The organism is Brevundimonas sp. G8 (assembly GCF_902506205.1).
GTDB lineage: Bacteria > Pseudomonadota > Alphaproteobacteria > Caulobacterales > Caulobacteraceae > Brevundimonas.
Genome location: NZ_LR732816.1, coordinates 164,707 through 219,261 on the forward strand (window position 1 = coordinate 164,707; position 54,555 = coordinate 219,261).

Annotated in this window: 56 protein-coding genes (2 of these 56 cut by a window edge); 34 read left to right on the top strand and 22 right to left on the bottom strand. The window is 66.2% G+C overall.

The window, feature by feature from the left end; all coding sequences use genetic code 11:
- A protein-coding gene (gene aspS, locus CHRYSEO8AT_RS00805; RefSeq protein ID WP_159851553.1) for an aspartate--tRNA ligase crosses the window boundary here: on the bottom strand, positions 1 to 734 show its beginning. It extends 1,099 nt beyond the left edge of the window; only the first 734 of its 1,833 coding nucleotides appear in the window; it begins with the start codon at positions 732 to 734; its stop codon lies beyond the left edge, outside the window.
- Positions 735 to 902: 168 nt separating this feature from the next.
- On the opposite strand from aspS, the gene CHRYSEO8AT_RS00810 reads away from it, so the two are divergent.
- The 6 genes from CHRYSEO8AT_RS00810 (at position 903) to CHRYSEO8AT_RS00835 (ending at position 7,386) form a co-directional block, all read left to right on the top strand.
- Positions 903 to 1,877: a hypothetical protein gene (locus CHRYSEO8AT_RS00810; protein WP_159844905.1), complete on the top strand. Its 975-nt coding sequence runs from the start codon at positions 903 to 905 to the stop codon at positions 1,875 to 1,877.
- Between the two features lie 8 nt (positions 1,878 to 1,885).
- The gene (locus CHRYSEO8AT_RS00815; protein WP_159844908.1) at positions 1,886 to 2,173 is read left to right on the top strand and encodes a YciI family protein; all 288 of its coding nucleotides are present in this window, start codon (positions 1,886 to 1,888) and stop codon (positions 2,171 to 2,173) included.
- 86 nt (positions 2,174 to 2,259) lie between these two features.
- Positions 2,260 to 2,949, top strand: a complete 690-nt coding sequence (locus CHRYSEO8AT_RS00820) for a chromosomal replication initiator DnaA (protein ID WP_159844911.1) — start codon at positions 2,260 to 2,262, stop codon at positions 2,947 to 2,949.
- Between the two features lie 133 nt (positions 2,950 to 3,082).
- Positions 3,083 to 3,586, top strand: coding sequence for a DUF3617 family protein (locus CHRYSEO8AT_RS00825; RefSeq protein ID WP_159844914.1), 504 nt, complete (start codon positions 3,083 to 3,085; stop codon positions 3,584 to 3,586).
- 96 nt (positions 3,587 to 3,682) lie between these two features.
- Positions 3,683 to 5,899: an RNA degradosome polyphosphate kinase gene (locus CHRYSEO8AT_RS00830; protein ID WP_159844917.1), complete on the top strand. Its 2,217-nt coding sequence runs from the start codon at positions 3,683 to 3,685 to the stop codon at positions 5,897 to 5,899.
- Entirely contained in the window at positions 5,899 to 7,386 is a 1,488-nt protein-coding gene (locus CHRYSEO8AT_RS00835; protein ID WP_159844919.1) for a Ppx/GppA phosphatase family protein, read from the top strand. Before CHRYSEO8AT_RS00830 ends, CHRYSEO8AT_RS00835 begins: the two co-directional genes overlap by 1 nt.
- Positions 7,387 to 7,435: 49 nt before the next feature.
- Here CHRYSEO8AT_RS00835 and rnd read toward each other — a convergent pair whose 3' ends face one another.
- Positions 7,436 to 8,584: a ribonuclease D gene (rnd, locus tag CHRYSEO8AT_RS00840; protein ID WP_159844922.1), complete on the bottom strand. Its 1,149-nt coding sequence runs from the start codon at positions 8,582 to 8,584 to the stop codon at positions 7,436 to 7,438.
- 79 nt (positions 8,585 to 8,663) lie between these two features.
- Between rnd and purM the strand changes: the two genes are divergently transcribed.
- From purM to CHRYSEO8AT_RS00855, 3 genes are all read left to right on the top strand, one after another.
- A complete protein-coding gene (gene purM, locus CHRYSEO8AT_RS00845) occupies positions 8,664 to 9,701 on the top strand; it encodes a phosphoribosylformylglycinamidine cyclo-ligase (protein ID WP_159844925.1) in 1,038 nt (345 codons plus the stop codon).
- 4 nt (positions 9,702 to 9,705) lie between these two features.
- Positions 9,706 to 10,290 (top strand): phosphoribosylglycinamide formyltransferase, encoded by a 585-nt coding sequence (gene purN, locus CHRYSEO8AT_RS00850; RefSeq protein WP_159844928.1) that lies wholly within the window; start codon positions 9,706 to 9,708, stop codon positions 10,288 to 10,290.
- A gap of 86 nt (positions 10,291 to 10,376) precedes the next feature.
- Positions 10,377 to 12,434, top strand: a complete 2,058-nt coding sequence (locus CHRYSEO8AT_RS00855) for a M13 family metallopeptidase (protein WP_159844931.1) — start codon at positions 10,377 to 10,379, stop codon at positions 12,432 to 12,434.
- Between the two features lie 77 nt (positions 12,435 to 12,511).
- On the opposite strand, the gene CHRYSEO8AT_RS00860 is transcribed toward CHRYSEO8AT_RS00855, so the two are convergent.
- Both CHRYSEO8AT_RS00860 and ndk read right to left on the bottom strand, forming a co-directional pair.
- On the bottom strand, positions 12,512 to 12,712 hold the full coding sequence (locus CHRYSEO8AT_RS00860) for a hypothetical protein (RefSeq protein WP_159844934.1): 201 nt from the start codon (positions 12,710 to 12,712) through the stop codon (positions 12,512 to 12,514).
- A 121-nt stretch (positions 12,713 to 12,833) separates the two neighbouring features.
- Complete coding sequence (ndk, locus tag CHRYSEO8AT_RS00865; RefSeq protein ID WP_159844937.1) at positions 12,834 to 13,253, bottom strand: nucleoside-diphosphate kinase; 420 nt, start codon at positions 13,251 to 13,253, stop codon at positions 12,834 to 12,836.
- Positions 13,254 to 13,403: 150 nt separating this feature from the next.
- Between ndk and CHRYSEO8AT_RS00870 the strand changes: the two genes are divergently transcribed.
- Positions 13,404 to 15,293 carry an ABC-F family ATP-binding cassette domain-containing protein gene (locus CHRYSEO8AT_RS00870; RefSeq protein ID WP_159844940.1) on the top strand — a complete coding sequence of 630 codons (1,890 nt, stop codon included), beginning with the start codon at positions 13,404 to 13,406 and terminating at the stop codon, positions 15,291 to 15,293.
- On the top strand, positions 15,290 to 15,532 hold the full coding sequence (locus tag CHRYSEO8AT_RS00875; protein ID WP_159844943.1) for a DUF2164 domain-containing protein: 243 nt from the start codon (positions 15,290 to 15,292) through the stop codon (positions 15,530 to 15,532). The genes CHRYSEO8AT_RS00870 and CHRYSEO8AT_RS00875 overlap by 4 nt, the downstream gene beginning before the upstream one ends.
- Before the next feature lie 64 nt (positions 15,533 to 15,596).
- Here CHRYSEO8AT_RS00875 and CHRYSEO8AT_RS00880 read toward each other — a convergent pair whose 3' ends face one another.
- Entirely contained in the window at positions 15,597 to 16,295 is a 699-nt protein-coding gene (locus CHRYSEO8AT_RS00880) for an AIM24 family protein (protein WP_159844946.1), read from the bottom strand.
- A gap of 212 nt (positions 16,296 to 16,507) precedes the next feature.
- On the opposite strand from CHRYSEO8AT_RS00880, the gene CHRYSEO8AT_RS00885 reads away from it, so the two are divergent.
- Both CHRYSEO8AT_RS00885 and CHRYSEO8AT_RS00890 read left to right on the top strand, forming a co-directional pair.
- The gene (locus CHRYSEO8AT_RS00885; RefSeq protein ID WP_201304319.1) at positions 16,508 to 17,857 is read left to right on the top strand and encodes a serine hydrolase; all 1,350 of its coding nucleotides are present in this window, start codon (positions 16,508 to 16,510) and stop codon (positions 17,855 to 17,857) included.
- Positions 17,858 to 17,930: 73 nt separating this feature from the next.
- Complete coding sequence (locus CHRYSEO8AT_RS00890; RefSeq protein WP_159844950.1) at positions 17,931 to 18,731, top strand: DUF4198 domain-containing protein; 801 nt, start codon at positions 17,931 to 17,933, stop codon at positions 18,729 to 18,731.
- Here the strand turns inward: CHRYSEO8AT_RS00890 and CHRYSEO8AT_RS00895 are convergent.
- Both CHRYSEO8AT_RS00895 and CHRYSEO8AT_RS00900 read right to left on the bottom strand, forming a co-directional pair.
- Positions 18,712 to 20,127: a S9 family peptidase gene (locus CHRYSEO8AT_RS00895; RefSeq protein ID WP_159844953.1), complete on the bottom strand. Its 1,416-nt coding sequence runs from the start codon at positions 20,125 to 20,127 to the stop codon at positions 18,712 to 18,714. The two genes, CHRYSEO8AT_RS00890 and CHRYSEO8AT_RS00895, sit on opposite strands and share 20 nt — an antisense overlap.
- Entirely contained in the window at positions 20,124 to 20,768 is a 645-nt protein-coding gene (locus CHRYSEO8AT_RS00900) for a DUF2306 domain-containing protein (protein WP_236547373.1), read from the bottom strand. Before CHRYSEO8AT_RS00900 ends, CHRYSEO8AT_RS00895 begins: the two co-directional genes overlap by 4 nt.
- Positions 20,769 to 20,873: 105 nt before the next feature.
- Here CHRYSEO8AT_RS00900 and CHRYSEO8AT_RS00905 point away from each other — a divergent pair, with 105 nt between their 5' ends.
- Positions 20,874 to 21,650 (top strand): LytTR family DNA-binding domain-containing protein, encoded by a 777-nt coding sequence (locus tag CHRYSEO8AT_RS00905; RefSeq protein ID WP_159844956.1) that lies wholly within the window; start codon positions 20,874 to 20,876, stop codon positions 21,648 to 21,650.
- 74 nt (positions 21,651 to 21,724) lie between these two features.
- On the opposite strand, the gene CHRYSEO8AT_RS00910 is transcribed toward CHRYSEO8AT_RS00905, so the two are convergent.
- Together CHRYSEO8AT_RS00910 and CHRYSEO8AT_RS00915 are read right to left on the bottom strand one after the other, a co-directional pair.
- Positions 21,725 to 21,934, bottom strand: a complete 210-nt coding sequence (locus CHRYSEO8AT_RS00910; RefSeq protein ID WP_135195287.1) for a DUF3126 family protein — start codon at positions 21,932 to 21,934, stop codon at positions 21,725 to 21,727.
- A 96-nt stretch (positions 21,935 to 22,030) separates the two neighbouring features.
- Complete coding sequence (locus CHRYSEO8AT_RS00915; protein WP_236547374.1) at positions 22,031 to 23,233, bottom strand: DUF1624 domain-containing protein; 1,203 nt, start codon at positions 23,231 to 23,233, stop codon at positions 22,031 to 22,033.
- A 48-nt stretch (positions 23,234 to 23,281) separates the two neighbouring features.
- Here CHRYSEO8AT_RS00915 and CHRYSEO8AT_RS00920 point away from each other — a divergent pair, with 48 nt between their 5' ends.
- Positions 23,282 to 25,357, top strand: a complete 2,076-nt coding sequence (locus CHRYSEO8AT_RS00920; protein ID WP_159844958.1) for a TonB-dependent siderophore receptor — start codon at positions 23,282 to 23,284, stop codon at positions 25,355 to 25,357.
- Between the two features lie 9 nt (positions 25,358 to 25,366).
- Here the strand turns inward: CHRYSEO8AT_RS00920 and cysE are convergent, their stop codons facing one another.
- Positions 25,367 to 26,194, bottom strand: coding sequence for a serine O-acetyltransferase (gene cysE / locus CHRYSEO8AT_RS00925; RefSeq protein ID WP_159844961.1), 828 nt, complete (start codon positions 26,192 to 26,194; stop codon positions 25,367 to 25,369).
- A 20-nt stretch (positions 26,195 to 26,214) separates the two neighbouring features.
- On the bottom strand, positions 26,215 to 26,841 hold the full coding sequence (locus tag CHRYSEO8AT_RS00930) for an NUDIX hydrolase (RefSeq protein WP_159844964.1): 627 nt from the start codon (positions 26,839 to 26,841) through the stop codon (positions 26,215 to 26,217).
- Between the two features lie 45 nt (positions 26,842 to 26,886).
- Between CHRYSEO8AT_RS00930 and CHRYSEO8AT_RS00935 the strand changes: the two genes are divergently transcribed.
- Together CHRYSEO8AT_RS00935 and CHRYSEO8AT_RS00940 are read left to right on the top strand one after the other, a co-directional pair.
- Positions 26,887 to 27,480, top strand: a complete 594-nt coding sequence (locus CHRYSEO8AT_RS00935; protein WP_159844966.1) for a nitroreductase — start codon at positions 26,887 to 26,889, stop codon at positions 27,478 to 27,480.
- 72 nt (positions 27,481 to 27,552) lie between these two features.
- The gene (locus CHRYSEO8AT_RS00940) at positions 27,553 to 28,215 is read left to right on the top strand and encodes a DedA family protein (protein ID WP_159844969.1); all 663 of its coding nucleotides are present in this window, start codon (positions 27,553 to 27,555) and stop codon (positions 28,213 to 28,215) included.
- Here CHRYSEO8AT_RS00940 and CHRYSEO8AT_RS00945 read toward each other — a convergent pair.
- Together CHRYSEO8AT_RS00945 and queF are read right to left on the bottom strand one after the other, a co-directional pair.
- Positions 28,187 to 29,059, bottom strand: a complete 873-nt coding sequence (locus tag CHRYSEO8AT_RS00945) for a DUF817 domain-containing protein (protein ID WP_159844971.1) — start codon at positions 29,057 to 29,059, stop codon at positions 28,187 to 28,189. The genes CHRYSEO8AT_RS00940 and CHRYSEO8AT_RS00945 overlap by 29 nt on opposite strands.
- A gap of 160 nt (positions 29,060 to 29,219) precedes the next feature.
- On the bottom strand, positions 29,220 to 29,681 hold the full coding sequence (gene queF / locus CHRYSEO8AT_RS00950; RefSeq protein ID WP_159851557.1) for a preQ(1) synthase: 462 nt from the start codon (positions 29,679 to 29,681) through the stop codon (positions 29,220 to 29,222).
- Positions 29,682 to 30,224: 543 nt separating this feature from the next.
- Between queF and CHRYSEO8AT_RS00955 the strand changes: the two genes are divergently transcribed.
- The 5 genes from CHRYSEO8AT_RS00955 (at position 30,225) to CHRYSEO8AT_RS00975 (ending at position 32,789) form a co-directional block, all read left to right on the top strand.
- Positions 30,225 to 31,157: a nitronate monooxygenase family protein gene (locus CHRYSEO8AT_RS00955; protein WP_159844974.1), complete on the top strand. Its 933-nt coding sequence runs from the start codon at positions 30,225 to 30,227 to the stop codon at positions 31,155 to 31,157.
- Positions 31,158 to 31,195: 38 nt separating this feature from the next.
- Positions 31,196 to 31,903 (top strand): TorF family putative porin, encoded by a 708-nt coding sequence (locus CHRYSEO8AT_RS00960; protein WP_159844976.1) that lies wholly within the window; start codon positions 31,196 to 31,198, stop codon positions 31,901 to 31,903.
- Between the two features lie 174 nt (positions 31,904 to 32,077).
- Complete coding sequence (locus CHRYSEO8AT_RS00965) at positions 32,078 to 32,290, top strand: cold-shock protein (protein WP_008260450.1); 213 nt, start codon at positions 32,078 to 32,080, stop codon at positions 32,288 to 32,290.
- 42 nt (positions 32,291 to 32,332) lie between these two features.
- Positions 32,333 to 32,506, top strand: a complete 174-nt coding sequence (locus CHRYSEO8AT_RS00970; RefSeq protein WP_159844979.1) for a hypothetical protein — start codon at positions 32,333 to 32,335, stop codon at positions 32,504 to 32,506.
- Positions 32,507 to 32,531: 25 nt separating this feature from the next.
- Positions 32,532 to 32,789, top strand: a complete 258-nt coding sequence (locus tag CHRYSEO8AT_RS00975; protein WP_135195276.1) for a hypothetical protein — start codon at positions 32,532 to 32,534, stop codon at positions 32,787 to 32,789.
- Between the two features lie 2 nt (positions 32,790 to 32,791).
- Here CHRYSEO8AT_RS00975 and CHRYSEO8AT_RS00980 read toward each other — a convergent pair whose 3' ends face one another.
- Positions 32,792 to 33,955, bottom strand: coding sequence for a cystathionine gamma-synthase (locus tag CHRYSEO8AT_RS00980; protein ID WP_159844981.1), 1,164 nt, complete (start codon positions 33,953 to 33,955; stop codon positions 32,792 to 32,794).
- Between the two features lie 5 nt (positions 33,956 to 33,960).
- The gene (locus CHRYSEO8AT_RS00985) at positions 33,961 to 35,361 is read right to left on the bottom strand and encodes a cystathionine beta-synthase (RefSeq protein ID WP_159844984.1); all 1,401 of its coding nucleotides are present in this window, start codon (positions 35,359 to 35,361) and stop codon (positions 33,961 to 33,963) included.
- A gap of 118 nt (positions 35,362 to 35,479) precedes the next feature.
- Between CHRYSEO8AT_RS00985 and rnr the strand changes: the two genes are divergently transcribed.
- From rnr to CHRYSEO8AT_RS01005, 4 genes are all read left to right on the top strand, one after another.
- A complete protein-coding gene (rnr, locus tag CHRYSEO8AT_RS00990) occupies positions 35,480 to 37,795 on the top strand; it encodes a ribonuclease R (protein ID WP_159844987.1) in 2,316 nt (771 codons plus the stop codon).
- A gap of 66 nt (positions 37,796 to 37,861) precedes the next feature.
- Positions 37,862 to 38,659, top strand: coding sequence for a LuxR C-terminal-related transcriptional regulator (locus CHRYSEO8AT_RS00995; RefSeq protein WP_159844990.1), 798 nt, complete (start codon positions 37,862 to 37,864; stop codon positions 38,657 to 38,659).
- A gap of 44 nt (positions 38,660 to 38,703) precedes the next feature.
- Positions 38,704 to 39,417, top strand: coding sequence for an NUDIX hydrolase (locus CHRYSEO8AT_RS01000; RefSeq protein ID WP_159844993.1), 714 nt, complete (start codon positions 38,704 to 38,706; stop codon positions 39,415 to 39,417).
- A gap of 1 nt (position 39,418) precedes the next feature.
- Positions 39,419 to 39,832 carry a DUF5990 family protein gene (locus tag CHRYSEO8AT_RS01005; RefSeq protein ID WP_159844996.1) on the top strand — a complete coding sequence of 138 codons (414 nt, stop codon included), beginning with the start codon at positions 39,419 to 39,421 and terminating at the stop codon, positions 39,830 to 39,832.
- 3 nt (positions 39,833 to 39,835) lie between these two features.
- On the opposite strand, the gene CHRYSEO8AT_RS01010 is transcribed toward CHRYSEO8AT_RS01005, so the two are convergent.
- Positions 39,836 to 40,402: a hypothetical protein gene (locus CHRYSEO8AT_RS01010; protein ID WP_159844998.1), complete on the bottom strand. Its 567-nt coding sequence runs from the start codon at positions 40,400 to 40,402 to the stop codon at positions 39,836 to 39,838.
- A gap of 126 nt (positions 40,403 to 40,528) precedes the next feature.
- Between CHRYSEO8AT_RS01010 and rpmG the strand changes: the two genes are divergently transcribed.
- Complete coding sequence (gene rpmG / locus CHRYSEO8AT_RS01015; RefSeq protein ID WP_003164451.1) at positions 40,529 to 40,696, top strand: 50S ribosomal protein L33; 168 nt, start codon at positions 40,529 to 40,531, stop codon at positions 40,694 to 40,696.
- Between the two features lie 75 nt (positions 40,697 to 40,771).
- Here rpmG and CHRYSEO8AT_RS01020 read toward each other — a convergent pair whose 3' ends face one another.
- Positions 40,772 to 42,133 carry a PleD family two-component system response regulator gene (locus CHRYSEO8AT_RS01020; protein WP_159845001.1) on the bottom strand — a complete coding sequence of 454 codons (1,362 nt, stop codon included), beginning with the start codon at positions 42,131 to 42,133 and terminating at the stop codon, positions 40,772 to 40,774.
- Positions 42,130 to 42,495: a response regulator gene (locus CHRYSEO8AT_RS01025; protein WP_167762544.1), complete on the bottom strand. Its 366-nt coding sequence runs from the start codon at positions 42,493 to 42,495 to the stop codon at positions 42,130 to 42,132. The genes CHRYSEO8AT_RS01020 and CHRYSEO8AT_RS01025 overlap by 4 nt, the downstream gene beginning before the upstream one ends.
- A gap of 106 nt (positions 42,496 to 42,601) precedes the next feature.
- Between CHRYSEO8AT_RS01025 and CHRYSEO8AT_RS01030 the strand changes: the two genes are divergently transcribed.
- The 3 genes from CHRYSEO8AT_RS01030 to CHRYSEO8AT_RS01040 are packed head-to-tail and all read left to right on the top strand — an operon-like array spanning position 42,602 to position 45,951.
- Entirely contained in the window at positions 42,602 to 43,870 is a 1,269-nt protein-coding gene (locus CHRYSEO8AT_RS01030) for a DNA polymerase IV (RefSeq protein WP_159845003.1), read from the top strand.
- Between the two features lie 8 nt (positions 43,871 to 43,878).
- Positions 43,879 to 45,174, top strand: coding sequence for a nicotinate phosphoribosyltransferase (gene pncB, locus CHRYSEO8AT_RS01035; RefSeq protein ID WP_159845005.1), 1,296 nt, complete (start codon positions 43,879 to 43,881; stop codon positions 45,172 to 45,174).
- A gap of 36 nt (positions 45,175 to 45,210) precedes the next feature.
- The gene (locus CHRYSEO8AT_RS01040; RefSeq protein WP_159845008.1) at positions 45,211 to 45,951 is read left to right on the top strand and encodes a polysaccharide deacetylase family protein; all 741 of its coding nucleotides are present in this window, start codon (positions 45,211 to 45,213) and stop codon (positions 45,949 to 45,951) included.
- A 130-nt stretch (positions 45,952 to 46,081) separates the two neighbouring features.
- On the opposite strand, the gene CHRYSEO8AT_RS01045 is transcribed toward CHRYSEO8AT_RS01040, so the two are convergent.
- On the bottom strand, positions 46,082 to 46,996 hold the full coding sequence (locus CHRYSEO8AT_RS01045) for a hypothetical protein (protein WP_236547375.1): 915 nt from the start codon (positions 46,994 to 46,996) through the stop codon (positions 46,082 to 46,084).
- A 113-nt stretch (positions 46,997 to 47,109) separates the two neighbouring features.
- On the opposite strand from CHRYSEO8AT_RS01045, the gene CHRYSEO8AT_RS01050 reads away from it, so the two are divergent.
- Both CHRYSEO8AT_RS01050 and CHRYSEO8AT_RS01055 read left to right on the top strand, forming a co-directional pair.
- Entirely contained in the window at positions 47,110 to 47,568 is a 459-nt protein-coding gene (locus tag CHRYSEO8AT_RS01050; protein WP_159845014.1) for a RidA family protein, read from the top strand.
- Positions 47,565 to 48,710: a GNAT family N-acetyltransferase gene (locus CHRYSEO8AT_RS01055; protein ID WP_159851558.1), complete on the top strand. Its 1,146-nt coding sequence runs from the start codon at positions 47,565 to 47,567 to the stop codon at positions 48,708 to 48,710. The genes CHRYSEO8AT_RS01050 and CHRYSEO8AT_RS01055 overlap by 4 nt, the downstream gene beginning before the upstream one ends.
- A 52-nt stretch (positions 48,711 to 48,762) precedes the next feature.
- On the opposite strand, the gene clpA is transcribed toward CHRYSEO8AT_RS01055, so the two are convergent.
- From clpA to CHRYSEO8AT_RS01070, 3 genes are all read right to left on the bottom strand, one after another.
- Complete coding sequence (clpA, locus tag CHRYSEO8AT_RS01060; protein ID WP_159845017.1) at positions 48,763 to 51,063, bottom strand: ATP-dependent Clp protease ATP-binding subunit ClpA; 2,301 nt, start codon at positions 51,061 to 51,063, stop codon at positions 48,763 to 48,765.
- A gap of 13 nt (positions 51,064 to 51,076) precedes the next feature.
- Entirely contained in the window at positions 51,077 to 51,406 is a 330-nt protein-coding gene (gene clpS / locus CHRYSEO8AT_RS01065; RefSeq protein WP_159845019.1) for an ATP-dependent Clp protease adapter ClpS, read from the bottom strand.
- A 170-nt stretch (positions 51,407 to 51,576) separates the two neighbouring features.
- Positions 51,577 to 52,068, bottom strand: a complete 492-nt coding sequence (locus CHRYSEO8AT_RS01070; protein ID WP_159845021.1) for a phasin family protein — start codon at positions 52,066 to 52,068, stop codon at positions 51,577 to 51,579.
- Positions 52,069 to 52,344: 276 nt separating this feature from the next.
- Here CHRYSEO8AT_RS01070 and CHRYSEO8AT_RS01075 point away from each other — a divergent pair, with 276 nt between their 5' ends.
- Entirely contained in the window at positions 52,345 to 53,826 is a 1,482-nt protein-coding gene (locus CHRYSEO8AT_RS01075) for a D-alanyl-D-alanine carboxypeptidase (protein ID WP_159845024.1), read from the top strand.
- Between the two features lie 63 nt (positions 53,827 to 53,889).
- Positions 53,890 to 54,555 carry the 5' portion of a PA0069 family radical SAM protein gene (locus tag CHRYSEO8AT_RS01080; RefSeq protein ID WP_159845027.1) on the top strand. 399 nt of this gene lie beyond the right edge of the window, so 666 of the gene's 1,065 nt are visible here — the first part of the coding sequence; the start codon lies at positions 53,890 to 53,892; its stop codon lies beyond the right edge, outside the window.

A 54,555-nucleotide genomic window follows, 5' to 3' on the forward strand; every position in this document is an offset into this window, starting at 1 on the left:
TGGGTCACGAAGCTCATCTCGACGTCGAGTTGGTAGAATTCCAGCGAACGGTCGGCGCGCAGGTCTTCATCGCGGAAGCAGGGGGCGATCTGGAAATAACGGTCGAAGCCCGAGACCATCAGCAGCTGTTTGAACTGCTGCGGCGCCTGCGGCAGCGCATAGAACTTGCCCGGATGCAGACGCGACGGCACCAGGAAGTCGCGCGCGCCTTCCGGCGACGAGGCGGTCAGGATCGGGGTCTGGTACTCCAGGAAGCCTTGGGCGACCATGCGCTGACGGATCGAGGAGATGACCCTGGAGCGCAGGACGATGTTCTTGTGCAGACGCTCACGACGCAGGTCCAGGAAGCGGTTGGCCAGGCGGATATCCTCGGGATACTCCTGATCGCCGAAAACCGGCATCGGCAGTTCTGCGGCTTCCGACAGGACCTCGACGCCCTGGACGCGGACTTCGATCTCGCCGGTCGGCAGGTTGGGGTTCACGACGCCGGCCTCGCGGGCCACGACCTCGCCGTCGATCTTGATCACGCTCTCGGCGCGCAGACGCTCGACGGCGGCGAAGCCGGGCGTTTCAGGGTGCAGCACCAGTTGCGTCAGGCCGTAGTGGTCGCGCAGATCGATAAACAGCAGGCCGCCATGATCGCGCTTCCTGTGCACCCAGCCGGACAGGCGAACAGCGGAACCGGCGTCGGAAGCGCGCAGGGCGCCGCAGGTGTGAGAGCGATAGGCGTGCATGAAACGAACCGTCTGGAGTATCTGGCGGTGGAATCCGACGCCGTCGGCGCCCGAAATCGAAGCGGCGTAGGGCGCATCATCGCCCCGGAAAGTCAAGGTTTCAGCCTTGCAGACGCACAGCGGAACTGCACATCCTGAGATCGCACCATACACCTTCAAGGTTGAGCCATGTTCCCCCGCGCGCTTGCTTCGCTGATGATGGCCGTCATCTTTGCCTGCTCTGATGGTTCCGCCGCTGCGGCTTTGGAGAAGATTCCACAAGGATTCGTCGGCCGCTGGGTCTGGACCGTAGAGGGTCGGCCGACCTTCCTCCTCGACATCGCCCGTGACCTCGCGGGCGAAACATCCATAACCCGCCCCGACAGGGTGAGCTTCTTTCGAGACGGCACGATCAGCGGAGCGGAAGGCGCGGTTTCAGTTCAGCCGTTATCGGTCGATATGGAAAGCCCTGACCGTTTGAAACTGGTGCGCAGGGAAGACGGATCGACCTATGAACTCGAACTGGTCGCTACTGGCGCTGCACGTCTGAGCTTGGCTGAGGGCATTCCATCCTTGACCCTCTACCGCCCCTATGACCCGACGAAGGTGATGACGGATTGGGGTGGAGATCGAACTTACCGACGCGAGTTGATCGTCGATCAACCGGCATCCAACCCTGAACTCGCAGCCTTGTACGAAGCGGATCAGGCGGCGCGACAATCTTCCGGCTCTTTGGGAGTTGAAGTCGCCACACGGGATCGAACACGGCGCGCCCGCGTCCACGAGCTTATGGCACAAGGCGATCTCGCCAGCGGCCGAGACTACTTCCACGCCGCCCTGATCTTCCAGCATGGAGATGAGGCGAACGATTACCTGCTGGCCCACGCCCTGGCCACGACCGCTATAGCCATGGGTGAGCCGATGGCCGGCGAACTCGCCGCCGCCTCGCTGGATCGCTATCTGCAGAGCATTGGGCAGAGCCAAATCTACGGCACCCAGTTTAAGGTGCCCAATGACGGTAGCGAGGTGACCCAAGGGGCTTATGATCGAGACCTGTTGCCGGACGCCGTGAGAACGGCCGTCGGCGTGCCTGGCCTTGCTGCACAGGAAGAACAGCGCCAAGCGTATGCGCGAGAGAGAGACGCTTCCGTCGCTGGCAAATAAGGATCGCCATGTTCATCGTCACCATCACCTACACCCAGCCGATCGAAGCCATCGAGGCGCGGACGGTCGAGCATCGCGAATGGCTGGACGTCCATGTCGCAAGCGGCCTGATCATCGCCGCCGGGCCGATGGTTCCGCGCACCGGCGGCATCCTGGTGGTGCGCAGCGGGGGGACGAAAGAGGAGCTGGAGGCCCTGCTGAAGGCCGATCCGTTCCAGATCCACGGCCTGGCCGACTATGCGGTCACCGAGTTCAAGGCGGGCAAGTTGAACCCCGCCCTGGCCGAATTCGCCTGATTCCATCCACAGGGGCGAGGTTCGCTCCCCGGAACCAACAGAGCGGGCCTGACGCGATTAACCCTGGCCTCTGCTAAGACGGGCTCATGACCGCGCTGAGCGCCCTGCCCCGTCCGACCGCCGAACAGCTGCGTCTGCCGCTGGAGCGTCATGTCGTGGGCGAGGCCTTCGTGACCTCGGACAGCAACGCCGAAGCCGTGCGCGTGCTAGCGCGCTGGCCCGACGGCGCGGGGGCGGTGCTGGCCCTGCATGGCCCGGCGGGATCAGGTAAGAGCCGCCTCGCCGCCGACTGGGCCGAACGGGTCGGGGCCGTGCCGCTGAACGGCGCCGAGGCCGCCCTGATCGATCCGCTGGATCTGGAAGGCCGGCCCGTGCTGCTGGACCGGGCGGCCGATGCGGACGACGAGAGCCTGTTTCACCTGATCAACCTGGCCAACTCGGGAGGCGGCGCGCTGTTGCTGGTGTCGCGGTCGGCGCCGCGTCAGTGGTCGGTAAACCTGCCGGACCTGCGCTCGCGCCTGGACGCTGTGCGCGCCGTCTCCATCGCCGCGCCCGACGACGCCGTTCTGTCGGCTATCCTGCGCGCCCGGTTCGCCGAGCGCAGCATCACCCCAGCCGACGACGTGATCGACTATCTTGTGCGCCGCCTGGACCGGTCGGCCGACACCGCCGCCGCCGTGGTGGAGCAACTGGACGCCCTGCACCGCCCGGTCACGCGCGTCCTGGCCCGCCAGGTCCTTGATGCGATGGATGGCGCGCTCGAACCCGACGTCTGAGCGCCCTGAAAGCCCACATATCGGGATATGCACAGCTTTGCCGTGAAATCGCGCGTGGATTTTGAACGCACAGCTTGGCCTTGTCGTTGAGCCTGCGGAGCGGCAAAGCGCTCCACAAACAGGAAACGTCCAAATGCGTGTTCAGCTTGTCCTGATTTCCGCCGTCGCCCTGCTCGCGGCCTGTTCCAACTCAGAAGAAACCAAGACCGCCGCCAATGGTGAGCCTGCTGCGGCCACGCCCGCCGCCCTCGCCGCGCCCGAACCGGGCCTGTGGCAACAGACGGTGTCCGGCGCCCAGATGCCCCAACCGATGACGGTGAAGATCTGTGTCGGCGAAACGGCGCCGGGATCAAACCCCTTCAACGCCCCGCAAGCCGGCGTGACCTGTAGCGAGAACACCGTCAAATCCACGCCCGGCGGCGCCGAGTTTCATGCCGTCTGTAACGCCCAGGGCATGACCGTCACCTCGGACGGCAAGGTCACCGGTGACATGCGCACGGCCTACAAGGTGGACATCACCACCAAGACCAGCGGCCCCAACGTTCCGCCGACGATGGCCGAAATGAAGATGAGCGTGGCCGCCAAACGCCTGGGCGACTGCCCCGCCGGCGTCGCGCCGAACGCCGTGGTTCAGTAATCGAAGGGATCGGGGCGACATCGCGTCGCCCCGATCCTCTCACGATTTTCAACGCACCCGCTTGCGGCCGTCACAGACGCGCGCGAGAACCGGGTCATGACCGACGCCGCGATCCATGACGACACCCGAGGCGAGGAGGTTCCCGCCTCTCGCGCCCCCCAACTGGCGCTGAGCGAAGAGCTGATGGCCTCGCCGACCCGGTTCTTCAATCGGGAAATCTCGTGGCTGGCGTTCAACGAACGCGTGCTGGAAGAGGCGGCCAACCCCAATCACCCGCTGCTGGAGCGGCTGCGGTTCCTGTCCATTTCGGCCAATAATTTGGACGAGTTCTTCATGACCCGCGTCGCCGGCCTGAAGGGCCAGTTGCGTGAGCGCATCCGCGTCCTGTCCGCCGACGGCCTGACTCCCGCCGAGCAACTGGACCAGATCAACGTCTCGGCCGGCGAGCTGATGGCCGAGCAGCAGCTGCGCTGGCGTCAGTTGAAGAAGGAGCTGACCACAGCCGGCATCGAGGTGGTCGACCGCCAGAAGATTACAAAGACCGAGCGTGAGAGGCTGGAGCCCGAGTTCCTGAACCAGCTCTTCGCCGTCCTGACGCCGCTGGCCATCGACCCGGCGCACCCCTTTCCCTTCCTGCCCAACCTGGGCTTCTCGCTGGCGCTGAAGCTGAAGCGCAAGGGCGAGACCAAGACCTTCTACGCCCTGGTGCCGGTGCCGACCCAGGTTCAGCGGTTCTGGCAACTGCCCACCGACGGCCGGTCCACGCCGGGGCATAAGCGGTTCATCACGCTGGAAAACGTGCTGCTGCTGTTCATCGACCACCTGTTCCCCGGCTGTGACGTCATGGAGAAGGGCGTGCTGCGCCTGATCCGCGATTCGGACATCGAGATCGAGGAAGAGGCCGAGGATCTGGTGCTGGAGTTCGAGGAGGCGCTGAAGCAGCGTCGCCTGGGTTCGGTGGTGCGGGTCAAGATCGAGGCGTCCATGCCGTCCGACCTGCGCGACTTCATCGTCGGCGAACTGGAGGCCGCGCCCCAGGACGTGGTGCTGGTCGACGGCATGCTGGGCCTGGCCCAGCTGTCGGACCTGATCGGCGGCGGCCACCCGGACCTGAAGTTCAAGGGCTATGAGCCCCGCTACCCCGAACGCGTGCGCGATAACGGCGGCGACGTCTTCGCGGCCATCCGCGAAAAGGATCTGCTGATCCACCACCCGTTCGAGAGCTTCGACGTTGTGGTGCAGTTCCTGCGTCAAGCGGCGCGCGACCCCAACGTCATCGCCATCAAACAGACGCTGTACCGCACCTCCAAGGACAGTCCCATCGTCGCCGCCCTGATCGAGGCGGCCGAGAACGGCAAGAACGTCACCGCCCTGGTCGAGCTGAAGGCGCGGTTCGACGAGGAGGCTAACCTGCGCTGGGCGAGAGCGATGGAGCGGGCCGGCGTCCACGTCGTCTTCGGCTTTGTCGAATACAAGACCCACGCCAAGCTGAGCGTCGTCGTGCGGCGCGAGGGCGAGGCCCTGAAGACCTATTGCCACTTCGGCACCGGCAACTATCACCCGGTCACGGCCAAGGTTTACACCGATCTGTCGCTGTTTTCCTGCGACCCCGTGCTGGGACGCGATGCGACCAAGGTGTTCAACTACATCACCGGCTACGCCACGCCGGATCACCTGGAGGCGGTGGTCGTCTCGCCGCTGAACATGAAGTCCACGCTGATCGAACTGATCGGCAAGGAGATGTCGGCCGCCGCCATGGGCAAGCCGGCGGCTATCTGGGTCAAGCTGAACTCGCTGGTGGATGTCGAGATCATCGACGCCCTGTACCGCGCCAGCCAGTGGGGCGTGCGCATCGACCTGGTGGTGCGCGGCATCTGCTGCCTGCGGCCCGGCGTGACGGGCCTGTCGGAGAACATCCGGGTCAAGTCCATCGTCGGCCGTTTCCTGGAACACAGCCGCATCGTCTGTTTCGCCAACGGCAAGGATCTGCCGCACGACAAGGCCAAGGTCTTCATCTCCTCGGCCGACTGGATGACGCGCAACCTGGATCGCCGGGTCGAGCTGATGACGCCGATCCGCAACGCCACCGTCCACGACCAGGTGCTGGACCAGATCATGGTCGCCAACCTCAAGGACGACGCGCAAAGCTGGGTTCTGGATGCCGAAGGGCGCTATACACGCGTCACCCCTGCGGACCCGGAGCGGCCTTTCTCGGCCCACAAATACTTCATGACCAATCCCAGCCTGTCGGGACGCGGCCGCAAGGCCAAGAGCCTGCCTGCCGTCCTGCGTTATGAGCGTCCGGGCCGCTGATGCCCACCGACACGCTTACCGACCGCGACATCGCCGCGATCGACATCGGTTCGAACTCGGTGCGCCTGGTGCTGTACCGCCTCGAAGGCCGGGCGATCTGGACCGTCTATAACGAGAAGGTTCTGGCCGGCCTGGGTCGCGACCTGCCGACGACGCGCAAGCTGTCGCCCGAGGGCGTCGTCATGGCGATGACGGCGTTGCGCCGATTCGCCGCCGTGCTGGAGGGGGTTCGCCCCGACACCACCCTGATCGCCGCCACCGCCGCCGTGCGCGAGGCCATCGACGGGCCGGAGTTCTGCGAGCGTGTGGCGGCCGAGACGGGGTTGAACATCCGCGTCCTGACTGGCGAGGAAGAGGCGAAATACGCCGCCATGGGCGTGCTGGCCGGCGCGCCGATGGCGCACGGCGTTTCGGCTGACATGGGCGGCGCCAGCCTGGAGCTGACGCGGTTGAACGGAAATGGGGTCGAACACGGGCTGACCCTGCCGCTGGGTCCCTTCGCCCTTGCCGAGGGCAAGGGGTTCGACGCCGAACGCATCAAGGCCCGCATCGACCAGACGCTGAAACCCGTCGCGGCCCAGTTCCAGAGCGACCGCCTCTACGCCGTCGGCGGCGCCTGGCGCACCCTGGCCCAGGTGCAGATGGCGCTGAAATCCTATCCGCTGAAGGTGGTGCATCAGTACCAGATGTCGGCCGAGGACGCGCTGGAGACCGCACGTCTGGTCGCGCAGCAGTCGGCCGCCGGCCTGGCGAAACTGCCCGGCGTGTCCAAGAAGCGGGCCGAGACCCTGCCCTATGCCGGCCTGGTGCTGGAGGGGTTGATCAAGCACCTGGGCCTGAAACAGATCGAGATGTCCGCCTGGGGCGTGCGCGAGGGCCTGTTGTTCGAGACGCTGGACGAGGCGACGCGCACGGCCGATCCGCTGCTGGCGGGCTGCACGGCTCTGGGCGGCCGGCAAGGCGTGGCACCGGCTCTGCCCGGCGCGCTGAACGGCTGGATTTCCGAGATCGTCGCCGCCCTGCCCGAGGTCTTTGGCGAGGAACGCGACGCGGTTCTGGTCGCCGCAGCCTGTCGCCTGGCGGACCTGGGCGCGCGACTGCATCCCGATCACCGGCTGGAACTGGTGTTCGATCAGGTGCTGCGCGCGCCGGTCGCCGGCATCAGCCATATGGAGCGGGCCTTCCTGGCCAGCGCCATGAACGCCCGCTACGGCGGCGGCCCCGCCACGCCTCAGCCCGAGATCATCGACCGGCTGCTGAACGGCGACGCCGCCAAACGCGCCCGCGCCATCGGCCTGGCCATCCGCCTGGCCTGCGACCTGTCCGGCCGCTCGCCACAACTGCTGGCCAACGCCACCGCCAAGGTCAAAGGCGGCGACCTGCGCCTGACCGCGACCGAAGGCTATGCCGACGTCCTGCTGGGCGAACAGACTCGCAAACGCGCCAAGGCCCTGGCCGAAGCGATGGACCTGGGATTGAAGATATAGGCTGATCGATACGTCTCCTCCCCATTTCATGGGGAGGAGACTCTGACCCTTACTCGATCTCGACGACCTCGACTCGCGCGCCGTTCAGCACCAGAGCGATCTCGCCGCGTTTCAGCTTCAGCGCGTCCTCGCCGAAGATCTCGCGGCGCCAGCCCTTCAGCGCGTCGATGTCGGCGTCGTCGCTGATGGCGATCTTTTCAAGGTCGGACACGGTGGCGATCAGCTTTGAGGCCACGCCGGCGTTGTCGCTCTTGGCTTTCAGCAGCACCTTCAGCAGTTCCACCACCGACGGCGGGGCCGGCTGGCGGTGGGCGGGGCGCTCCATCTCCGGCGCGTGCGATTCGGGATCGGCCAGAACCCGCTTCAGTTCATCGGCCAGTTCCAGGCCAAGCCGCGAGCCGCCAAAGCCCTTGGGCACGGAGCGCAGGCGGTTGAACGCCTCCACGTCCGTGGGGGTCTGCTGGGCGATCTCGTCAATGCCCTCGTCCTTCAGGATGCGGCCGCGCGGCTGGTCGCGCTCCTGCGCCGCCCGCTCGCGCCACACGGCGACGGCCTTGAAGGCGGCTAAGTATTTGGCCGAGAACTTCTTGGGCTTCAGCCGCTTCCAGGCGTTTTCGGGATTGGTGTCATAGATGGCAGGATCGGTCAGGGCCGCCATTTCCGACATGACCCAGTCCAGCCGCCCTTCCTTCTCCAGCCGGTCGCGCAGCTTGGGATACAGGGCCGCCAGGTGGGTCACGTCGCCCAGGGCATAGACCAGCTGGTTCTCCGACAACGGCCGGCGCGCCCAGTCGGTGAAGCGGCTGCCCTTGTCCACCTCGATGCGCAGCGTCTGTCGCACCAGCGAATCATAGGCGACCTGTTCGCCGAATCCGGCGGCCATGGCGGCGACTTGGGTGTCGAACATCGGCTTGGGCATGGCCCCCAGGCGCACGAAGATTTCCACGTCCTGGCGACAGGCGTGGAAGACCTTGACGATCTTCTCGTCGCGCAACAGGTCCAGGAACGGCTCCAGGTCCAGGCCTTCCGCCATCGGATCGATGATGGCGGCGTGTTCGGCCGAGGCTGCCTGGATCAGGCACAGCCTGGGCCAGTAGGTCGTTTCCCGCATGAATTCGGTATCGACCGTGATGAAGGGTGCTGTGGCTACGCGGGCGCAGAATTCGGCCAGCGCCTCGGTGGTGGTGATCGGCGTCATTCCGATGCTATAGCCCCCCGCATCCTACCTGTGGCAAGAGCCGCGCTGCATTTCCGCCCCGATTCAGGCCCGAGATCCCATGAGCGACACCCAAAAGCCTCTCGAAAACGGCCTGACCTACGCCGATGCGGGCGTGGACATCGACGCAGGCGAGTTGCTGGTCGAACACATTAAGCCCCTGGCCAAGTCCACGGCCCGCCCCGGATCGGAGCCGTCGCTGGGCGGTTTCGGCGCCCTGTTCGACCTCAAGGCCGCCGGGTTCGAGGATCCGCTGATCGTCACCACCACCGACGGCGTGGGCACCAAGCTGAAGATCGCCATCGAGACCGGCCGTCATGACGGCGTTGGCGTCGATCTGGTCGCCATGTGCGTCAACGACCTGCTGGCCCAGGGCGCCGAGCCCCTGCTGTTCCTCGATTACTACGCCACCGGCCGTCTTGAGATCGACGCCGCCCGCCGCGTCGTCGCCGGCATCGCCGAGGGCTGTCGCCAGGCCGGCTGCGCCCTGGTCGGCGGCGAGACCGCCGAAATGCCGGGCATGTACACCGACGGCGACTATGACTTGGCCGGCTTCAGCCTGGGCGCCGTCGAACGCGGCCACGCCCTGCCCTATCTGGATCGCCAGGCGGCCGGCGACATCATCATCGGCCTGGCCTCCACCGGCCCCCACTCAAACGGCTATTCGCTGGTGCGCAAGGTGGTCGAGAAGTCGGGCCTGGCCTGGGGCGACGACGCCCCCTTCGCCAAGGACCGCTCGCTGGCCCAGGCCCTGATGGAGCCGACCCGCATCTATGTGAAGCCGGTCCTGCCGCTGATGAAGGCGGGCCTGATCAAGGGCGCGGCCCACATCACCGGCGGCGGCCTGATCGAAAACCCGCCCCGCTGCATCGCCGAAGGCCTTCAGGCCAGCTTCGACTGGAACGCCTGGCCCATGCCCGCCGTCTTCCAGTGGCTGGCCGAGACCGGCGGCATCAGCGACCACGAGATGCGCCGCACCTTCAACTGCGGCGTCGGCTTCATCCTGATCGTCGCGCCCGAGAACGCCGAGCCGGTCCTGGCCGCCCTGCTCAACGCCGGCGAAGTCGCCTTCGTCTGCGGACAGCTGGAAGCGGCCTGATCTCGTGAAGACGCGCGTCGCCGTCCTGATCTCCGGGGCCGGCTCGAATATGGCCGCCCTGATTGATGCGGGTCAGGCGCCGGACAGCGGTTATGAGGTCGTGCTAGTCCTGTCGAACGTCGAGGGCGCGGGCGGTCTGGCTATTGCGGCGGCCAAGGGGGTTGCGACCCTCGCCATCCCCCACAAGCCGTTCGGCAAGGATCGCGAGGCGCATGAGCGCGTCGTGGACGAGGCTTTGCGCGCCGCCGGGGTCGAGGTCGTGGCCCTCGCCGGCTATATGCGCGTGCTGACGCCCTGGCTGGTCGGCGGCTGGCGCGAGCGGATGCTGAACATCCACCCCAGCCTGCTGCCCCTCTATCCCGGTCTCGACACCCACGCCCGCGCCATCGCCGCCGGCGACGCCGAGGCCGGCTGCACCGTCCATCTGGTGACCGAGGGCGTGGATGAAGGCCCCATCCTGGGTCAGGCCCGCGTGCCGATCGTTCAGGGCGATACGCCAGAGGCCCTGGCCGAACGGGTCAAGACGGCGGAGCATGGGCTGTATCCGGAGGTGCTGAGTGCGTTTTGCCGGGGTTTGGAACGGGGCTGACGGTCCGAAGATTACAAAAACGTCATGCGACAGACCGCCGCACCGGCGCGATGGTGCCGCCGATCAAAATCGGGACCCAGTCTTCCATGAATCGTATTCGTCTGATGGCCGCCTGTTCGGCCTGTATCGTCGTCGCCCTGACCGGCGGAGCGGCCTCAGCTCAGGACCATTCGCCCCAAGGTCATTCCCACGGCGCGCCGGGCGTTACGCCCTGGGGCTTCGACCTCGCGGGTCGCGACACGGCGGTCAAGCCGGGCGACGACTTCAATGAATATGCCAATGGCGCCTACCTGCGCACGACCGAGATCCCGGCCGACAAGGCCCGCTTCGGCCCGTTCGACGTCCTGTATGAGAACGCCCAGTCCCAGTTGAAATCGATCATCGAGACCAGCGCCGCCAATCCGACCAACGCCAACGCCCAGAAGGTCGGCGCCCTGTACGCCAGCTTCATGGACGAGGCGAAGATCGAGCAGTTGGGCGCCACGCCGCTGGCCGCCGACCTCGCCGCCGTCAAGGCCGTGAGCGACCATGCCGGCATGGCCCGACTGATGGGCGAAAGCCACTCTGGCTTCGGCGCCTCGCTGTTCGGCATCGACGTGTTCGAGGACCTGCAGAAGCCCGACGTGAACTCGGCCTATCTGGGGCAGGGATCGCTGGGCCTGCCGGACCGCGACTATTATCTGAAGCCCGACTTCGCGGCCCAGCGCGAGGCCTATCTCGCCTATCTGACCACCACCCTGACCGCCATCGGCTGGTCCGATCCGGCCAAGACCGCCGCCGACATCCTGGCCTTCGAGACCAAGGTCGCGGACAAGCAGTGGACCACGGTCGAGCGTCGCCAAATCGACAAGCTCTACAACCCCACCAAGGTCGCGGACTTGACGACCCTGGCTCCCGGCTTCGACTGGTCCGGCTTCCTGGCCGGCGCCCAGGTCTCGGACGTCGACACCCTGGTGCTGATGGAAAACACCGCCATCCCCGGCATCGCTCAGGTGTTCGCCGACACCCCCATCGAGACGCTGAAGGCCTGGCAGGCGTTCAATGTGGTCGATCAGGCCAGCCCCTATCTGTCCAAGGCCTTCGTCGACGCCCGCTTCGACTTCCGCGGCAAGACCCTGCGTGGTCAGCCCGAGAACCGGCCGCGCTGGAACCGGAGCGTGGCTCTGGTCGACGGCCAGCTGGGCGAGGTCTTGGCCCAGGAATATGTCCGCCTGCACTTCCCCGCCTCGTCCAAGGCCCAGATGGAGACCCTGGTCGGCAATATCCGCGCGGCCATGACCGAGCGTCTGAAGACCCTGGACTGGATGAGCGAGCCCACGCGCGAGCAGGCCCTCTACAAGATGTCCAAGTTCGGGGTGAAGATCGGCTATCCCGATAAGTGGCGGTCCTATGACGGGCTGGAGCTGACGGCGGACGACCTTTACGGCAACGTCGAGCGCTCATCGGCCTTCGAATGGGCCTACAAGCGCGGCAAGATCGGCCAGCCGGTCGATCCGCTGGAATGGGGCATGACGCCCCAGACGGTGAACGCCTACTACAACCCGCCGCGCAACGAGATCGTGTTCCCGGCCGCCATCCTTCAGGCCCCCTTCTTCGATCCGAACGCAGACCCGGCCGTCAACTACGGCGGCATCGGCGCGGTCATCGGCCACGAGATCACCCACGGCTTCGACGACCAGGGCCGCAAGTCCGACGGCGACGGCGTGCTGCGCGACTGGTGGACGGCCGAGGACGCCGCTCGTTTCGAGGCGCGCGCCAAGGTGCTGGGCAACATCTATGACGGTCTGGAACCCCTGCCCGGCGTGCACGTCAACGGCGACCTGACCATGGGCGAGAACATCGCCGACTTGGGCGGCCTGCTGCTGGCGCTGGACGCCTATCACAAGTCGCTGAACGGTCAGCCGGCCCCGGTGATCGACGGCCTGTCGGGCGATCAGCGCGTCTTCCTGGGCTGGGCGCAGGTCTGGCGCGAGAAGTCGCGCGAGGCGGCGCTGAAGGAGCAGTTGACCACCGATCCGCACTCGCCCGGTTCGGTCCGCGCCGCCACCTCGCCGCGCAATATCGACGCCTGGTATGCGGCCTTCGGCGTCTCGCCGGACCAGAAGGAATATATCGCCCCCGAGGCCCGCGCCCGCATCTGGTAAGCGCGCCGGACCTCAAACACAGAAAAGGCCCGGAGCGCACGCTCCGGGCCTTTTCCTTATCCAGGTTTAAGCTGGATTTAGCGCGGCGTGGTCGCCGCGCCGCCGACAGCGCCGATGGCGGCGCCGGCCACGGTCGAACCCGTGTTGCCGCCGAGGACCTGACCGGCGACAGCGCCGCCCAAGGCGCCGGTGGCGGCGCGCTGTTCCATCGTATTACCGCAGGCGGCCAGCAGGGCGACAACGCCGATGACGGGGGCCAGTTTGATCATGGTCTTCATGGGTCTTCTCCGGGAGGGGGATGAATCGATGAAGATCAAACGACAAGGCCCGCGTCCGGTTCCGGACGCGGGCCTATATAGTCACGCTATGCGAAGGATAAATCCCTCGCGACCTGAGCGCTTAGCCGACGATCTGGTCGTCGGTGAAGAACTGGGCGATCTCGATTTTGGCGTTGTCCTGGCTGTCCGAACCGTGGACCGAGTTTTCACCGATCGAGAGGGCGAACTGCTTGCGGATCGTGCCGTCGGCGGCGTCCTTGGGGTTGGTGGCGCCCATGACTTCGCGATAGGCGGCGACGGCGTTGTCGCCTTCCAGCACCTGAACCACGACCGGCTCGGCGGTCATCTGCTCGACCAGCTCGCCATAGAACGGGCGTTCGGCATGGACTTCGTAGAATTTCTGGGCTTGTTCGGTCGTCAGCTTGACGCGGCGTTGCGCAACGATGCGCAGGCCTGCGCCCTCGATCACGGCGTTGATCGCGCCGGTCAGGTTGCGGCGCGTGGCGTCGGGCTTGATGATCGAGAAGGTGCGTTCGGTCATGGAAAGTGACTTCTTGTTGGGAGTTTGAGTGTCGCGGGCTTATAGCGACGACCTCCCGAGTTTCCAACTGTCCCTTTTGCATCCCTGACGCACGTCGCACGCCGACTTGCCGATTGAGGGATGTCGCACAATCGAAGAACCTTCGTCGCAATGCTCCAGATCACCGACCTGACCTTCAACGCCTGGGGCCGCAAATTCCTCGTGGACGCCTCCGTGAGCCTGCCGCCCGGCGCCAAGGTCGGTCTGGTCGGCCGCAACGGCATCGGCAAGTCCACCCTGTTCAAGCTGATCCTGGGCGAGCTTCATGCCGCCGGCGACGAGATCAGCCTGCCCAAGACCGCCCGCATCGGCTCGGTCGATCAGGAACACCCCGCGACGCCGGTCAGCGTCATCGACACCATCCTGGAAGCCGACGTCGAACGCCACACCCTGCTTGGCCGGCTGGAAACGGCGCCCCCTGAAGAGATGGGCGAGATCTGGGCCCGTCTGATCGAGATCGACGCCGACGCCGCCCCTGCGCGCGCCGCCGAAATCCTGGTCGGCCTGGGCTTCGACCAGGAGAACCAGGCCCGGCCGATGTCCGAGTTTTCGGGCGGCTGGCGCATGCGCGTGGCGCTGGCGGCGGCCCTGTTCGCCGAGCCGGACATGCTGCTGCTCGACGAACCGACCAACTACCTCGACCTGGAAGGCGCACTATGGCTTGAGGCGCGGCTGAAGAAATATCCGCACACGGCCCTGATCATCTCCCACGACCGCGAGATGCTGAACGAGGTCTGCACCCATATCCTGCACCTCGCGAACCACACGCTGACGCTCTACACCGGCAACTACGACGCCTTCGAAAAGGCCCGCGCCGAGAAGGCCCGTCTTCAGTTGTCGGCCAAGGCCAAGCAGGACGCCGAACGCGCCCACCTTCAGTCCTTCGTCGACCGCTTCAAGGCCAAGGCCTCCAAGGCTGCCCAGGCCCAGTCGCGCATGAAGCGGCTGGAAAAGATGCAGCCCGTCGCCACCACGATCGAGGAGCGGGTCGCCCCCTTCACCCTGCCCTCCCCGCCGCGCCCCCTGGCGCCGCCGCTGATCCGGCTGGAGCGGGCCAATGTCGGCTACGACACCGGCAAGCCGATCCTGCGCAATCTGAACCTGCGCATGGACCTGGACGACCGGATCGGCCTGCTGGGCGTCAACGGCGCCGGCAAGTCCACCTTCGCCAAGATGATCGCCGGCGCCCTGAACGTGTCCGAGGGCGAGCTGCACCGCGACAAGAAGATGCGGGTGGGCTGGTTCCATCAGCACCAGATCGAGGCGATGGACCCGACCGACACGCCGCTGGAGATCATCCGTCGCGCCATGCCGGATGCGCCCGAAAGCGCCCGGCGGTCCAAACTGGCCCAGTTCGGCCTGGGCTACGAAAAGCAGGAGACCACGGTCGACAGCCTGTCGGGCGGCGAACGCGCCCGCCTGCTGCTAAACATGGTGGCGATGGATGCGCCCCACGTCCTGATCCTGGACGAACCGACCAACCACCTGGACATCGACAGTCGCCGGGCGTTGCTCGACGCGCTGAACGACTACACTGGCGCCGTCATCCTGATCACCCACGACCGCTCGCTGATGGAGATGGTGGCGGACAGGCTGTGGCTGGCCGCCGACGGCACGGTGAAGCCCTATGATGGCGACATGGAGGACTACGCCAAGTTCGTTCTGGATCGCGCGAAGGCCGCCATATCCAAGCCCAGCCAGATCAAGAAGGAAGAGGCAGCCGCCGCCCCCGCGCAGAACAACAAGGGCAAAAAGAACGACAAGAAATCAGGCCCTTCCCCGTCGACCCTGCGTCACGCGGTCAAGAAGGCCGAGGAAAACATGACCCGCCTGACCGCCGAGATTTCCCGCATCGACGACGACATGGCCACCGCCTCGGTCAACAATCCCAAGGCCCTGGAGGGCCTGACCCGCGCCCGCGCCAAGACCGAGGCCGACCTCGCGACGGCCGAAGCCGCCTGGGTGGCAGCGGAGGAAGCCCTGGCCGAGGTCGCCGGGTGAAGCCGATCGAATTCTCCAAGGACGAACGCGCCGCCGCGACCGGCAAGCTGCGCGACTATTTCGCCCGCGAACTGGACCAGGAACTAGGCCTGCTTCCGGCCGAGATGCTGCTGGACTTCATCGGCAAGGAGATCGGCGGCGCCTTCTACAATCGCGGCGTCCACGACGCCCAGCAATTGGTCCAGCAGAAGGCCGAAGACATCGTCGAGGCCCTCTATGGGCTGGAGCGGTCCCGGTAACGATCATCACCTTAGGCGATGCGCGGGAGCGGACGGGGCGACACGCACCCCGTCCGCTCCGTCTTCAGCCGCTGGCGGCCTGCATGTAGGTTTCCTCATAGGGCTGGACGACGACCCAGCCCTCCCCCTGGAATTTCATCTGGATGCTCTCGCCCGAGCCTCGGCCCACCAGAGTCTTGAACGAAATGTCGGTGGCGATCTCGGGCGACAGGCTTCCCGACCAGGCCACGGTGGCGTTCGGATCGGTAAAGACCGGGCCGGTCGCCGCGCTGACCTTGAGGATCAGCGGGTCATAGTGGGAGGTGATGGCGACGATGCCGCTGCCGCTCAGCTTCACGTTGAACAGGCCGCCGGACATCATGCCCGCGACACGCTTCATCATGGTGATCTGGTTGCTGATCCCGGTTTCCAGCGCCAGCACATCATTGCCGTTGACGAAGATGGTCTCGTTGTCGAGCCGCAGCAGGGTGATCTTCTTTCCCGTGTCGGCCAGATAGACGCGCCCCTGCCCCTCCACCTTCATCAGCACCATGCCCTCGCCGCTGACCGCCTTCTTCAGCAGGTTGCCGAGGCCCTGCTCCATTAGACCCTGGCGCGTGAACTTCACCTGCCCCGTCCGCGCCACCATGGCTCCGGACTTGGCCCAGACCGACCCGTTCAGCCGCACCTCCAGCAGATACTGGTTCTCCAGCTCGAACGCTTCGGTGCTGACGTCCTTCTCCTTGTAGGCGGCGACGAACTCGGCGACGGTTTTCACGGGCATGGAGACCTCAAACAGTGATTTCTGGAAAGCTTAGCCTGGGCGATCAACCCTCGGTCGCGCAAGTCCATAATATCGCTAACGCCTCGCAATCTTACGGGCTGTAACGCGGCCACGCCGAGGTTGCCGATCCTTAAGGTGACGCTTGGCAGGCGTTGCGGCAGACAACGTTCTCCTTCTGTCACAGCGTGGCGGACCCGCCGTGGAGATAGACAGTGTTCAAGCCCCTCAGCCGCTGTGGCGCGCCTTTCGCACTTGCAAGCCTGATTGCCCTCGTCGCCATCGCCGGCCCGGTTCAGGCTCAAGACACCGCGCGCATGGATCGGCTCGTGCAGGCGTCCGCCGCCGCGGACGAATTCTCGGGGTCGGTTCTGGTCGCGCGCGACGGCCAGATCCTGCTGGATCGGGGCTATGGCCTGGCCAATCGGGAGTGGCGGATCCCCAACGACGGCGACACCAAATTCCGCCTGGGATCGCTCACCAAGCAGTTCACGGCCGTCGCCATCATGATCCTGAACGAACGCGGCCTGGTGGATATGGACGCGCCGGTGAAGACCTGGGTGCCGGACGCGCCGCCCGCGTGGGATCAGGTGACGGTGCGACGCCTGCTCGCCCACACCGCCGGCGTCCCGAACTTCACCAGCTTCGACGATTTTCAATCACAGAAGACCCTGCCGGTCACGGTGGACGGCCTGATCGCGCGCTTCCGCGATCACCCCCTGGATTTCCAGCCTGGCGAAGGGCGGAGATATTCGAACTCGGGCTATGTCCTGCTGACCGCCGTCATCGAGAAGGCCAGCGGCGAATCCTACGCCGAATTCCTCAGCGAGGCCCTCTTCACCCCGCTGGGCATGAGCGACAGCGGCTACGACAGCAACGCCGCCGTCTTGCCGCGCCGCGCCTCGGGGTATGCGCCGTCGGCCAAGGGCGTGGTCAATGCCGACTATTGGGACATGAGCATTCCTCAGGGCGCCGGCGGGCTCTACTCCACGACCCACGATCTGCTGAAGTGGGAACAGGGGCTGTTCGGCGGCCGCCTGCTGAGCCCCGCTTCGCTCGCGCTGCTGACGACGCCCGTGCGCGATCAATATGCTTTCGGCGTTTTCGTGGCGAAGGCGCAAGGTCAGACGACCATCGCCCACTCGGGCGGGCTCGACGGCTTCAACACCTATATGGCCTATGACCCGAATCGCCGCATGACGGTGGTCGTGCTGGGCAATCTGAACGGTGCAGCCCCGGACCTGCTGGGCGCATCCCTTCTGGCCTTCGCTCGGGATGAAGCGGACGTGAGCGGAACCACCGCCGTGGCACCCGACACCCTGCAGGCCTATTCCGGCGTCTACGCCCTGACGCCGACATCTTCGATCACCGTCTCGGTCGAGAACGACCAGCTGACGAGCCAGGCGACCGGCCAGGACGCCATGGCGTTAATCCCGCAATCCGCCGACGTCTTCCGTCAGTCCGAAGCGGGCGCCGAGACGACCTTCCTGCGCAGCGCCTCCGGTGTGGTCACGGGCCTGATCCTCAGCCACGACGGTCGCGACAGCATCGCTCAAAAGGAGTAGCCCGCCGAACGCGCCTATTTGCAAACGCTTCGCAATATTATAGATAGCCGCGACGATCGAACGGAGCGCGGCCATGACCAGAACCACCATCCACGCTGGCCTGCTGGCCAGCCTGCTCGCGGTCTGGAGCGCCGGCGCGGCCCAGGCCCACTCGCCCTATCTTCGGCCCAATGTCTTCGACGCCACCAACCGCGATCATGTGACGGTCGAGGCCGCTTTCACAGAGGATGTGTTCAACGCGGAGGTGGTCATGCGCTCCGACCACTTCCACATCATCGGCCCCAACGGCGATACGCCGATCACCGCCGTGACCTATCTGCGTGACCTGGCGGTGTTCGAGGCCCCGACGCCGGTGGACGGCCTGTATCGCCTGTCGTCGGGCGCGCGCGAGGGGCGCGCGGCCAAGATGTACGAAACCCCGTCCGGCTGGAAGATGGTCGGCGAGGAGGACGAGGCGCCCCCGCCCGGCGCCGAGCTGGTCGATGTTCAGAGCATCACCACCGCCGACGTCTATGTGGTGCGCGGCGGTCCCGACGATGCTGCGCTCAAACCCTTGGGCCAGGGGCTTGAGCTTCAGCCCCTGATCCAGCCCAACGACATCGTCGCGGGCGAGGACGCACCCTTCCGCCTGCTGTTCGACGGTCAGCCGGTCGCCAATGCCGCCGTCACCGTCTTTCGCGAAGCCGGCCAATATGACGGCAGGAAGATCGAGGCGGAGCTGACCACCGACGCCTCGGGCCTGGTGACGCTGAAGGTCGCCGAACCAGGCGCCTACATGACCCAGGTCCGCCACCGCGTCGCCTCCCCCGCCGGCGCCCCGACGCCCTACCGCAGCTATACCCATACCCTGACCTTCATCGCCCACGCGGGCTAGGCGTGGCGAGCAGACGCCCGTCGCCATACCGGCCGTCCAACCGCCCGGTCTTCGCCCAGTCCAGCACGGCCTGATAATAGCCGGGCGCATAGCCGATCGAGGTGCGCTTGCCGTCCGGCGCGGTCTCGAACCGGACGATGCCGTGGTCGGTGTCGGGGTATTCCAGCAGGGTGATCGGCCGCCCCTGGGCCGCCAGGTCGATCAGCCGCTGGCGCGTGGCCTCGGGCGGCGCGCCCAGGTCGTCCTCAGCCTGGATCCACAACATGGGCGTGTCCAGCCCGCTCAGGACCGGCAGGGGGTCGTAGTCCCACGAGGTTCCTGCGTCGAGCGCAGGGGCCATGGCGATGATCTGTTCATTCGGCGTGGTCAGCAGCAAGCCGGTGAACTCGCCCTTGATGTCGGCGAACCAAGGCTGGGCGCGATATTTGGTCCGCACGGCCTCCAGACCTGCGAACCCGACTTCGCCGTGCGAGGCGATGAAGGCGCCGGTCACGTCGGTGATCTCGCGCGCCTGGGACAGAACATCCGGGCCCCAACCCTTGCCCTTGAGGTCCAGCATCACCTGGTCGCTGTCTTCCGCCAGCGCGCCATAGGCCAAGCCGAAACCGACGATGACGAAATCCACCGGCGTCTGGCTGGCGGCCAGCGGCGCGACCCAGCCGCCCTGGCTGCCTCCATGCAGGCCCACGCGGCCCGCCCGACTTCCGGCCAGCCGACGGGCCTCGACCACGGCGGCGGCGGCGTCCTCTGCCAGGACGTGGAAGTCCTGGGTATAGCGCCCCTCCGACCCGCCCGAGCCCCGCTTGGCATAGACGAAGACGCCCACGCCCTCGGCCGGGGCGAACCGTTGGAAGGCGTTGAAGGCCAGCGCATTGGCGCCCTCCGACCCGTGCACCTCGACCATGATGGGGACGGGCCCCTCGCCGGGCGGCAGGATCAGCCGCCCGTTCAGGTGCGTTCCGCCTTCGCCGACGAAGGTCGTCTCGCGCACGTCCTGGGTCAGGCGGTGGCCGTTTTGTCCCTCGAAGACCATCCGGCCTTCGTCGCAGGATCCGAGTTGCGGCTGTGGGCCTTCGACGCGCGTGGTGGACCCCAGGGTGCTGATCCAATGCCCCTGGGCGTCCAGCATCATCCTGGCCGTGGACCCGTCCAAACGACGCCACCGCAGGCCCTTGCTCGCCAGCGGCGCGACATCCACCCAACTGCCGTCGTCCAGCCGATAGACGCCCACATGACAGACCACAGCCGGATCGGGTCGCGCATCCACATCGCCCCCCGCGATCTGGGACGTTGCGGGCAAGGCGACAACGGAAACGATTAGGGTCAGGGCGGCGGCGAGCCAGGTTTGCGACACGGTTTTTCCGATCGGCTGGGTTGAACGATGGGGCGTGATCATCGGACCTCTCCCTTGGACGCAGTGCGCCTCAGCCAGAACTCCGCCGCGATCAGGTTGGGAACCCAGGCCAGAAAGGAGATGGCGCGATACCAGGGCAGAAACGGCAGATCCAGGATCATGACCAGCGGCAGGTAGAGCCGCAAGGTCACGGCGGCCAGGGTCAACGCCCAGGATCGGATCATCCAGCGGCGATGGTCTGCGAAACGCCCCTGAACCGCCGCGCGCCAGCCCAGGACGGTCACGCCGATCCAGGTGACCGCCAGAGCGCCGAACCCGACCGAGGCGATCGGCCCCGCGAAGGATCCCGGCGCCAGAACCAGGCCCGCGGCGCCCCCCACCAGACATCCGACGACATAGGCTCGGCCGGTCCAGCGATGTGGCGGACGGGCGCTGTGACGCAGGCGCGGCAGGAACTGCACCGACCCCACCACCAGCGCCGTGACGGCGCCGGCGACATGGATGACCAGCCACGGAACGCCCAGTGGATTGCCCAGCGCCTGGGCCGGCGTCCTGGGCGGGTCCAGCAGATAGCGTGCGGAATAGGCGGCGACGCCCAAGCAGAGCAGGGTCAGCACCAGCCAGCCGACACGGGCGGGCCATTCGGTCCGGCGGCCTGGCGGCATTGCGTTGAATAGGGACATGCGAAGGGTCTCGTCGGCTGTTTCGCCGAACGCCATTGCCGCACGGCCGGCGGCTCGCTAGGCCCTGCTTCGCGAACGGCGCCAGGGTTACGTGAACGGGACGGCATGGACGGCAAGGCCACAGCGTTGCGGCGAACGACGACGGCGCGGCGGTGGGCGATCGACCTTGCTATCCTGGTCGCCATCGGTCTGCTGATGGGGTTTCTGGGCCCCTTCTCCTCCGAACATGTGCCGATCGTCGGCCGCTACATCTACTGGATGATCTGCATGGTCGGCGGCGGGCTGATCGGCATCGTCGCAGATGAGGGGCTACGCCGTCGCATCCCAAGTCTGTGGATACGGACTCTGCTCGTTGTGGTGCTGGTGACGCCAGTCGTGACCATGCACGTCTTCTGGACAGAGCGTCTCATGTTCGGCGGCCACGCGGACTGGGCTGTGTTTCGTCACCTGCTCTTGCAGGTGTGTCCGATCCTGCTGGCCGTCATGGCGGTCAGGGCTCTGGTCTGGCGCCAGCTGCCCGCGCGGATCGAGACTCGCACCCTCGTCGTCCCACCCCTGCCCGAAGCCGAGGCGGCGTTCAGGCGCAGGCTGTCGGCCAAACGACGCAGCGCCCGGCTGATCGCCATCGAGGCGCACGACCATTATCTGAGGGTTCATACCGATGCGGGCGCGGAACTGATCACCCTGCGGTTCGCCGATGCGCTGGACGAACTGGCGCGGGCGCACGGGTGGCGTGTCCATCGCTCGTGGTGGGTGGCGGCCGATGCGGTGGAAGAGGTGCGCTGGCGGCGCGGAACGGGCGAAATCCGCCTCGTCGGCGGCCTGACGGCGCCGGTCAGCCGGACCCATGGCCCTGTGCTGAAAGCGGCGGGCTGGCTCTAGAGGCCCGCCCGCCAGTCGCGCCGTGATCGCCCCACGCCGGTCGAGGCCGGGCGATCACGTCTTGGTACGAAAGCCTATTCCGGCAGGTCTTCGGCCAGGATCGCCATTTCGAACATGAACGAGCCTTCCTCGTCCTCGTCCTCGAAGACGATGCCGATGAACTCGTCGCCGACATAGACTTCGGCCGAGTCGTTCTGCTTGGGGCGGGCCTTCAGGATGATGCCGCCGGTGTTGAAGGTGCGCTTGAGGTGGGCCTCGATGCGCTTCAGGTCGGTGTCTTTCACGGGGGGCCTCATGGTCTGAACGTTGGCGGCGGACCCTAGAGACATCGGCCGTTCAGGGAAACCGGCGATGCGCATTTTCCCGTTTCAGAGCCCGTTTCAAAGATAGCGCATCCACCATTGCGAACTGCGCCGCTTCACCCCGCCGAACCAGCGGCAGGCGAACCAGCACGGCACGGCGAGGAAGGCCGCCACCCCCCATAGCCAAGCTACCCCTGGAACCGCGAACCCGTCGCCCTGATTGGGACCGAAGGCGGTCAGAGCCGCCAGATTCAACAGGTGCAGCGCATAGATGTGTAGGATGTAGAAGAAAAGCGGCGCTGCGCCGAACACAGCCAGCAAGCCGACCAACCGATCCGGCGCCTTCTCCAAGCCCGCCAGGATCATCGCCCCGACGCCCAGTGTCAGCAGCAGGTAGTCGGCCGACGGCGGATATTTGGTCAGGTTCAGCACGCTCATCACCGTCTGCACCGGCGTCGCCTGCACCGCCCATGGCGCATCGCCATAGAGATTGATCGCCCTCAGCACGGCGAACAAGGCCAGCGCGCCCAGGCCCGTCAACACCAGCCGCCGCAGTCGTGTCCTCTGCTCGCCCACGAACCACGGCCCGATGGCATATCCCAGCGCCGCCACCCCGATCCAGGGCAGCAGGGGATATGAGGTGCGCACCTGCCCGCCCCACGGCAGGTCCAGCAGACTGCGATCGTGCAGCACGGCCCAGATCACATGGCCCGGCTGGCCCGCCGCGATGGTGATCGGGTCCAGCAGGTTGTGACCCAGCACGATCACCAGCCCCACGACGATCAGCGCCGGACGCGGCAGATGCACCAGGGCGGCAAGCGCGATCATCGACAGGCCGATGGCCCAGATGACCTGCAGATAGATGATCTGCGGCGTGAACGAGAAGCTCCAGCCGAAACCGATCACCGTCAGTTCCAGAGCCACCAGGAACAGGCCGCGCTTCCACAGGAAGTCGGACGCCGACCTGGCCCCGTTTGCGCCCTGGGCCTGCTTGTTCCCGTACAGCCAGGCCCCCACCCCCGTCAGCGCAAGGAAGATGGGCGCACAAAGGTGGGCAGACAGCCGCGTGAAGAACAGGGCAGGCGACGTCGTCTCCAGGTTCATCGGGTCCGAGACCTGGGCATGGATGAAGAAGGCCTCTCGCGCGTGATCGACCAGCATCAGCAGGATGACCAGCCCGCGCAGGGCGTCGATGGATCGGATCCGACCCACCGCCCGGGTGGGGGCAGCGGTCGAAGAGGCGGAGGCGGGAACAAGCGTTGCAGCGGTTGACATCGTCATGCCGGAGCGGATAGCCGATATAGTATAACGTTACAAACGGAGTTTGATTTGTCCCTCCTCATGAGCTGCGCCGGCGCGTGCCTGCTGGTCGCCGCCAACGCCCCAGCCCCTGCCCCCGTCGAAGCTGCCGAGCCTGCGACGGTGGGCGAGATCGTCGTCCTGGGCCGTCGTCAGGCGCCGCGCGACCTGACCCTGGGCGCCGGGCCGGTGACGGAGGCCATGTCGCCGTCCAGCCGCTCCATCGAGAACGACCTGATCAAGGCCGTGGGCGCCACGCGCTTGGCCGACGCCCTGGAGCTGGTCAGCGGCGTCAGCCAGCAGAACAATCGCGGCGGGGTGATGGACAACTTCGCCATCCGAGGTTTCCTCGGCACACCTGACGGCGGGGCGGAATATTATGTCGACGGCTTCCTGGCCAACCGCGGCATGGCCCCGCCGCGCGACCCAGCGACGGCCGAACGGATCGAGGTGCTGAAGGGGCCGTCCGGCGCCCTGTTCGGCGACATCGACCCGGCGGGACGCGTCAACATCGTGTCCAAGACCCCACGATTCGTCACCGGCGCCGTCTTCACCGCCACGGTCGGCTCATTCGGCCTGAGGCGCGGCGAACTGGACCTGACCGGCACGATCTCGGAAACCCTGGCCGGACGGCTGGTGGTTGCGGGCGAGACCTCAAGCGGCTGGCGCGATCATGTCGGCCTGAACCGCACGGTGATCGCTCCGTCCCTGACCTGGCGGCCCAACGACGATCTGCGCCTGACCTATGTGGGCGAGTTCACGACCTTCACCACCCTGTTCGACCGGGGGATGCCGGCGATCAACGGCGACGCCCTGGCCCTGCCGGAATCGAACTATTACGGCGAGCCCGGCGACGGCGTGACCCGGTTCCGTAATGAGCGGCACCAGATCACCGGCGAATACCGCATCAACGATGGCTGGAGCCTGAACGGCGGCGTCGCCTGGCGCGGCGGCTCGCTGAAGGGCCTGTCCAGCGATCACTCTCGCCTGGTCGGCGACACGCTGTGGCGCCAACGCCGGGGCCGCGACTTTACGGTCGAGGACCGGTCGGCCCGGATGGAGCTCAACGGCGTAGTCGCGACCGGCTTGGGCGTCCACAACCTCGGCTTCGGGGTGAAGGCCTATCAGCTGACTTATGGCGAGAAGTGGCTGCGCATCAATCCGACCGCCGCCAATCCCTATCCGATCAACGTGTTCAATCCCGTCTATGGCGCGGTGACGCCGCCGACGCCCCTGCCCTTCACCGACAATCTGGAAACCCGCGAGGTCGTCACCCTCTACGCCCAGGACCTGTGGGAGGTGAATGACCGTCTCAGCCTGCTGGCCGGCCTGCGGTTCGACGACTACGACCAGACCATCCGCAACAACCGTACCGGCGCCGTTGGCGAGGCCAGCGACACGCCGCTGAAATACCGCTTCGCCGCCCGCTACCGACTGACCGACAACCTGACCGCTCACGCCAGCTATGGCCAGTCCTTCGTGCTGAACTCAGGCACGGGCCGCAACGGTTCGGGCTTCGCGCCCGAGGACGGCAAGGGTTACGAGATCGGCCTGGCCGGCGCCTGGGACGGGCTGGATCTGGCGGCCACCGTCTTCGACATCGAGAAGTCGAACATCCTGACCACCGACCCGGTCGACCCCAACTACCTGGCCCCGGTCGGCAAGCTGACGACGCGCGGGATCGAGTTGGACGGGTCCCTGCGGATCGACGACGCGTGGCAGGTGGTGGCCAACTACGGCTGGACCGACGCCACGGCCGACGACAGCGCCTTCGCCACCGACGCCGTGCTGAACGTGCCCGAACACTCGGGCTCGCTGTTCGCCATCGGCCGCTTCGCCACGGCGCACGGCACAACCTGGTCGGTGATGGCCGGCGCCGCCTACGTCGGAGATAGAGCCGGCGCCCTGACGCTGAACCCGGTGCGCCTGCCCGCCTATTGGAAGGCCAAGGCGGCGCTGGACTACGGCCTGACGCCCCAGGTCACGGCACGGATCGAGGTCGACAACCTGTTCGACGAACGCTACGCCGCCAGCTCCTACAGCGCCCTGTGGATCTTCCCCGGCGCGCCCCGCAGCGTCCGTGCCTCGCTCAGGATCGCCCTGTGAGGCGCCCGCTCAGATGACGAAGTCGTACACCACATCGGCCAGGGTGTGATCCATCGTCCGGGCCGGTTCGGCGTTGGTCGGGCAGTTGACCAGGCGGGCCGGCACCCCCGCCACGGTGCAGCCGGACGGCACGGCCTTCAGCACCACGGAGCCGGAGGCCACCTTGGCGTAGTCGCCGACGTGGATATTGCCCAGCACCTTGGCCCCGGCGCCCAGCAGGACGCCCTTGCCGATCTTGGGGTGGCGGTCGCCGCGATCCGCGCCCGTCCCGCCCAGGGTCACGCCGTGCAGCATGGAGACGTCGTCGCCGACCACCGCCGTCTCGCCGATGACGATGCCGGTGCCGTGGTCGAGGAACAGCCCCTTGCCCAGTTGCGCGCCCGGATGGATGTCCACCTGGAACAGCTCCGAAATCCGGCTCTGGAAGTGGAAGGCCAGCGTCTCGCGCCCCTGCCCCCACAGCCAGTGCGCCACGCGCCAGCCCTGAAGCGCCTGGAAGCCTTTGAAATACAGGAACGGCTGCAACAGGTTGCGGATCGCCGGGTCGCGTTCGGCGACCGCCTGCAGGTCCGCTTCCGCCGCCTCGACCATAACCGGATCGGCCTTAAACGCTGACAGGCAGACCTCGCGCACCGACATGGCGCTCATCTCGCCGTCCGCCAGCTTGCGCGCGATCTGGAAGCTGAGCGCGCCGGCCAGATCGTCATGCGACAGGATCACCGCATTCATCTGCGAGCCCAGTTGCGGCTCCTCGCGCGAGGCGGCCTCGGCCGAGGCGCGCAGCTGGCGCCACACGCTGTCGGTTTCGGTCTCCGCGACGATTTCAAGCTTGGCCATGACCGGCTCCTTCGTACTCATCATACGCGCCCCAACATCGCCTGCGCCAGCGCCGGCGGCAGTTCGCCGTTCATCGCCATATGATAGGCCTTGTACGCCGTCGCCACCGTCAGACTGTCGCGCACCGTCCCGCGCCCGATCTCGTCAAGCAGATCCAGGAACGACACGCGCACCACGGCGATGATCTCGGTCGGGTCCGGCGCAACGGCCGCAGGGCTCAGGCCCCAGGCGATCCAGGTCATGCCGATCTCGTCGGTGATGGAGTTGGACATCTCGACGGTCAAGGCCGGCAGCCAATGATCGGCTTCCAGCCCCGCCTCCTCGACCAGTTCGCGCCGGACCCCATCGAACGGATCCTCGTCCAGAGGCGCGCCGCCTTCCGGCATTTCCCAAGAATAGTTGCCCAGGGCGAACCGCTGCTGGCCCACCAGGGTCACCGTGCCGTCGTCATGCACGGGCAGGACGCCGGTCCCGACATTCTTGAACCGCACTACGGCATAGTCGGCCGCATGCCCCGTCGGCGCCGTCGCCGGATGCCGGGTCAGGGTCATCCACGGGCTGTCGAACAGGGTTTCGGTTCCGTCGCTGCGCCACGCGGGCGGCTTGGACAGGCCCTTCGCCCATTTCGGTTCGTCGGAAATCTTCATGATTCACCTATGGCGAAGCCGGGGCCGAAAACCTAGCTAGACAGCATGACCGCGCTCAACGAACCGCTGCCCCTGCCCGTTCCGTCGCAGGCCTTTCTCGACCGGCTGGCGACGCGCCGTTCGGCCCCGGCACAGGCCCTGGTCGCGCCCGGCCCGTCCGAGGCGGAGCTGGAGCAGATCCTGACCCTGGGCGCCCGCACCCCGGACCATGGCAAGCTGTTCCCCTGGCGGTTCGTGGTCATGGGGCCGCAATCGCGCGCCGAGATCGCCGAGCGTCTGGCGCTGCTGGCCGAACTGCACAACCGACCGGCCAAGGATCAGGCGGTCCTGGCCAAGCTGACAGCCGCCCCCCTCACCATTCTGGTCGTCTCGACCCCGATCCCCGACGCCAAGCCCATCTGGGAACAGCAGCTCTCGGCCGGGGCGGTGTGCATGAACCTGGAACACGCAGCTGGCGGTCTTGGCTATTCCTCCAGCTGGATCACCGACTGGTACAGCTATGACGCCCAGGCCACTCGGCTGTTCGGCCTGACCGAGGGCGAGACCGTCGCCGGCTTCATCCATATCGGAACCCTGACCGAGCCGCCTCTGGAACGCCCCCGCCCGGATATCGCCGCCAAGGTCACACGCCTGCCGTAAGCCGGTGACATAAGGTCGCCCCGCGCCGGTTAGACCTCGACCGACCCCGCCTTTCTCCCCCAAGGCCTACGTATGGATTCCCTGTTGCAAGCCGTGGGCGACTTCATCGCCCGCAACCATATGTGGGCCGGCGTCCTGTTGGGCCTGGTCACCTTCTTCGAGTCGCTGGCCGTCATAGGCGCCTTCGTGCCCGCCACCGGCCTGCTGGTCGCAGCGGGCGGGCTGATCGCGGCGGGGGTGCTGGACCCGGTCAACGTCATCGTCGGCTGCGTCGTCGGCGCCGTAATCGGCGACGCCGTCTCCTACTGGGCGGGGCGCCGTCTGGGATTCCGCTTCCTGCAGCGCCCAATGTTCAAGCCGCACCGTCGCCGCATCGCCTGGACGCGCCTGTACTGCCGTCGCTACGGCATCCTGTCGATCTTCGTCGGCCGCTTCTTCGGCCCCTTGCGCGCCTTCGTGCCCCTGACGCTGGGGATGCTCAGGATGCGCCAGAGGTCGTTCCAGTTCGGCAATGTGACCTCCGGCATCGTCTGGGTGCTGGCCATGCTGGCGCCCGGCTATCTTGCGGCTCAGGGCCTGGCCAAGATGGAGGTCCTCAGCGAGGCCCACGGCCCCACCCTGCTGATCGGCGCCATCGCCCTGGCCATCCTGGTCGTCGCGGTCGCCTATCGCCTGATCAAGGCCCGCATGAGCCGCAAGTCCGCCATCATGCGCGGGGCGCTGGAGAGCCGCTGACTTCCTCCTCCGACCGGTGGACGATGGACACCAGCACGACCGAGATGATCATCAGCAGGAACCAGCTGCCCAGCTTGGCCAGGGACACCATCTCCCACCCCGCCTCCTGCCCCGGATAGACCCAGGCCCGCCCCAGCGTGCCCAGGTTTTCGGCGAACCAGATGAACAGCGCCACCAGCCCGTATCCCAGCAGCAGCGGCATCGACCGCCTGCGCCGGTCCGCCGTGAAATAGAACCACCCTCGCCCGAACAGCAGCACGGTCGCCGCGAACAGCGCGATCCGCACGTCAGGCAGCCAGTGATGGGCGAAGAAGTTCACATAGATCGCCGCCGCCAGCACCCAGGTCGTCCACAGCGGCGGATACCCTCGCACCCGGATATGGAAGATGCGCTGAACCCGCGCGATATAGCTGCCCACCGCCGCATACATGAAGCCCGAGAACAGCGGCACCGCCCCGATCCGCAGCAGACTGTCCTCGGGATAGATCCACGATCCGTGCGCGGTCTTGAACAGCTCCATGATCGTCCCAGCCACATGGAACAGGAAGATCACCCGCGCCTCCTCCCAACTCTCCAGCCTGAACGCCAGCATCGCCGCCTGGATCAGCACCGCCCCGACCGCCAGAAAGTCGTAGCGCGACACCGGCGCCCCCTCCGGCCAGAACAGGAATGTGCCCAGGATCAAGCCCAGCATCAGCCCCCCGAACAGACACGCCCACCCCTGCTTCAGCCCGAACCACAGGAACTCGTAGGCATAGCGACGCGGACGGGATTGGTCAGCCCAAGTCTCGGCCCGCGTGAGGTGGCGGCGGCCCCAGGCTTCGAGAGGGAGGCGGCGGGTCATCCCTTCGTTCAAAATCGTCACTCCTCCTCGTCATCCTCGGGCTTGACCCGAGGATCAGACGCTCCGCCAGGTTGCCGTGACACCCATCGCACTATCGCCGGATAATTCGATCCTCGGGTCAAGCCCGAGTATGACGGCGAGCGAGAGCAAAGCGTTCGCCTTATCCCCGCCCACGATACGTCGGCACGCCCTGATCCGGCAGCCACAGCCCCTCCGGCGCCACGCCCGTCTGCCAGAAGACGTCGATCGGAATGCCGCCGCGCGGGTACCAGTAGCCGCCGATCCTCAGCCATTTGGGCGCCAACAGGTCGGCCAGCTTTCGGCCGATGGCGACGGTGCAGTCCTCGTGGAAGGCGCCGTGGTTGCGAAAACTGGTCAGGTACAGTTTCAGGCTCTTGGACTCGACCAGCCAGTCGCCCGGCGCATAGTCGATGACGATGTGGGCGAAGTCCGGCTGGCCCGTCACCGGGCACAGGCTGGTGAACTCGGGCGCCGTGAACCGGGCCAGATAGAGCGTGTCCGCATGCGGGTTCGGCACCCGCTCCAGCACGGCCGTCTCGGGGCTGGTCGGTGCGGCGGTCTGGGCGCCGAGCTGGCTGAGGTTGTCGGTATAGTGGGTCATGCGGGGCATTTAGGCGCTTGCAGCGCGTATGAAAATCCTCCCCCACCAGACTTCCCTCTCCCGGCGGGAGAGGGCTTGAGCGCCCGAGAGCGCAGCGATCAGTCTTGCGCGAAAGGTGTAGGGGTTACGCTGTTCGACGCGATCAGCACCGTAACCCCTCATCCGGCCCTTTGGGCCACCTTCTCCCTCAGGGAGAAGGGACAACATCAGGCCACCCATCCTTCTTCCCGAAAACTTCTCCCGCCGTTTCAACGCCCTCACGCCCACCAGCGTCATTCGACCAACCGCCCCCGCAAACGCCCATACAATGCGAGGTTTCAGCCAAGAGGGCGAAATGTCGAACCCGCGAAGCCCAACCCCGCCCGCGAAATTGCACTTCCTTGCACATTGCACTCCATTCCCGCGTGCAAGTGCAATTTCAACTCACCCCCGAGATTAGACGAATTAGACTCATTTTTTTGCCCCGCCGTCTGAACTCCTCCCGATTGCCTTCCCCGGCGACAGCCCGCTAAGCGTAGCGAAAGAAAACTCCAGGAGACGCCCGTGGCCATTCCCGCTTCGCTGCAAAAAGGTCTGATCCTGCCGATCATTTCGGCGCCCATGTTCCTGGTCTCCGGGCCAGACCTGGTGGTCGAGGCCTGTAATGCGGGGGTGATCGGCACCTTCCCGTCGCTGAACCAGCGCACGACCGAGGGCTATCGCGACTGGATTCACGAGATCAAGGGCCGACTGACGCCCGAGGCCGCCGCCTTCGGCGTCAACCACATCGTCCACCCGACCAACCCGCGCCTGATGGCCGACATGATGGTGTCGGTCGAGGAGAAGGTGCCGCTGATCATCACTTCGCTGGGCGCCGTGCGCGACGTGGTCGATGCGGTGCACGGCTATGGCGGTCAGGTCTTCCACGACATCGCCAACATCCGTCATGCGAGAAAGGCGGCCGAGGCGGGCGTCGACGGTCTGATCCTGGTCGCCAACGGCGCGGGCGGCCATGCGGGGATCATCAACCCGTTCGCCCTGGTCAACGAGGTCCGCAGCTTCTTCAAGGGGACCATCATCTTGTCGGGCGCCCTCTCGACGGGACAAGATGTCGCGGCGGCGCTGATGCTGGGCGCCGACTTCGCCTATATGGGCACCCGCTTCATCAACACGACCGAGGCGATGGCGCCCGAGGCCTACAAGCAGATGGTGATCGACAGCGGCTCGACCGACATCGTCCACACCCCGGCGGTCTCGGGCATCCCGGCCAACTTCATGAGCAAGTCGTTGATCGACAACGGAATCGACCCCAAACACCTGCCTGAGCACAAGCTGGATATGGGCGACGAGGCCAAGGCTTGGAAAACCGTCTGGTCCGCCGGCCAGGGCGCGGGCGCCATCCACGACGTCCTGCCGACCGCCGAACTGGTCGCGCGCCTGCGACAGGAGTTCGCTCAGGCTACGGATGAATTCGCCATCAAGACCGGAGCGCGCTAAAGGCGGCGCCAATCCGCATCTCGCGCGTTGGAGCCGCCATGATCCGCACCACCGTCCTCACCGCCCTTTCCGCCGCCTTGGCCGCCTTCGTCACCCCTGCGGCGGCCCAGTCCATCTCGGGCCCCTCCGCTCGCGAAGCCTGGTCGTTCGAACTGGGCGCGGGAACGGACAACCGCTCCAAGAACGCGTCCAAGTCCGGCAATGATGGCTATGTCTACGGCTCGGCGATCTGGGAAAGCGAAAACGGCCTGTTCTACGCCGGCCCCGGCTTCGAAACGATCCAGGCGGGCGGCTCCAACGTCGAGGCCGAGTTCGTGGTCGGCTATCAGCCCGAGGCCTTCGGCTACCGCTTCGATTTCAACGCGACCTACAAGAACCGCCCGGACGCCGAGGCCGGCTATGACGAGGACGGCTGGGAGTTCACCGGCAACGCCAGCCGCTCCATCGGCCCGGCCAGCGCGCGCCTTCAGGTCCAGTATTCGCCCGACGCCGCCGGCTCGACTGACAGCTTCACCTGGATCGAGGGCCGCGTGGGCTGGGACTTCACCAACCGCCTGAACGGCACGGTCGCCGTCGGCCGTCGCGAGCAGAACGGCGCGCCCGACTACACGGGCTGGAACGCCGGCGTGACCTATGCGGTGACAGACACGCTGGACCTTGACCTGCGCTACTACGACACCGACGCCCACACCTTCGGCGAGCAGTACGAAGACGCCCTGGTCGCCAAGGTCGCCTACGCCTTCTGAGGGCGCGCCTTGCGGAAAGGGCGTTTCAGGCCCATATAGGGCCTGTCGATCTCTCTGCGTAACGCCGCTGCTCCCTTTGCATCACGCACCGAGGTCCAAAAGCCGATCCCATTCAGACCCGACAGGCCGACCAGGGATCCCTCCCTGCGGTCAACGCCAGACGGAGGTCTCCAAATGGCTACCGGCACTGTAAAATGGTACAACCCCACCAAAGGCTACGGCTTCATCGCTCCCGATGACGGCGGCAAGGATGTCTTCGTCCACGCCTCGGCCGTCGAAACGTCGAGCGTTGGTTCGCTGAACGAAGGCCAGAAGATTTCCTACGAAATCGAACGCGACTCGCGCTCCGGCAAGGAATCCGCTGGTCGCCTTACGGCGGCAGAGTAGGACACGCTTCTCAACACGCACGCCATCGCTTTTGATGGCGTCGTGACGAAGCACCTGCCTCTAGGCGGCCGCAAGGTCCGCCTGGACAACGGCCACGTCGTCACGGTCCTGCCCTCGCTCGGTTCGCCTAACGGCTTATCCCTGCTGGGCGACCGTGTCGTGGTCGAGATCGCCTTCAATCAGCTGAAGGGCTGGCGCCTCGCGCGCCGGCCCTGAAGCCCGTTCCATCAGGACGTGACCCATGACGACCCTCGCCGAAAAAATCCCGACGATGACCGACGCCGACCTCAACAGCCTGCGCGCCAACGCCACTCGCCTGGCCGAAACCGGCGCCTCGACTCAAGTGATGGCCGCCGCTGACATCCTGCCTGTGATCGACACCGAGATCGCTCGCCGCGCCGCCCTGCCCAAGGCCGCCAAGGCGCCGGTGAAGCGCGCCGCCCCCAAGAAGAAGCTGCCGCCCGTCACTGGCCACCAAACCGCCCTACCCTCCAGCTGAGATCAGCCCAGGGCCTGATCCAGATCCGCGATCAGGTCCTCGACGTTCTCGACCCCGACCGATAGCCGGAACAGGTTGTCGGTCACGCCGCCCGCCTCGCGCACCTCCTTGGGCACGCTGGCGTGGGTCATGATCGCCGGGTGGTTCACCAGGCTCTCGACCCCGCCCAGCGACTCCGCCAAGGTGAAGACCTCGACCCGCTCCAGCACGCGTTTCGTGCGCTCTAGGTCACCCTCCAGGATCACCGTCACCATCCCCCCATAGCCGCCGCTCATCTGACGCGCGGCCAGCTCATGCTGCGGGTGGGCGATCAGGCCGGGATAGATGACCTTGGCCACCCCCGGGCGCGTCTCCAGCCACCGCGCCACCGTCAGGGCGTTCTCGCAGTGCGCCTTCATCCGCAGCGCCAGGGTCTTCAGCCCCCGGTTGGCCAGGAAGGCGTCGAACGGCCCCATGATCCCGCCGACCGAGTTCTGCAGGAACTTGATCCGCGTCGCCAGGTCGGGATCGGCCGTCACCAGCACCCCGCCGATGATGTCCGAATGGCCGTTCAGGTATTTGGTCGCCGAATGCATCACCACGTCCGCCCCCAAGCTCAACGGCTGCTGGCAGAAGGGTGTGGCGAAGGTGTTGTCGACGATCAGCAGCAGGCCATGCGCCTTGGCCACCTTCGACAGGGCAGAGATGTCGGCCAGCTTCATCAACGGGTTGGTCGGCGTCTCGACCCACAGCATCTTCGTCTTGGACGTAATGGCCGCCTCGACCGCGGCGATGTCGCTCAGGTCCACATAGGCGAAGTCCAGTCCCATGGTCCGCCGACGCACCCGCTCGAACAGCCGCCACGAACCGCCGTACAGGTCGTCGCCGGTGACGATGTGATCGCCCGCGTCCAGCAGTTCCAGCGCCGTCGAGGTCGCCGCCATGCCCGAGCCGAAGCCGAACCCGTGCGTGCCGCCCTCCAGGTCCGCGATACAGGCCTCGAACGCTTCCCGCGTCGGGTTCTTGCCCCGCGCATACTCGTATCCCTTGTTCACGCCGGGGCTTTCCTGGGCATAGGTCGAGGTGGCGTAGATCGGCGTCATCACCGCACCCGTCGTCGGGTCGGGATGCTGCCCGGCATGGATGGCGCGGGTCGAAAACCCTTGGCTGTTCTTCTTGTCGGCCATGGTTCTTACCGGTTCAGGCTGAGGTGGTTGATCAGGTCGGTGCGGGTGATCAGGCCGACGAACTTTTCGCCGTCCAGCACGATGGCCACGCGATCACGGTCGAAGACCGGGATCAGGGCGTCCAGCGCCTCGTTGACCTGAACCGTGTCCAGATCGCGCGTCATGGCCGAGGCCACCGGCTTGGCGAACCGTTCCTTACGCGTGATCTCGTCGGTGTTCATCACATGGATCAGGTCGCTTTCGTCCAGGATGCCGACCAGCCTGCCGTCCTCGATGATCGGCAGCTGGGACACGTCGGCGCCCTTCATCCGCTTGAAGGCGGTGTCCAGGGTGTCGCCCGGCCCGGCGACGACCACGTCGCCCTTCTCGTATTTGCGGTTGATCAGGTCCGACAGGTCGCCGTGCAGCTCCCGCTCGCCCAGGCCCTGATCGGCCAGCCAGGCGTCGTTGTAGACCTTCGACAGATACTTGGCCCCGGTGTCGCAGACGAAGGTGACGCAGGTCTTGGCCTCGGTCTGCTCGCGGCACCAGCGCAGGGCCGTAGCGATCAGGGTGCCCGAGGACGACCCGGCCAGGATGCCTTCCTTCAGCAGCAGTTCGCGCGCCGTGGCGATCGCCTCGGCATCCGGGATGGAGTAGGCCTTGTCGATCAGGCTCATGTCCGCGGTGTCGGGCACGAAATTCTGGCCGATTCCCTCGACGGTATAGCTGCCGTCCGGTCCAGGCACGCCGTCGTTGACGATGCCGGCCAGGGTCGAACCCACCGGGTCGGCCAGGATGATCTGGGCCTTGGAGCCGACGCTCTTAAGGTAGCGCGCCACGCCGGTGATCGTGCCGCCCGAACCGATGCCGGCGACGAAGGCGTCGATATCGCCGCCCGCCTGCTCCCAGATCTCTGGCCCCGTCGTCTTCACATGGGCGTCGGCGTTCGACTGGTTGGCGAACTGGTTGACGTAATAGGCGCCGGGGATGGCCTGGGATAGACGCTCGGCCATGTCGGTGTAATATTCGGGATGTCCGTGCGGCACGTCTGAACGGGTCAGGCGAACATCAGCGCCCATAGCCCTGAGATGCTGGATCTTCTCCTTCGACATCTTGTCCGGAATGACCAGCAGCACCTTATAACCCCGCGCCCGGCCGACCAGCGTCAGCGCCAGGCCCGTATTGCCCGCCGTCGCCTCGACGATGGTGCCGCCTTCCTTCAGCCAGCCTTCCTTCTCGGCCGCATCAAGCATCTCGACGGCGATCCGGTCCTTGATCGACCCGCCGGGGTTCTGGGACTCCAGCTTGAGCAGCAGGCGGCACTTGCCGGTGTCGATCTTCGTCACCTCCACCATCGGCGTCTTGCCGATCAGATCCAGCGGCGACTTCACGGTCGCGCTCAGGGCGGGGGCATGCAGGGACATCGAAGACTCCATTCGGGGACGGCGGAAGCTGAAGCCCCGCATTCACTCGGTCAACTCACGCAAGATTTGACCCCCCAAGATTTACCCAAAGGCGCGGTTCCGCGCTACGAAAGACATAATGACCAATTCATCCAAGAGGCCGCCCGCCGGCCTGCCCGACAAAGACACCCTCCTCGCCTTCCTGCGCGAGGCCGGATCGGCCGAGAAGACCGATATCGCACGCCATTTCGGGCTGAAGGGCGGCGACCGCCGGGCCCTGCGCGAAATGATCCGCGAGCTTGAAGAAGAAGGCCGGCTGGGCAAGCGCGGCCGCAAGGGCTTTTCCGAGGCCGGCGCCCTGCCCCCCGTCGGCGTCGCCGACGTGATCGAACGCGACGGCGACGGCGAACTGTATGTCCGCCTGGTCGAGGCCAGCGCCGATGCGCCGCGCGCCATCCTGATGCCCGACAAGTCCAAACCCGGTCCTGCACCTGGCCTGGGCGACCGTGTCTTGGTCAAGTTCCAGCGCGGCGGCGACGGCTGGGAAGCCCGGCTGATCAAGAAGCTGGACGTGGGTACGAACCGCGTCCTGGGCGTCATCCGCAAGTCCGCGCGCGAGACCCGTGTCGAGCCGGTCGACCGCCGCTCAAAGGACGTGCTGCTGGTGCCCCAGGCCCAGTCGGGCGACCTGCGCGACGGCGACCTGGTGCTGGCCGCCATCGAAAAGGGCGAGCAGCGGTTCGGTCCCAAGCGCGGCAAGATCCTGGAACATATCGGCAAGGAGGATGACCCCCGCGCCGCCTCCCTGATCGCCATCTACGCCCATAGCATCCCGACAGGCTTCTCCGAAGCCGTCGAACGCGAGGCTGAGGATCAGGCCCTTCCGACGCTTAAGGGGCGCGAGGACCTGCGCGAGGTTCCCTTCATCACCATCGACCCCGCCGATGCGCGCGACCACGACGACGCCGTCTATGCGACCCGCGACGAGGATCCGAAGAACGAAGGCGGCTGGATCGTGTGGGTCGCCATCGCCGACGTCGCCGCCTATGTCCGCCCCGGCACCCATCTGGACCGCGAGGCCCGCGACAAGGGCAACTCGACCTACTTCCCCGACCGCGTCGAGCCGATGCTGCCGGAAGTGCTGTCGAACGGCCTGTGCAGCCTGAAGGAGGGCGAGAACCGCGCCTGCCTGGCCGTGCGGATGGTCTTCGACAAGGACGGCCGCAAGACCGGCCACAAGTTCGTGCGCGGCCTGATGCGGTCGCACGCCAAGCTCAGCTACGAACAGGCTCAGGCCGCCATCGACGGGCAAACGGACGACGCCACCGGCCCGATCATGGAGGCCATCCTCTATCCGCTGTGGAACGCCTACCACGCCATGCTGAAAGGCCGGCTGAAGCGCAGTCCGCTTCAGATCGAGTCGGCCGAACGCCGCATCCGTATGGCCCCGGACGGCGGCATCGCCTCCATCGAGAAGCGCGCCTCGCTGGAGGCGCACCGGCTGATCGAAGAGATGATGATCCAGGCCAATGTCTGCGCCGCCGAGACGCTGGAGCAGAAGAAGACGCCGCTCATTTACCGCATCCACGACACGCCCAGCCAGGAGAAGATCTTCAACCTGGCCGACTTCCTGTCCACCATCGGCAAGCCGTGGAATAAGGGTGAGCCGGGCACAACCAAGCGGTTCAACAAGCTGCTGGACGAGACTCGCGACACCGAACACGCCGACGTGGTCAACGAAGTGGTCCTGCGCAGCCAGATGCAGGCGATCTACAGCCCCGAGAACATCGGCCACTTCGGCCTGAACCTGGACCGCTACGCCCACTTCACCTCGCCGATCCGGCGCTACTCCGACCTGATCGTCCACCGCGGCCTGATCCGAGCGCTAGGGCTGGGCAAGGACGGGCTGACGGACCGCGAGATCGCCGAACTGCCGGCCATCGCCGAGGGCGTCACCATGACAGAGCGCCGCTCAATGGCCGCCGAGCGTGACGCCATGGACCGCTATATCGCCGCCTATCTGGAGGAGCACGTCGGGGCGACCTTCACCGGACGGATCACCGGCGTCACACGGTTCGGCCTGTTCATCCGACTGGACGAGACGGGCGCCGACGGCCTGGTCCCCGTCTCGACCCTGGGCAGCGAATATTTCACCCACGACGACCGCGCCCACGCCCTGGTCGGCGAACGCACCGGCAAGCGCTTCACCCTGGGCCGCAACGTCGAGGTCAAGCTGATGGAGGCCACTCCCGTCACCGGCGGCCTGGTGTTCGAAATGCTCAGCGAACCCGAGGCCCGCGATCCCAACGCCCCAGCCCCGCGCTATGGCGTCCGTGGACGCGGCGGCGACGGCCCGCCGATGCGCGGCAAGAACCGCCCCGGCGGTCCCAAGCCCGCAAAGGGCGGTCGCCCCTCCGGCGGCCTGAAGGGCGTGCGCAAGGGCAAGCGAAAATAGCTTCCCAAGTTTTTGGGGAGGCGCGCGACAAGGCGGCTGGTCATAGTGGCCCCAAGGAGCGTGCGAATGACTTTGGGCGACACTTCTGTTCTGGACCATCTGAACAGCGCGGAGCGCGATATCCTGACGCTGCTGGCGCAAGGCCACACGGCCAAGTCGATCGCGATGGTTCGTGAAGTGTCGGTGGCGGGAGTCAACGAGCGCCTGCGTTCGGCGCGGCGAAAGACCGGCATCGGCAGTAGTCGCGAGTTGGCTCGCCTCGTGGCGGGTCAAGAAAATCGTCACGACTTAATCGATCTGGGCGCCTCACCAGCCCAACCTGCAACCTCTCCTCGTCCCGACGCACCGCGCCGTGCGTCATCCCTACGATGGAGATTTCCCATGACCGCCGCCGTCCTTATCGCTGCCGCGATCCTAGCTCAGCAAACATCCGTCGCACCGAGGCCGGATCGGCAGACTTCGCCGGCCGCCGAGGCGCTTTTTGCGCCGCGCTCACCGGAGCCCGACATCTCTGCTCTGCACGCCGAGGTCATGGGCGGAGGCGTGGACCCTGCCTGGTCTGCCACCACCGAAACCGTGCTTCGAAAGATTTACGACCAAGCTATCGCTCCCGGTTCGCTGGCTTCCTTCGAGGTCACGTGCAGCGCCTCTCTGTGCGAACTGATCGGTGTCGGCCGCCCAGGCCTCATCGACGAAGCGGTCACGGTCTTTACCGAGGCGGTTCAAGGGCCAGAGGTCAACCAGGCCGTCGGCGCGCTTGGCCTACGCTCCGTGATGAACAGCTTCACGGTGACGCGAGACGATGCGGTGAAGGGCGAATCTTCCGTCATGATCTTCGCCGCATATTGGCGTCGCATCGAATAGGCGCCGCGCTTTCCTTGACGGTCGCCACATGGCATCGATCATCAATGCCGACGCCCGTTCAACCCTTCGACGCCGCACAGGATCTGGCTGACGCCCCGCGTGTCGGCGGGGCTCAGCGACCCAAGGACGCGGCGACCCTGATCCTGACGCGGGGCGGGTCGCGGCCCGAGGTGCTGATGGGGCGGCGCGCGCCGGGGCATGTGTTCATGGCGTCGAAATGGGTGTTTCCGGGCGGGCGGATCGACCGCAGCGACTTCACCGCCGCCGCGACGGGCGACCTGCGTTCCGACGTCGCGCGGCGGCTGGAAGGCGAACTGCAGGCCCGCCGCGCCCGCGCCCTGGCCCTGACGGCGGTGCGAGAGACCTTCGAGGAGACCGGGCTGATCCTGGGGCGGCCCGCGCCGAGCGCCTCGATCGGCGGGCCGTGGCGGGAGTATCGTCAGGCGGGCGCCCTGCCCGATCTGTCGGTCCTGTCCTATATCGCTCGCGCCATCACGCCGCCGGGCCGGACACGGCGGTTCGACGCCCGGTTCTTCATGGCTCCGGCCGAGGCCCTGTTGAGCCCGGAGCCGACCGCAGGATCGGGCGAACTGGACGAAATCGCCTGGTTGCCCCTGGACGAGGCCCGCGCGCTGGACCTGCCCGCCATCACCCGTTTCGTGCTGGGCGAACTGGCGGAGCGGTTGGAACACCCGAACCGCCCCCTGCCCTTCGTGCGGATGGTGCGGGGCCGCCACACGGTCGAACACAGGGACTGACATGGCCGGATCGACGATCACCCTGCGCTTGACTATCGCCGACCCGGTCGCGGGCGTCGCCTACAGCCTGCAGGACAAGGCCAACATGCCGGTCGAGCCGCGCGTCGCCGGGGACGGTCCGATCAGCTTCGATGCGCCGATCACCTTGTCCGACGACGGGCGACTGACCGGCCCCTTCGTACGACGTGAGGGGCCGTCGCGGCGTTTCGTCTATATCGCCATCGGGACGTCGGCGGGCCAGCACGCCAGCGAATGGAGCCGACGCGCCAAGATCGACGTCCACGACATTCCCGCCGATCTGCTGGTGCAGGCGTGCGAGGGTCGCTTGCTGGAGGTCGTCCTGCCCGGCCACGCCCGCGACGGCGGCCCGGCTTGCGCCACCGTGCAGCCGATTCAGGTCTGGCGCATCGTCTGATCCTTAGTCGGCGACCGGCTTCGTCAGGTCGAACTCGACGCGGAAATGGCGGTTGGGACGGCGCAGTTCATAGGCGAACATCCGGTCGGGATGAACCTCGACCGCCCAGACATTGGTAGTCGAGACGGCCGCATCGTTGGCGTTGAACAGGGCGATGGATTCGGCGTCGACCGGGAATTCCTGCCGCTCGGCCGTGCCCGTGTTGGCCGTGTCGCCGCCATACCAGTGCAGAACGTCCGTCGTGCCGTCCTCGTGCCGGTGATCGTGCTTGAGCCGCAGGCCCGCGTCCGTCTTCGTCACGACCCAGGCGCGCGAGCGGTCCTCGCCCACCGCGAAGGGAATGCGCACCTCGTCCGCCGAACAGTCGCGGACGTGCATGATCAGCCGCTCGCTGGCGAACGTGGCGTCGGCGGCGTCTGTCGTGACGACCCGGCCTTCGAATCGCTGGCCACACAGGGCGTTCAGACGCGCCAGGAAAGCGTCTTGCGCAGGATCCGGCGCAGCAGCCGCAGCGCCGGCGGACGACAGGGAAACCAGGGCCGCAGCGGCCAGCAAGGATGCGATTTTCATGCAGTCAGACTATATGTGCATTTCACCGCATCAACGTGGCATCGCGCCCGTTGACTTTGGGGCGATCCTGAGTATGTTCCGCGCCTCTTATTTTAAGCGGCTTTCGCCGTCGCAGAGGTAATTCCGATGGCCAAACCGGCTTCCATCAAGATCCGCCTGAACTCCACGGCCGACACCGGCTTCTTCTATGTCACCAAGAAGAACGCCCGCACCATGACCGAGAAAATGGTCGTCAAGAAGTACGATCCCGTCGTGCGCAAGCACGTCGAGTTCAAGGAAGGCAAGATCAAGTAAGCACTTGATCGGCTGAGAAATTGAAAACGCCCGGCTGGTCTCCAGCCGGGCGTTTTTCGTTGTCTGGGGGTTCGGTCAGGCCGCCTTGGCGATGACCTTGTTGCGGCCGGCGGCCTTGGCCTCATAGACGCCCTCGTCGGCGCGTTTCAGCAGGCCCTCGGGTGTGTCGCCGTCGCCGGTCGTGGCGGCTACGCCGATCGAGATGGTGATGGTGATCTGTTCCTTGCCGCCCATGACCCGGAACGGGGCGGAGGCGACGTCGCGCCGAATCCGTTCGGCGACACGGCCAGCGTCTTCCAGGCTGGCGCCCGGCATGACCACGACGAACTCCTCGCCGCCCATCCGGCACGGCAGGTCCACGGCGCGGACGTTGGTGGCCAGGCGCACGGCGAACTCGACCAGAACCTCGTCCCCGGCGTCGTGGCCGAAGCTGTCGTTGACGGACTTGAAGTGGTCGATGTCCAGCACCAGCGCCGCGACCTGAGACCCGCCCTGGGCCGCGCGCCCGACCAGGGCCTGTAGCTGGCCGGTCATGTAGCGACGATTATGCAGGCCGGTCAGGGCGTCGGTGACGGCCATTTCCATGCTGCTGTCCAGCTTCTGGCGCAGGAAGTCGGTGTAGCGTTTGCGTCGGATCTGGGTGCGGACCCGCGCCGACAGCTCCTCGGTGTCGATGGGACGCGGCAGGATGTCGGCGGCGCCCAGTTCCAGCGCCTTGACCATGCGCGGCCGTTCGACCGGCTCGACCACCGCCAGGATCGGCGCACGGCGCGCATCGCCCGACTTGGCCTGGGCCACGATCCGCAGGCCGTCGAAGCCGGCGGCGGCGACATTGACGATGATCAGGTCCAGCGCACCCTTGGCCGCGACCAGCGCCGCCTCGGGATCGGATTCGATGGTGACGCGGTGCTCGCCGCTCAGCTCGGCCGCCATCTTCTCTGCCTGGCGCATGTCGTCATCGACGATCAGAACGCGCCCCCCCTCGCTGCGAAGCCGCGCCGCGCCGTCCGAATCGACACCAAGGCGCCGACCGCTTTCCTCACGCTCGCGCAGTTCGTCCATGACGTGCTTCAGCCGCGTCAGCGACTTGACCCGCGCGAACAGGATCACGTCGTCGATGGGCTTGGTCAGAAAGTCGTCAGCGCCGGCTTCTAGCCCCCGGATGCGATCCTGACGGCCGTCCAGCGCGGTGACCAGCACGACGGGGATGTGGCGCGTCTCGGCCTGGGCTTTCAATCGACGACAGGTCTCGAACCCGTCCATGCCGGGCATCATGACGTCCAGCAGGATCAGGTCCGGCTGATGCTCAGCGGCGATGGCCAGGGCCGAGGCGCCGTCGTTGCAGCTCAGCACGTCGTAATATTCGATGGTCAGCTTGGCTTCGAGCAGGCGGACGTTCACGTCCACATCGTCGACGACGAGGATGCGGGCGCTCATCCGAGGTGCTGCCGGATGGTTTCGAGGAAATGCATCACCGAGATCGGCTTGGAGATATAGGCCTCGCACCCGCCCTGGCGGATACGCTCCTCGTCGCCCTTCATGGCGAAGGCGGTCACGGCGATGACGGGGATGTGGCTCAGTTCCTCGTCGTCCTTCAGCCACTTGGTGACTTCCAGGCCCGAGATTTCCGGCAGCTGAATATCCATCAGGATCAGGTCGGGATGATGGGCGCGCGCCAGGGCCAACGCTTGCAAGCCCTCGCGGGTCTGCAGCGTCTCGTAGCCCTGGGAATCAAGCAGATCATGAAAAAGCTTCATGTTCAGCTCGTTATCCTCGACGATGAGGACTTTCTTGGACATCATCACCTGACCTGCGCGCCCCTCGAACGCGGGACGCCTCGTTGGTCGCATTCGTAGGCGAGCAGTCTTAAGTTGGGGTGAAGCCAACCTTACGGAGACCTTAAGCGTGGCCATCAAGGCCATCTGTCGCGACTGCCTGTGGACCGGCGAAGATCCCGCTGGGACGCATGAGCGCCGCTGTCCGGCGTGCGGGTCGCGGCGCATCGTCGCCGACGTCGAACTGGACCAGCTGTCCATCGCCCACATGGACTGCGACGCCTTCTACGCCTCGGTGGAGAAGCGCGACCGGCCAGAGCTGCGGGACAAGCCGGTTATCGTAGGCGGCGGCAAGCGCGGGGTCGTCTCCACCGCCTGCTATGTCGCGCGCCAGTACGGCGTCGGGTCCGCCATGCCGATGTTCAAAGCGCTGAAGGCCTGTCCCGAGGCGGTGGTGATCAAGCCCGACTTCACCAAATACGTCTTCGAATCGCAGCGTATCCTGGGGGCGCTTGGCCGGCTGACGCCGCTGATCCAGCCCCTGTCGCTGGACGAGGCCTGGGTCGATCTGTCGGGCACCGAACGCCTGAACGGCGGCCCGCCGGCGTTTCAGCTGATCCGTTTTCAAAAGCAGATCGAGGAGGAGACCGGCCTGAGCGTCTCCATCGGCCTGGCGCCCAACCGCTTCCTGGCCAAGATGGCGTCGGAGATGGACAAGCCGCGCGGCTTCTCCGTCGTCGGCGCCGCCAACGCCCAGACCCTGCTGGCGCCGCGCCTCGTCACCACCCTGCCCGGCGTCGGTCCGGTATTCGGCAAGGCGCTGCGCAGCGACGGCTATTCGACCATCGGCGATCTGGCCCGGGCGGATGTGCGCGATCTGGTCAAGCGCTATGGCGAGTCGGGCCTGCGCCTGTACGACCTGGCCCACGCTCGTGACGCCCGCACCGTGAACCCCGAGCGCGACCGCAAGGGGATGAGCGCCGAGACCACCTTCAACGAAGACCTGACGTCGGCCGAGGCGCTGGAGGCCGAGCTGTGGCCCCTGTGCGAGAAGCTGGCGTCCAAGGCTCGGCGCGACGGCGTCGCCAGCCGCGTCCTGGTGCTGAAGCTGCGCCGTACCGACTTCAAGATCGTCACCCGCCGCATCACCCTGCCCGATCCGGTCCAGACGGCGCGCGCCCTGTTCGCCGCCGGGCGGGATCTGCTGAAGCCGGAGTTGGGCCCGTCCTATCGCCTGATCGGCATCGGCATGGCCGACGTGCAGGACGCCGAGGACGCGCCGGCCGGCCTGTTCCAGACGCCCGAGACCCGCACCTTGAAGACCGAACGCGCCATCGACAAGCTGCGCGAGAAGTTCGGCAGGGACGCGGTGGTGGCGGGGCGCGCGCTGAAGCCTTAGGAAACGCCATGGACCTCGCCAAACGCGCCTATGACCACGGCTTTCGCCTGGACCCGATCGTCCGCAGCCTGCTGGACACGGACTTCTACAAACTGCTGATGCTTCAGATGATCTGGCGCGAGCATCGCGACGTGCCGGTCGTCTTTCAGGTCATCAACCGCACCAAGACCGTCCGCCTGGCCGACGAGATCGACATCGACGCCCTGCGCGAACAGCTGGACCACGCCCGCACCCTGCGCTTCACCAACAAGGAACTGGTCTGGCTGTCGGGCAACAGCTTCTATGGCGTAAAACAGATCTTCTCGCCCGACTTCATCGCCTGGCTGACCGACTATCGCCTGCCCGACTACGACCTGTCGGTTCAGGACGGGCAGTATGTGCTGACCTTCTCTGGCGCCTGGGCCGAGGTGACGTTGTGGGAAATCCCGGCGCTCGCCATCCTGAACGAGCTGCGTTGCCGGGTCGGCATGCGACGGCTGGGCCGGTTCGAGCTGGACATCCTCTACTCGCGCGCAAAGACGCGGCTGTGGTCCAAGGTCGAGCGGTTGCGCGCCTTGCCTGATCTGGCGCTGTCGGATTTCGGCACGCGGCGACGGCACGGTTTCCTGTGGCAGCGCTGGTGCATTCAGGCGCTGAAGGAAGGTCTGGGATCGTCCTTCATCGGCACGTCCAATGTGCTGCACGCGATGGAGAACGACCTGGAGGCCATCGGCACCAACGGGCACGAACTGCCGATGGTGATGGCGGCGCTGGCGCCCGACGACGCGAGCCTGGCCCAAGTGCCCTACGCCGTGCTGGACGAGTGGCGCAGGCATTATGCGGGCAATCTGCTGATCGTCCTGCCCGACGCCTTCGGCACCGAGGCGTTTCTGGAACAGGCGCCCGATTGGGTGGCGGACTGGACCGGATTCCGGCCCGACTCGGCCCCGCCCATCCCGGCCGGAGACCGCCTGATCGACTGGTGGCGCACGCATGGGCGCGATCCGAAGGAGAAGCTGCTGATCTTCTCGGACGGGATGGATATCGACGGGATCGAGGCGACGCACGCCCATTTCCACGGCCGCGCCCGGCTCAGTTTCGGCTGGGGCACCAACCTGACCAACGACTTCCGCGACTGCTCGCCCGCCTTCGCGCCGGAGCTGGAGCCGATCTCCCTGGTCTGCAAGGTGGTCGAGGCCGGGGGGCGGCCCGCGATCAAGCTGTCGGACAATCCGGAAAAGGCCGTCGGCGACCCGGCCGAGATCGAACGCTATCGCCGGGTGTTCGGCGTGCGCGGCCTGACCGCCCAGCCCGTCACGGTTTGAAACGCGACCTTAAGCCCGTTCGGTCATAAGGGTGGGATGAACGCCTTTCTCGACAAGATGCGTCGCCGCGCCGGTCGCTATCTCGATGTCCGTCCCGCCACGGTTCAGCCCGCGCGCGGCGTCCTCAGCCTGTCGTTCGACGACATCCCGGCATCGGCCTGGACCGAGGCCGGGCCGATCCTGGCCCAGCATGGGGTCAAGGCGACCTATTATGTCTGCGGCGGTCTGGCTGGCGGGCGCAATCTGGATCTGCCGCAGTTCGAGACCGAACATCTCCAGGCGCTGCATGAGGCCGGCCACGAGGTCGGCTGCCACACCTACGAGCATGTCTCGACCCTGACCCTGTCGCCGGCCGAACTGGACGCCAGCCTGGGCCGCAACGCCGCCTGGGTGGCCGAGCGGTTGGCCGGGTATCAGATGCAGACCTTCGCCTATCCGTTCGGCGACTGCGCCCTGAAGTCAAAGCCGGTAATCGATACCCGCTTCCTGTGCGGTCGCGGCGTGCGTGACGGGATCAACACGGGCCGCACCGACCGCAACCTGCTGCAAGCCATCGGCCTGGAGAGCCGTCGCCTGCCCGGTTACGATCTGGAGGCGCTGGTAGCGGAGACGGCCGCCTCAAAGGGCTGGCTGATCGCCTATGGCCACGACGTCAGCGACGCCCCAACCCCCTACGGCTGCCGCCCCGAGGACATCGACGGGCTGATCCGACTGGCGAAGACGGCTGATCTGGACATTCAGCCGGTCGCGGCGGCGTGGCGGGTGGCGACGGCCTGACCCCATCTTAGGTCGTCATCCTAGGCCTCGTGCCTAGGATCCATAGACTCAAACTTCGCCGATTGTTTGGAGTGTCAGACGACGGCCGTTGAGCGGCGGACACCGGGCGTATGGATCCTAGGCACAAGGCCTAGGATGACGGATTAGAGGGTGGGGTTGCCGCCTTGCGCCGATCTACCCAGGCGATCAGTTCCTTGCGGGGCCAGATCATCAGCCACGACCGGGCGGTATATTCCCCGCTGTCGATCAGCGCCTTGCGCGACGCCGAGGCCGTCGCAGCCCGTTCCGTGTGGATCGGCGCCGGTCCCTGGTGGACCATGAAGGCGCCGCCCTTCAGCGGGTTGAGCCGCAGGTGCGCCAGGCGGGGGCTGATCTCGGTCAGCGGCGGGTCGTAGAACCAGCTGGAGCCGATCATGCCCGCCAGTTCCGGCCGTGCTCGGCAAAGCTCCGCGGCCGTGGCCCAGGCCTCGTTCCAGCCCTCCTCGTTGAAGCCCCTCAACCAGCGGCTTTCGGTGTGAACCTCCAGCCATGGCTCGCGTTTGGCACCCGCCGCCAGATAACGGAACAGGGGGTTGATGCCCCAGCCGTCGCGGACGTGTTTGACGATCTGGCCCGGCCCGACGGGCGAGCTGAGGTCGATCACCTGGCTCTTGGCGCCCGGCACGCTGAGCGCCAGGGTGAAGCGCACATCCTTGGACCAATGGTCGAAGACATAGTCGCCCTCGGCCTTGTCCAGAAACGCCGCCAGTTGTTCGATCCAGTAGGGATAGAGGGCCATCACCTCGGCCGGCAGGTTCATCGCCGCCGCGCGGTCGGGCAGTTGCAGCGCCCAGGCGGCGACCAGACCCCGCCGCACGTCTTCCGATGCGTCCACGCCAAGCAGGGCGTCCACCGCCTTGGCCGGCATTTCGAAATCCCAATGCGGCGCGGCCTCGGCCGCCTTCAGCGCGGCCGGTCCAGCGGCGGCGTCCACGCGCGCCCGGTCGTCGGGGGATAGTCGCGCCAGCACGGCATTGAAGGCGGCGACGTCGGGGGTCAGGTGCATATCCATGATCGGCACAATGACACGGCGCGGTTGGCGAACCTTTAAAGCCGCGCGATGGACGTGACGCCGCCCTTGCCGCGCGCTAAACCGCGCCCAGATAAACAGGAGCCCCCATGAGCATCGAAGCCCGCATCGCCGAACTCGGCCTCACCCTGCCGGAACCCGCCAAACCGGTGGCCAGCTATGTCTCCTATGTCCGATCGGGCAATCAGGTCACCATCTCGGGCCAGCTGTCGAACGACGCCTCGGGTGGAATCAAGGGCACGGTCGGCGTGGACGTGACGCCGGAACAGGCCATGGAGGCCGCCCGCCTGTGCGGCCTGAACCTGATCGCCCAGATCAAGGCGGCCTGCGACGGCGACCTGGACCGGGTGGTTCGCATCGTCAAACTGGGCGGCTTCGTCCAGGCCGGTCCCGACTTCGTCGCCATTCCCGCCGTGATCAACGGCTGCTCGGACATGATGGTCGAGGTCTTCGGCGACGCGGGCAAGCATGCCCGTTCGGCCGTCGGCGTCTACAAGCTGCCGCTCGGCTTCGCCGTCGAGATCGATGCGATCGTGGAGATCCGCTGATCTTTCAGATCTCGGTTCACGAAGGGATCGCCGACATCGGCCGCGAGGCCTGGGACGCGTGCGCGCGTCCCACCGGCGATCCCTTCGTCTCCTATGACTTCCTGCACGCTTGCGAGGCCTCGGGCAGCGCCGCGCCGCGGCAGGGCTGGGCCCCGCGTCATCTAGCCCTGAGGGGTGAAGACAACGCCGTGCTCGGCGTCATGCCCCTCTATCTGAAGGGCAACAGCCAGGGCGAATACGTCTTCGACCATAGCTGGGCCGACGCCTATGAACGGGCCGGCGGGCGTTATTATCCCAAGCTTCTGGGCGCCGTGCCCTTCACGCCCGCGACCGGGCCGCGCTTTCTGAACCATCCCGAGACCGACGCCGCCACGGTGCGTCAGGCGTTGATCCAGGGGGCGGTGACGCTGGTCGAGCGGCTGGGCGTCTCGTCCCTGCACGTCAACTTCCCGACCGAGCCCGAATGGTCAGCCATGGCCGAGGCGGGCCTGCTGCCGCGCCAGGACATCCAGTTCATCTGGCGCAACAACGGCTATCGGACCTTCGACGATTTCCTTGGCGCCCTGTCGGCCAATCGCCGCAAGACCATCAAGCGCGAGCGCCGCGACGCCCAGGCCGATCTCGACATCCGCATCCTGACCGGCGCCGACATCACCGAGGCGCACTGGGACGCCTTCTTCGCCTTCTATATGGACACCGGCTCGCGCAAATGGGGCCAGCCGTATCTGACGCGCGACTTCTTCAGCCGCGTCGGCGCGACCATGGCCGACCGGATCGCCCTGGTCATGGCGTTTCGCGACCAGACGCCCATCGCCGGCGCCCTGAACTTCATCGGCCGCGATGCCTTGTACGGCCGCCAGTGGGGTACGCTGGAAGACGTGCCCTTCCTGCATTTCGAGCTCTGCTACTACCAGGCCATCGACTTCGCCATTTCGCGGGGCCTGTCCCGCGTCGAGGCCGGCGCCCAGGGCGACCACAAGATCGCGCGCGGCTACCTGCCCTCCCCCGTCTATTCCGCCCACTTCATCGCCGACCCGGCGCTGCGCGACCCCGTCGCCCGCTATCTGGACGGCGAACGCCCGGCGATGCAGGCCGAGATGGCGGCGATGACCGAGGAACTGTCGCCCTACAAGGTGACATAGAAAAAGGCCCGGCTGTTTCCAGCCGGGCCTTCCGCCTTCAACCTTTCGAGGATCAGGCCGTCTCTTCTTCCTCGGCCTTCGCGGGCGCGTTGGCGCTGGCGATGTCGAAGTCGATCTTGCCGTCCTTCAGCTGGACCTTGACGTGTCCGCCGCGCGTCAGACGCCCGAACAGGATGTCATCGGCCAGCGGCTTCTTGATCGAGTCCTGAATGACCCGCGCCAGCGGACGCGCGCCGTACAGTTCGTCGAAGCCGTTCTTGGCCAGCCAGTCGGCCGCCTCGTCGGTCAGTTCGATGGTGATGTTGCGATCCGCCAGCTGGGCTTCCAGTTGAAGGATGAACTTGGTCACCACCGAGCGGATCGTGTCGGCCTGCAGCGGCTTGAAGGCCACGATTGCGTCCAGGCGGTTACGGAACTCCGGCGCGAACAGGCGCTGGATGGCCTTGTCGTCCTCGCCCTCGACCTTGCCCCGGCCGAAGCCGATGGAGGCGCGGGCGTTGTCGGCGGCGCCAGCGTTGGTGGTCATGATCAGGATGACGTTCCTGAAGTCCACCTTCTTGCCGACCGCGTCGGTCAGCATGCCGTTGTCCATCACCTGCAACAGGATGTTGTAGACGTCCGGATGCGCCTTCTCGATCTCGTCCAGCAGCACCACCGAGTGCGGATGCTGATCGACGGCGTCGGTCAGAAGCCCGCCCTGGTCATGGCCAACGTAGCCGGGAGGCGCCCCGATCAGGCGGCTGACGGTGTGGCGCTCCATGTATTCCGACATGTCGAACCGCTGCATCTCGATGCCGAGGGTGGCGGCGAGTTGCTTGGCCACCTCGGTCTTGCCAACGCCGGTCGGACCGCTGAACAGGAAGCTGCCGATGGGCTTGTTCGGATCGCGAAGACCCGCCCGCGCCAGCTTCATCGCGGCCGAGACCTGTTCGATGGCCTGCTCCTGGCCAAAGACCGCGCGCTTCAGATCGATCTCAAGTTCGCGCAGGCTTTCGGTGTCGGACTTGGACACCGACTTGGCCGGGATACGCGCCATCTTGGCGATGACGGCCTCGACCTCCTTCTGGCCGATGACCTTCTTGCGCTTGGATTCGACCAGCAGCATCTGGCCTGCCCCTGCTTCGTCGATCACGTCGATCGCCTTGTCCGGCAGTTTGCGGTCGGTCATGTAGCGAGCCGACAGCTCGACCGCGGTGCGGATAGCACTGTCGGTGTAGCGGACCTTGTGGTGCTGCTCATAATAGGTCTTCAGACCCTTCAGGATCTTCACCGTGTCCTCGACCGTCGGCTCGTTGACGTCGATCTTCTGGAAGCGACGCACCAGAGCGCGGTCCTTCTCGAAGTGCTGGCGATATTCCTTGTAGGTCGTCGATCCCATGCAGCGCAGCGAACCCGACGCCAGGGCCGGCTTCAACAGGTTGGACGCATCCATGGCACCGCCAGAGGTCGCGCCGGCGCCGATCACCGTGTGGATTTCGTCGATGAAGAGCACGGCGTTCTCGTGGTTCTCCAGCTCCTTGACCACCTGTTTCAGGCGTTCCTCGAAGTCGCCGCGATAGCGGGTGCCAGCCAGCAGCGCGCCCATGTCGAGCGAATAGATGGTGGCGTCCTTGAGGACGTCGGGCACCTCTCCGTTGACGATCTTTCGGGCCAGACCTTCGGCGATGGCGGTCTTGCCGACACCGGGGTCGCCCACCAGCAGCGGGTTGTTCTTGGTGCGGCGGCACAGAATCTGGATCGAGCGATCCACCTCGGCCTGACGACCGATCAACGGATCGACCTTGCCTTGGCGCGACTTCTCGTTGAGGTCCACGCAATAGGCTTCCAGCGCCTCGCCGCCCGACTTGACGGCCGAGGCGTCCTCGGTCTCTTCGGGCGAAGAGCCCTTGGCGGGACGGGCCTCAGTGGCGCCCGCCTTCTTGGCGATGCCGTGGGCGATGAAGTTGACAGCGTCATAGCGCGTCATGTCCTGCTCTTGCAGGAAATAGGCGGCGTGGCTTTCGCGCTCGGAGAAAATGGCCACCAGCACGTTTGCGCCGGACACTTCCTCGCGGCCGGAAGATTGGACGTGGATCACGGCGCGTTGGATCACGCGCTGGAAGCCGGCGGTTGGCTTGGCGTCCTCGCCATCGGCCGTGGCCAGGGCGGCGAGATCGTTGTCGACATAAAGCGTCAACGCCGCCTTCAGGGCGGTCAGATCGACATTGCAGGCCTGCATGACGCCGGTCGCATCGGGGTCGTCGATCAGCGCGAGCAGCAGGTGCTCCAGCGTCGCATATTCGTGCCTGCGCGCATTGGCGTATCCCACCGCGCGGTGCAGGGTTTCTTCGAGAGGACGGGAAAATGAAGGCATCGGGAGGTTCCTCTCAGTCCTTTTCCATCGTGCATTGCAGAGGGTGCTGGTGGCGACGCGCGGTCTCGATGACCTGCGCGACCTTTGTCTCGGCGACCTCGTAGGTGAAGACGCCGCAGACGCCCACGCCATGCTGATGCACATGCAACATGATGCGGGTGGCCTCTTCGCGGCTCTTCTGGAAGAACCGCTCCAGCACATAGACGACGAATTCCATCGGCGAATAATCGTCGTTCAGGATCAGCACCCGATACAGCGAGGGCTTCTGAAGCTTCGGCTTTGTTTCGGTGACGGTGGCGGTATCTTGACCGCCACCGCTATCACCGGGCCTTTGTATGGGCATTCGTATTCCGTAATCGGGGAGTCGTCTTGTCTCCAACAGATAGGGAATGATGGCGTGAATTGAAGCCGCGTCCAGTCACGGATTGCGTGAAGTGCAAACGACGGATCCAAAACGAAAAAAGCCCCGGAGCGAACTCCGGGGCCTTATCGATCCTCAAGACGGTTCGCTGTTTAGCGAGCGGCCTGGAAGTTTTCGACCGAGGCGGTGACGCGCTCGTTGATCGGCTTGATGCTGTCCTTGACCGTGGCGGTGACGATCTCGTTCGTCTTGGTCAGTTCGGCGACGTAGCGCTCCATGGACTTCTTGGCCCAGGCGGTTTGCAGCTCGAAGAACTCCTGCACCGAACGAGCGGTCGACAGTTCCTTGGAGGCGGCGACGCCTTCTTCCCAGGACGACTTAGCGAAGCCGAGCGCCTGTTGCGACAGGGCCTCGGCGCCCTTCTGGGCGACGGTGGCCGACTCGACCATGGCGTCCAGGTTCTTCTTGCTGTGGGCGTTCAGTTCGGCCAGCGAGGCGGTCGACTTCTCGATACCTTCGCGGAAAGCCTGCGTGCCGGCGGCCTGCATGGTCTCGGCCTGAGCCTTGACCTTGGCGCCGGCCGAAGCGGCAGCGGCGGTGACTTGATCGGCGGTCTTCTTCACGGTTTCGGTAGCGTCGGCCATGGTCGTCTCTCCGATAAATGTTGCCCGCGGGGACGGGCGCTGGGCGAAAATGTTCAGGCGAGGATGATCCTCGCAGGCCCCCTATATGCTGCAAGTGCGAAGGTTTTTCAAGCTTATTGTGCAATGCAGCATATTATCGGCGATAACCTTGGTTGGCGGTTCAAATTCCCGTTGACGAGCGGTTAACCACCACGAAACCCGTGCTTCCTATGCTAACCCTTCCATCGCGTCGGCCGGGGGGCCTGTCGCGCCCTGCTCACTGAGGGTTGTACACCCATGATTGCTTTTCTCCGCCGTGGCCTGTTCGCCGTTCTCGCGCTTTCGCTGGTCCTGGGCGCGAACGTCAGACCGATTGAGGCCCAATCCCAGGAGAACAGTCGCTATGCCGCCATCGTCATAGACGCCGCGACCGGCGAGGTTCTGTTCGCGCGCAATGCCGACAGCCGCCGCTATCCGGCGTCCCTGACCAAGATGATGACCCTGTATCTGACGTTCGAGGCCCTTTCTCAGGGCAAGGCGAACGTGAACGACGTGCTGACGGTCTCGCCGCGCGCCGCCTCGCAGCCGCCGTCGAAACTGGGCCTCGCCGCGGGCCAAACCATCACTCTGGACGACGCCATGCGCGCCACGGCCGTCCGATCCGCCAACGACATGGCCCTGGCCATCGGCGAGCATATCGGCGGTTCAGAAGCCCGCTTCACCAACATGATGACCCTGAAGGCGGAACAGTTGGGCATGAGCCAGACTCGCTATTACACCGCCAACGGCCTGCCCGACGCGCGCCAGCTGACCTCGGCGCGGGACCAGGCCATCCTGGCGCGCGCCATCATGCGAGATTTTCCACAATATTACAGCTACTTCGGTCTGCACGACTGGGCCTATAACGGGCGCAACTATCGCAACACCAACGGCCTGCTGCCCACCGGGCGCGGCTATGACGGCATGAAGACCGGATACACCAACGCGTCGGGCTACAACCTCGCCGCCTCGGCGGTGCGTGACGGGCGTCGGCTGATCACCGTCGTGCTGGGCGGCCGCTCGACCGCCAGCCGCAACGCCCATGTCGCCGAACTGATGGACACCGGTTTCGAGGTCGAACGCCGTCGCTCCCAAGGCGAGCGGATCCAGGTGGCCCAGACCTTCTTCGAACAGCGCGGCTTCGGCGTGGGCGGTGTATCGGCCGACGCCCCGATCGCCTACGCCTCGGTCAATGACGACGAAGACGGCATCGGCGCCGAATCCACCACCGCCGTCGCCTATACGGCGGCCCCTCCACCCGCAGCCCTGCCGGCCCGCGTCGCCCCCGCCCCGTCGGAACGCGCCGCCAACCAGCGCGCCGCCGCGACCGCCCAGGCCATCGGCCAGGCCGCAGCCTCGTCATCCAATAACCGCGCCCCCCACAACGTCACCGCCTCGCTGAATGGCGCGCCATCCAGCGCAGCCGTCGCGCCCTCGACCACGCCGCGTCGCGCGACCCCGCCCCCGGCGCGAGAGCCGGCCCGCGCCGCCGCCCGCACGCCCGCCGGACGCTGGGCCGTTCAGGTCGGCGCCTTCCGCGAGGAGAAGGTCGCCAACGACTGGCTGGCCGAGGTCAACCGTCGTTTCCGCACCCAGTTCGCCACCGCCGAGCGCAACGTCCAGACGGCCGGCGACTGGTATCGCTCACGCTTCGTCGGCCTGACGGAAGCGGGCGCCAAGACTGCCTGCGAGGCCCTGGCCGAACGCCGCGTCACCTGCATGGTCATCGGCCCCGACTGAGGCGTTCGAGAGCAAGAACAAATGTTCTTGCTTTGTTCCAGATGATGTCGCATCGTCCTTCCCATGGAAACCGCCAAGGGAAGAGGCGCGCGTTCGAATGCCACCGGCCGCTACGAGCCTGAACAGCATCAGTCGTTCGACGATGGCTGGACGCGCGACGACGCCGAGGCCGCGCCGCTGCGCACCACCCTCACCCCGGAGCATGCCCGCACCATCATCGCCCGGAACGACAGCCCGGACATCGGATTCGACCGCTCCATCAACCCGTACAAAGGTTGCGAACATGGCTGCATCTACTGTTACGCCCGTCCGTCCCATGCCTGGATGGGCCTATCCCCGGGCCTGGATTTCGAGAGCCGGATCTTCTTCAAGCCCCAGGCCGCAAGTCTGCTGGAACAGGCGTTCCTCGCACCCCGATACAGGTGCAAACGCATCCACATAGGCGGCAACACCGACCCCTATCAGCCGGTTGAGCGCGATCTGAAATCGACGCGCTCGATCCTGGAAGTCATGCAACGGTTCAACCATCCGTTCAGCATCATCACCAAGTCGGTGCTGATCGGGCGCGACGCCGACATCCTGGGCCCGATGGGCAAGGCGGGACTGGCCTCGGCCTTCGTCTCCATCACCACGCTGGATCGCGGTCTGGCCCGCGCGATGGAGCCGCGCGCCTCCACCCCGGTCAAGCGGCTGGAGGCCATCAGTCGCCTGGCGGATGCGGGCTGTCCC

Excerpts from the sequence above, each read along its gene's own strand:
- CHRYSEO8AT_RS00935 (WP_159844966.1), top strand. The coding sequence starts at position 26,887 with ATGACCGCGCTCAACGAACCGCTGCCCCTGCCCGTTCCGTCGCAGGCC.
- CHRYSEO8AT_RS00820 (WP_159844911.1), top strand. The coding sequence starts at position 2,260 with ATGACCGCGCTGAGCGCCCTGCCCCGTCCGACCGCCGAACAGCTGCGT.
- CHRYSEO8AT_RS01020 (WP_159845001.1), bottom strand. The coding sequence starts at position 42,133 with ATGAGCGCCCGCATCCTCGTCGTCGACGATGTGGACGTGAACGTCCGC.
- CHRYSEO8AT_RS01005 (WP_159844996.1), top strand. The coding sequence starts at position 39,419 with ATGGCCGGATCGACGATCACCCTGCGCTTGACTATCGCCGACCCGGTC.
- CHRYSEO8AT_RS00895 (WP_159844953.1), bottom strand. The coding sequence starts at position 20,127 with ATGATCACGCCCCATCGTTCAACCCAGCCGATCGGAAAAACCGTGTCG.
- CHRYSEO8AT_RS01000 (WP_159844993.1), top strand. The coding sequence starts at position 38,704 with ATGCCGACGCCCGTTCAACCCTTCGACGCCGCACAGGATCTGGCTGAC.
- CHRYSEO8AT_RS00995 (WP_159844990.1), top strand. The coding sequence starts at position 37,862 with ATGACTTTGGGCGACACTTCTGTTCTGGACCATCTGAACAGCGCGGAG.
- CHRYSEO8AT_RS01050 (WP_159845014.1), top strand. The coding sequence starts at position 47,110 with ATGAGCATCGAAGCCCGCATCGCCGAACTCGGCCTCACCCTGCCGGAA.
- CHRYSEO8AT_RS00825 (WP_159844914.1), top strand. The coding sequence starts at position 3,083 with ATGCGTGTTCAGCTTGTCCTGATTTCCGCCGTCGCCCTGCTCGCGGCC.
- CHRYSEO8AT_RS00930 (WP_159844964.1), bottom strand. The coding sequence starts at position 26,841 with ATGAAGATTTCCGACGAACCGAAATGGGCGAAGGGCCTGTCCAAGCCG.
- CHRYSEO8AT_RS00940 (WP_159844969.1), top strand. The coding sequence starts at position 27,553 with ATGGATTCCCTGTTGCAAGCCGTGGGCGACTTCATCGCCCGCAACCAT.
- CHRYSEO8AT_RS01045 (WP_236547375.1), bottom strand. The coding sequence starts at position 46,996 with ATGCACCTGACCCCCGACGTCGCCGCCTTCAATGCCGTGCTGGCGCGA.
- CHRYSEO8AT_RS00905 (WP_159844956.1), top strand. The coding sequence starts at position 20,874 with ATGGACGGCAAGGCCACAGCGTTGCGGCGAACGACGACGGCGCGGCGG.
- CHRYSEO8AT_RS00890 (WP_159844950.1), top strand. The coding sequence starts at position 17,931 with ATGACCAGAACCACCATCCACGCTGGCCTGCTGGCCAGCCTGCTCGCG.
- CHRYSEO8AT_RS00985 (WP_159844984.1), bottom strand. The coding sequence starts at position 35,361 with ATGTCCCTGCATGCCCCCGCCCTGAGCGCGACCGTGAAGTCGCCGCTG.
- CHRYSEO8AT_RS01040 (WP_159845008.1), top strand. The coding sequence starts at position 45,211 with ATGAACGCCTTTCTCGACAAGATGCGTCGCCGCGCCGGTCGCTATCTC.
- CHRYSEO8AT_RS00855 (WP_159844931.1), top strand. The coding sequence starts at position 10,377 with ATGAATCGTATTCGTCTGATGGCCGCCTGTTCGGCCTGTATCGTCGTC.
- CHRYSEO8AT_RS01070 (WP_159845021.1), bottom strand. The coding sequence starts at position 52,068 with ATGGCCGACGCTACCGAAACCGTGAAGAAGACCGCCGATCAAGTCACC.
- clpS (WP_159845019.1), bottom strand. The coding sequence starts at position 51,406 with ATGCCCATACAAAGGCCCGGTGATAGCGGTGGCGGTCAAGATACCGCC.
- CHRYSEO8AT_RS00960 (WP_159844976.1), top strand. The coding sequence starts at position 31,196 with ATGATCCGCACCACCGTCCTCACCGCCCTTTCCGCCGCCTTGGCCGCC.
- CHRYSEO8AT_RS00965 (WP_008260450.1), top strand. The coding sequence starts at position 32,078 with ATGGCTACCGGCACTGTAAAATGGTACAACCCCACCAAAGGCTACGGC.
- clpA (WP_159845017.1), bottom strand. The coding sequence starts at position 51,063 with ATGCCTTCATTTTCCCGTCCTCTCGAAGAAACCCTGCACCGCGCGGTG.
- CHRYSEO8AT_RS00830 (WP_159844917.1), top strand. The coding sequence starts at position 3,683 with ATGACCGACGCCGCGATCCATGACGACACCCGAGGCGAGGAGGTTCCC.
- CHRYSEO8AT_RS00975 (WP_135195276.1), top strand. The coding sequence starts at position 32,532 with ATGACGACCCTCGCCGAAAAAATCCCGACGATGACCGACGCCGACCTC.
- rpmG (WP_003164451.1), top strand. The coding sequence starts at position 40,529 with ATGGCCAAACCGGCTTCCATCAAGATCCGCCTGAACTCCACGGCCGAC.
- CHRYSEO8AT_RS00980 (WP_159844981.1), bottom strand. The coding sequence starts at position 33,955 with ATGGCCGACAAGAAGAACAGCCAAGGGTTTTCGACCCGCGCCATCCAT.
- CHRYSEO8AT_RS00860 (WP_159844934.1), bottom strand. The coding sequence starts at position 12,712 with ATGAAGACCATGATCAAACTGGCCCCCGTCATCGGCGTTGTCGCCCTG.
- CHRYSEO8AT_RS01010 (WP_159844998.1), bottom strand. The coding sequence starts at position 40,402 with ATGAAAATCGCATCCTTGCTGGCCGCTGCGGCCCTGGTTTCCCTGTCG.
- CHRYSEO8AT_RS01075 (WP_159845024.1), top strand. The coding sequence starts at position 52,345 with ATGATTGCTTTTCTCCGCCGTGGCCTGTTCGCCGTTCTCGCGCTTTCG.
- CHRYSEO8AT_RS00810 (WP_159844905.1), top strand. The coding sequence starts at position 903 with ATGTTCCCCCGCGCGCTTGCTTCGCTGATGATGGCCGTCATCTTTGCC.
- pncB (WP_159845005.1), top strand. The coding sequence starts at position 43,879 with ATGGACCTCGCCAAACGCGCCTATGACCACGGCTTTCGCCTGGACCCG.
- queF (WP_159851557.1), bottom strand. The coding sequence starts at position 29,681 with ATGACCCACTATACCGACAACCTCAGCCAGCTCGGCGCCCAGACCGCC.
- rnd (WP_159844922.1), bottom strand. The coding sequence starts at position 8,584 with ATGACGCCGATCACCACCACCGAGGCGCTGGCCGAATTCTGCGCCCGC.
- CHRYSEO8AT_RS00900 (WP_236547373.1), bottom strand. The coding sequence starts at position 20,768 with ATGTCCCTATTCAACGCAATGCCGCCAGGCCGCCGGACCGAATGGCCC.
- CHRYSEO8AT_RS00945 (WP_159844971.1), bottom strand. The coding sequence starts at position 29,059 with ATGACCCGCCGCCTCCCTCTCGAAGCCTGGGGCCGCCGCCACCTCACG.
- cysE (WP_159844961.1), bottom strand. The coding sequence starts at position 26,194 with ATGGCCAAGCTTGAAATCGTCGCGGAGACCGAAACCGACAGCGTGTGG.
- CHRYSEO8AT_RS01025 (WP_167762544.1), bottom strand. The coding sequence starts at position 42,495 with ATGTCCAAGAAAGTCCTCATCGTCGAGGATAACGAGCTGAACATGAAG.
- ndk (WP_159844937.1), bottom strand. The coding sequence starts at position 13,253 with ATGACCGAACGCACCTTCTCGATCATCAAGCCCGACGCCACGCGCCGC.
- CHRYSEO8AT_RS00815 (WP_159844908.1), top strand. The coding sequence starts at position 1,886 with ATGTTCATCGTCACCATCACCTACACCCAGCCGATCGAAGCCATCGAG.
- CHRYSEO8AT_RS00870 (WP_159844940.1), top strand. The coding sequence starts at position 13,404 with ATGCTCCAGATCACCGACCTGACCTTCAACGCCTGGGGCCGCAAATTC.
- CHRYSEO8AT_RS00880 (WP_159844946.1), bottom strand. The coding sequence starts at position 16,295 with ATGCCCGTGAAAACCGTCGCCGAGTTCGTCGCCGCCTACAAGGAGAAG.
- purM (WP_159844925.1), top strand. The coding sequence starts at position 8,664 with ATGAGCGACACCCAAAAGCCTCTCGAAAACGGCCTGACCTACGCCGAT.
- CHRYSEO8AT_RS00915 (WP_236547374.1), bottom strand. The coding sequence starts at position 23,233 with ATGACGATGTCAACCGCTGCAACGCTTGTTCCCGCCTCCGCCTCTTCG.
- rnr (WP_159844987.1), top strand. The coding sequence starts at position 35,480 with ATGACCAATTCATCCAAGAGGCCGCCCGCCGGCCTGCCCGACAAAGAC.
- CHRYSEO8AT_RS00835 (WP_159844919.1), top strand. The coding sequence starts at position 5,899 with ATGCCCACCGACACGCTTACCGACCGCGACATCGCCGCGATCGACATC.